Below are 57,671 nucleotides of genomic sequence, written 5' to 3'. Positions count from 1 at the left end.
GCAACGCGATCGGAAACAGTAGCGCCCTGGCCAACCCAGTGAGCGATACGATCCAGATCCAGACGAGTTTCTTCTTCTGCGCCAGCGGCCAGTGGGTTGAAGAAACCAACGCGCTCGATGAAGCGACCGTTGCGTGCATTACGGCTGTCAGTCACAACAACCTGGTAGAACGGACGCTTTTTAGCGCCGTGACGTGCTAAACGAATAGTTACCATAACATCCTCTTGTGTGAATAAAACAACCGGGCCCCATCGAGGAACGGAGCCCGGGTGTCATATTAAAAGCCCGAAAATTTTACTCATTTTCGGGCAAAAAGCAATCTCAAAAGCGATTAACGCCCTGGAAAACCGGGAGGCATCATCCCTTTCATGCCGCGCATCATCTTCGCCATGCCGCCTTTCTTCATTTTCTTCATCATGCGCTGCATGTCGTCGAACTGTTTCAGAAGGCGGTTAACGTCCTGCACCTGCATGCCGCAACCGGCTGCAATACGGCGTTTACGGGAACCTTTGATGATATCCGGGTTAGCGCGCTCTTTAAGAGTCATCGAGTTGATGATCGCCTCCATACGCACCAGCACCTTGTCATCCATCTGAGCTTTCACGTTGTCAGGGATCTGGCCCATGCCCGGCAGTTTGCCCATCAGGCTGGCCATGCCGCCCATGTTTTTCATCTGACGCAGCTGCTCAAGGAAGTCGGTGAGATCGAAACCGTCGCCTTTTTTCAGCTTGCTGGCAAGCTTCTCGGCCTGCGCGCGGTCAACCTTGCTCTCGATATCTTCGATCAGCGACAGCACGTCGCCCATGCCGAGGATACGGGAGGCAATACGATCCGGGTGGAACGGCTCCAGCGCTTCGGTTTTCTCGCCCACGCCGAGGAATTTGATCGGCTTGCCGGTGATGTGACGAATGGAGAGGGCCGCACCGCCGCGGGCGTCACCGTCCACCTTGGTCAGCACCACGCCGGTTAACGGCAGCGCTTCGTTAAACGCTTTCGCGGTATTCGCCGCATCCTGACCGGTCATGGCGTCGACAACAAACAGGGTCTCTACCGGGTTGATAGAGGCATGCACCTGCTTGATCTCGTCCATCATCGCTTCGTCAACGTGCAGACGACCGGCGGTATCCACCAGCAGCACGTCGTAGAATTTCAGCTTCGCCTCTTTCAGCGCGGCGTTAACGATGTCGACAGGCTTCTGCGCCACGTCGGACGGGAAGAAATCCACGCCAACCTGCTCTGCCAGGGTTTCCAGCTGCTTGATCGCCGCCGGGCGATAGACGTCCGCAGAGACCACCAGCACTTTTTTCTTGTGCTTTTCGCGCAGGAACTTACCCAGCTTACCGACGCTGGTCGTTTTACCCGCACCCTGCAGGCCCGCCATCAGCACCACGGCCGGTGGCTGAGCGGCCAGGTTAAGCACCTGGTTCTCTTCGCCCATCGCCGAAACCAGTTCATTACGAACGATTTTGACGAACTCCTGACCCGGGGTCAGGCTCTTGTTAACTTCATGACCAACCGCCTTCTCTTTTACGCGGTTGATAAAATCACGAACAACCGGCAACGCGACGTCTGCTTCCAGCAGCGCCATGCGCACTTCGCGCAGCGTTTCCTTGATGTTCTCTTCAGTAAGGCGTCCGCGGCCGCTGATGTTGCGCAGCGTGCGCGACAAACGATCGGTTAAATTATCAAACATTGTCTCTCGCCTGAGTAGAAACGTTGGGCCGCCATGAGCGACACATACACAGAATTTTGCCGGAGTATAACATGAAGGCGCCTTTGTTGTTATGCAACGGTTGGAGCAGGCGTCACGTAACGTTATACTGCTTCTCTTTCTTATTAAGACAACTGTCGATGCCTATATGCCTGTTTTCGCACTGATCGCCCTTGTTGCCTACTCTGTCAGCCTCGCGCTGATCGTTCCCGGACTGCTGCAAAAAAACAGCGGCTGGCGGCGCATGGCTATTCTTTCTGCGGTCATCGCACTGATTAGCCACGCCTTTGCGCTGGAATCACGCATCATCCCCGGCGACGGCAGCGTGCAAAACCTGAGCGTCCTCAACGTCGGCTCGCTGGTCAGCCTGATGATCTGTACGGTAATGACCATCGTCGCGTCTAAAAATCGCGGCTGGCTACTGCTGCCGATTGTCTACACCTTCGCGCTGATCAATCTGGCCCTCGCCACCTTTATGCCTAATGAGTTCATTACGCATCTGGAGGCTACCCCGGGGATGCTGGTGCATATCGGCCTGTCGCTCTTTGCCTACGCGACGCTGATTATCGCCGCGCTTTACGCCATGCAGCTCGCCTGGATTGACTACCAGCTGAAAAACAAAAAGCTGGCCTTTAACCATGAAATGCCGCCGCTGATGGTCATTGAGCGTAAGATGTTCCATATCACCCAGGTGGGGGTGGTGCTGCTGACGCTCACGCTCTGCACGGGCCTGTTTTACATGAAGAACCTGTTCAGCGTGGAGAATATCGATAAAGCGGTGCTCTCCATCATCGCGTGGTTTGTCTATATTGTCCTGTTATGGGGCCATTATCATGAAGGCTGGCGCGGTCGTCGCGTGGTCTGGTTCAACGTCGCGGGTGCGGGCATTCTCACCCTTGCCTATTTTGGCAGCCGCTTCATACAGCAATTTGCTGGCTAAGAAACAAAGGAGTTCCCCCTGGAACACATCTCTACCACCACGCTGATCGTTACGCTGATCGTCATGGTGGTCATCTCCGCCTATTTCTCCGGCTCGGAAACCGGCATGATGACCTTAAACCGCTACCGGTTACGTCATCGTGCTAAACAGGGTAACCGCGCCGCCCGTCGCGTTGAAAAGCTGCTCCGCAAGCCGGATCGCCTGATAAGCCTGGTGCTCATCGGCAACAACCTCGTCAACATTCTGGCCTCCGCCCTCGGCACCATCGTCGGGATGCGCCTGTACGGTAACGCCGGGGTAGCGATTGCCACCGGCGTGCTGACGTTCGTGGTGCTGGTGTTTGCCGAAGTGCTGCCGAAAACCATCGCCGCGCTTTACCCGGAGAAGGTCGCCTACCCGAGCAGCTTCCTGCTGGCACCGCTGCAGATCCTGATGATGCCGCTGGTCTGGCTGCTGAACATGGTGACGCGCGTCCTGATGCGGATGGTGGGAATCAAAGCCGACGTCACCATCAGCAGCGCGCTCAGCAAAGAGGAGCTGCGCACTATCGTGAATGAATCCCGCTCGCAGATCTCCCGGCGCAATCAGGACATGCTCCTGTCGGTGCTGGATCTGGAAAAGGTGAGCGTGAACGACATCATGGTGCCGCGTAACGAAATCGTCGGTATCGACATCAATGACGACTGGAAAGCCATCGTCCGACAGCTGACGCACTCCCCGCACGGGCGCATTGTGCTGTACCGCGACTCGCTGGATGACGCCATCAGCATGCTGCGCGTGCGCGAAGCCTACCGTCTGATGACCGAGAAAAAAGAGTTCACCAAAGAGGTGATGCTGCGCGCCGCCGACGAGATTTACTACGTGCCGGAAGGAACGCCGCTCAGCACGCAGTTGGTGAAATTCCAGCGCAACAAGAAGAAGGTCGGCCTGGTGGTCAACGAGTACGGCGATATCCAGGGGCTGGTGACGGTCGAAGATATTCTGGAAGAGATTGTCGGGGACTTTACTACCTCAATGTCGCCTTCCCTCGCGGAAGAGGTCACACCGCAAAACGACGGCTCGGTGCTGATTGACGGAAGCGCGAACATTCGTGAACTCAACAAAGCCTTTAACTGGCATTTGCCGGAAGATGAGGCTCGCACCATTAACGGGATGATTCTGGAAGCGCTGGAAGAGATTCCGGCCGCGGGCACGCGGGTGCGCATTGAGCAGTACGATATTGATATCCTGGACGTGCAGGACAATATGATCAAGCAGGTGAAAGTCCTGCCCGTTAAACCCCTGCGCGAAAGTATCGCGGAGTAAGGTTATAGGCCGGGTAAGGCGAACGCCGCTACCCGGCACTACGGATAGCGAATTACGCTTTCGCTTTCGCCACGGTCACCATCGCCGCGCGAATGGTACGGCCGTTCAGGGTGTAACCTTTCTGCATTACGCCCAGCACTTTACCGGCTTCAATCTCTTCAGATTCAACCATCGCAATCGCCTGGTGAACGTTTGGATCCAGCGGAACGTCGGTATCGGCAATCACTTCCACGCCAAACTTACGCACCACGTCGAGCATGGATTTCAGCGTCAGTTCGATACCTTCGATCATTGCGGCGTTGTCCGGATTCGCTTTGTCAGCCACTTCCAGGGCACGATCGAGGCTATCGATCACCGGCAGCAGTTCGTTGACGAATTTCTCCAGCGCAAATTTATGCGCCTTTTCAACGTCCTGCTCGGTACGGCGACGCAGGTTTTCCATTTCCGCCTTGATGCGCAGAACACTGTCGCGTTCGCGATTCTGTGCTTCTACCAGCTGGGCTTCCAGATTCGCAATTTTTTCATCGCGCGGGTCCACCTGCTCAGCAGATGCGTCTGGCTCTACAGCCTCAACTTCATCGTGCTGTTCCGTGATAATTTCTTCAGGGGCTTGCCCCTCAGGCGTTTTCTGTTCTTTACTACTCATGAATTTCTCCGCGTTTTTCTGCATTCATCTCGCTAACTTCGCTTATTATGGGGATCAGTTTCCGGGATTCAAGGGAACAAGACAGATTGTCATCATTCATCAGGCACAAGGACCTCCAGAAAATGAATAATCATTTCAGGTGTATTGGGATCGTCGGGCATCCGCGTCACCCTACCGCACTAACGACACATGAAATGTTGTATCGCTGGTTGTGTAGCAAAGGCTATGAAGTGATGGTCGAGCAGCAGATTGCCCAGGAGCTGCAGCTGAAGAGCGTCAAAACCGGCACGCTGGCGGAAATTGGCCAACAGGCCGATCTCGCCGTGGTGGTGGGCGGCGACGGCAACATGCTCGGCGCGGCCCGCACGCTGGCGCGTTATGACATCAAGGTCATCGGCATCAACCGTGGCAATCTCGGTTTTTTAACCGACCTCGACCCGGACAATGCGCAGCAGCAGCTGGCCGACGTGCTGGAAGGCCACTATATCAGTGAAAAACGCTTTTTACTGGAAGCGCAGGTCTGCCAGCAGGACTGTCAGAAACGCATCAGCACCGCGATTAACGAGGTGGTCCTTCACCCCGGTAAAGTGGCGCATATGATTGAGTTCGAAGTCTATATCGACGAAATCTTTGCCTTCTCCCAGCGTTCTGACGGGCTGATTATCTCCACCCCGACCGGCTCAACCGCCTACTCGTTGTCTGCCGGCGGCCCGATCCTGACCCCCTCTCTGGACGCCATTACCCTGGTGCCGATGTTCCCGCACACGCTCTCCGCCCGCCCGCTGGTGATCAACGGCGACAGCACGATCCGTCTGCGCTTCTCGCACCGCCGTAACGACCTGGAGATCAGCTGCGACAGCCAGATTGCGCTTCCGATCCAGGAAGGTGAAGATGTGCTTATTCGCCGGTGTGATTACCACCTGAATTTGATTCATCCGAAAGATTACAGCTATTTCAACACATTAAGTTCGAAGCTTGGCTGGTCAAAAAAATTGTTCTGATTTTGCATCCAGGACTTTACTGTATATAAAACCAGTTTATACTGTATGAAAACACAGTTATGGTTTTTCATACAGGAAAACAATTATGCTGGCACAACTGACCATCAGCAACTTTGCCATTGTTCGTGAGCTTGAGATCGATTTCCACAGCGGCATGACGGCGATCACCGGGGAAACCGGTGCGGGTAAATCCATTGCCATTGATGCCCTCGGCTTGTGCCTTGGCGGCCGCGCCGAGGGCGACATGGTGCGCATGGGCGCAAACCGTGCCGACCTGTGCGCCCGCTTCTCCCTGAAAGACACCCCTGCAGCTCAGCGCTGGCTGGAGCAGAACCAGCTTGAAGATGGTCGTGAGTGTTTACTTCGCCGTGTAATCAGCAGCGACGGCCGCTCACGCGGCTTTATCAACGGCACGGCGGTCCCTCTCTCCCAGCTTCGTGAACTCGGTCAGCTGCTTATCCAGATCCACGGTCAGCACGCGCATCAGCAACTCGTTAAACCCGAACAGCAGAAAGCGCTGCTGGATGGCTATGCGGGTGAGTACGCGCTTACTCAGCTTATGGCGGAGCACTATCGCCAGTGGCATCAGAGCTGCCGCGAGCTCGCTCAGCACCAGCAGCAAAGCCAGGAGCGCGCCGCCCGTGCGGAGCTGCTGGAATACCAGCTCAAAGAGCTGAACGAATTTAACCCGCAGGCGGGTGAGTTTGAGCAAATCGACGAAGAGTACAAGCGCCTGGCGAACAGCGGACATCTGCTCTCAACCAGCCAGAATGCGCTCAACCTGCTCGCGGATGGCGAAGACGTGAACCTGCAGAGCCAGCTGTATAACGTCCGTCAGCTGCTTACCGAACTGGTCGGCATGGACAGCAAACTGTCTGGCGTCCTGGATATGCTGGAAGAGGCGGCCATTCAGATCTCTGAAGCCGGTGACGAACTGCGCCACTACTGTGAGCGTCTGGATCTCGACCCGAACCGTCTGTTTGAGCTGGAACAGCGTATCTCCCGTCAGATCTCGCTGGCGCGCAAGCACCACGTTACGCCGGAAGAGCTGCCGGGCTACTATCAGTCTCTGCTGGACGAGCAGCAGCAGCTTGACGATCAGGCTGACTCGCTGGAAACCCTCTCTCTGGCAGTGAGCCTGCATCATGAACAGGCGCTGGCGACAGCGCAAAAGCTGCATGAAATTCGTCAGCACTATGCTCAGGAGTTAAGCCAGCACATTACCGACAGCATGCACACGCTGGCGATGCCGCACGGCGTCTTCACCATTGACGTTCGCTTTGAAGAGAATCACCTGACGGCGGAAGGTGCGGATCGCATCGAATTCCGCGTCACCACCAACCCGGGGCAGCCGCTGCAGGCGATCTCCAAAGTGGCCTCAGGCGGTGAACTGTCACGTATTGCGCTGGCGATTCAGGTGATTACCGCACGTAAAATGGACACCCCGGCGCTGATTTTCGATGAAGTGGATGTCGGCATCAGCGGCCCGACGGCGGCGGTGGTGGGTAAACTGCTGCGCCAGCTCGGCGAATCCACGCAGGTGATGTGTGTCACCCACCTGCCGCAGGTCGCGGGCTGTGGCCATCATCACTTTATCGTCAGCAAAGAAACCGACGGTGAAATGACCGAAACGCACATGAAGCCGCTGGATAAACGTGCGCGTCTGCAGGAGCTGGCACGCCTGCTCGGCGGCAGCGAAGTCACACGTAACACGCTCGCGAACGCGAAAGAACTGCTGGCGGCATAAACTTTTTCGGGATCTCAGGGTCATACAGAACAACAAAAACGCCGCCAGACCGGTTTCAAAGTGGGGCAAGGTCTATTATCATCGGCATATTACATATGAGCCGCGTTCTGCTCGGGCCCGAAAAGGAATCAAATCACTATGCGTTGTAAAATGCTGACCGCTGCCGCAGCGGTTCTTCTGATGTTGACCGCAGGCTGTTCCACTCTGGAGAAAGTGGTTTACCGTCCTGACATCAACCAGGGGAACTACCTTACCCCTAACGATGTGTCCAAAATCCGCGTGGGGATGACACAACAGCAGGTCGCTTATGCACTGGGAACCCCGATGATGTCCGATCCGTTCGGCACTAACACCTGGTTCTATGTATTCCGTCAGAAGCCGGGCCATGAAGATGCGACCCAGCAGACCCTGACGCTGACCTTCAGCAGCGCCGGTGTGTTGACCAACATCGACAACAAGCCTGCCCTGACCAAATAATCCAGTGTCAGAAATGCAAAAAGGTGCTCATTGAGCACCTTTTTTGTTTTGTGTTGATCCCCTCGCCCCTTTGGGGAGAGGGTCAGGGTGAGGGGAAGAAAGCGCTACTTACTGGCCTTCTCCGCACGCTGACGACGCAGCTCTTTCGGGTCGGCAATCAGCGGACGATAAATCTCCACCCGGTCGCCCTCTTTCAGCACATCGCCCAGCTTCACCGGACGGCTGTAAATCCCGACCTTGTTCTTCGCCAGGTCGATATCGCTGCGAAGCTCGAGGATGCCGGAAGCACGGATGGCCGCCTCAACGGTCGCCCCCTCTTCCAGCGTCACGCGCTGCAGATACTGCTTCTCCGGCAACGCATAAACCACTTCTACAGCAATCTTATGCGACACTGTAAACCTCTTTGGCGCGGGTGGTGAACGCCTGAACCATATTCGATGCCAGCTCTTTAAAGATGCGGCCAAACGCCAGCTCAATCAGCTTATTGGTAAACTCGAAGTCCAGATGGAACTCAATGCGGCAGGCGTCAGCGCTCAGCGGCGTAAACTTCCAGCCTCCCATCAGGGTTTTGAACGGACCATCCACCAGATGCATCAAAATACTCTGATTGTTTGTCAGCGTATTACGGGTGGTGAACGTCTTGCTGATCCCCGCTTTGGAGACATCCACCGCCGCGGTCATCTGCGTCGGGCCAGACTCCAGAACGCGGCTCCCGGTGCATCCCGGAATAAATTCTGGATAAGACTGAACATCGTTCACTAACTGATACATTTGTTCCGCGCTGTAAGGCACAAGCGCAGTACGGCTAATCTGAGGCATAGCATTTCCCATGGTCACACAACGGACAAATAATAACATTTATCACCTGTTAAAAAAACGCTAAGCCTCATCTCGTGCTAAGATAGCGCGTTAGACCTCACAGGACGCAATGAGGTGACTTTTTGAAATCAGATTACCGACGGCTTTACGACACTTATGACGAAGAAAAAAGCACATAAACCAGGCTCGGCGACCATTGCGCTCAACAAGCGTGCTCGCCACGAGTATTTCATTGAAGAAGAATTCGAAGCTGGCCTTGCGTTGCAGGGCTGGGAAGTAAAATCGCTGCGCGCCGGGAAAGCCAACATCGGCGATAGCTACGTGATCCTGAAAGATGGCGAAGCCTTCCTGTTCGGCGCGAACTTTACGCCGCTGACCGTCGCCTCTTCACACTACGTGTGTGACCCAACGCGCACGCGCAAATTGCTGCTGAACAAGCGTGAGCTGGAATCCCTCTACGGACGCATCAACCGTGAAGGTTTCACCGTGGTCGCCCTGTCGCTGTATTGGAAAAACGCCTGGTGCAAAGTGAAAATTGGCGTCGCGAAGGGTAAAAAACAGCACGACAAACGTACTGACCTGAAAGAGCGTGAATGGCAGCTCGACAAAGCGCGCATTATGAAAAACGCAGGACGTTGATTCTGCACACTTATTGTACTATTCAATAAGTTAGCGTTCCGGGCTGGTATCCAGGAAGTGAAATCTGGTATACTCAGTTCAACACTATTGGGGCTGATTCTGGATTCGACGGGATTTGCGAAACCCAAGGTGCATGCCGAGGGGCGGTTTGCCTCGTTAAAAGCCGCAAAAAAATAGTCGCAAACGACGAAAACTACGCTTTAGCAGCTTAATAACCTGCTCTGAGCCCTCTCTCCCTAGCTTCCGCTCTTAAGACGGGGATCAAAGAGAGGTCAAACCCAAAAGAGATCGCGTGGAAGCCCTGCCTGGGGTTGAAGCGTTAAAACTAATCAGGCTAGTTCGTTAGTGGCGTGTTTGTCCGCAGCTGGCGTGCGAATGTAAAGACAAACTAAGCATGTAGTACCGAGGATGTAGAAATTTCGGACGCGGGTTCAACTCCCGCCAGCTCCACCAAAATTCTCCATCGGTGATTACCAGAGTCATCCGATGAAGTCCTAAGAGCCCGCACGGCGCAAGCCCTGCGGGCTTTTTTGTGCCCTCAATTTGTTCCGCGAAGTCCGAAGAGAACTAATTAAATCCGAACCTTTTAGGCCCATTGATAGGCCCAACGAAAAGCTCTATTGTTTTCGTTGGGCCTAAACGCATGGAGACTCCCCATGGCAAGAAAAACTAAGCCGTTAACCGATACGGAAATCAAAGCCGCCAAACCTAAAGATGCCGATTACCAGCTGTATGACGGCGACGGGCTTACTCTGCTAATCAAGGCCAGCGGTAGTAAGCTCTGGCAGTTCCGTTACTATCGCCCTCTGACCAAGCAACGAACCAAACAGAGCTTCGGTGCCTACCCTGCCGTCTCACTTTCTGATGCGCGTAAACTCAGAGCTGAATCTCGAGTTTTACTGGCGAAAGACATTGATCCGCAGGAACATCAGAAAGAACAGGTAAGAAATTCTCAAGAGGCCAAAACCAACACTTTCCTGTTAGTTGCCGAGCGTTGGTGGAATGTGAAGAAAGCCAGCGTAACAGAGGACTATGCCGACGATATCTGGCGCTCGCTTGAGAGAGATGTTTTCCCAGCAATCGGTGATATCAGTGTCACTGAGATTAAGGCTCATACTCTGGTTAAAGCAGTGCAGCCGGTTCAGGCCAGAGGTGCATTAGAGACAGTTCGCCGCCTTTGTCAGCGTATTAACGAAGTCATGATTTATGCGCAGAACACAGGCTTGATTGATGCAGTTCCCAGCGTAAACATCGGGAAAGCGTTCGAGAAACCGCAGAAGAAAAACATGCCTAGTATCCGCCCGGATCAACTTCCACAACTAATGCAAACTATGCGCACGGCAAGTATCAGCCTGTCCACACGATGCCTGTTCATGTGGCAGCTTCTCACCATTACCCGCCCTGCCGAAGCCGCTGAAGCTAGATGGGATGAGATCGATTTTGATGCCAACGAGTGGAAAATACCTGCAGCTCGAATGAAGATGAATCGGGACCATACGGTTCCATTACCTGATGGAGCTATCACTATTCTGGAAATGATGAAGTCTCTCAGTGGTGGCCGAGAATTTATCTTTCCCAGTCGCATCAAACCAACCCAGCCGATGAACAGCCAAACAGTGAATGCAGCACTCAAGCGTGCTGGTTTAGGGGGCGTTCTCGTTTCCCATGGTTTGCGTTCTATCGCAAGTACAGCTCTCAATGAGCAAGGGTTTCCGCCTGATGTTATTGAGGCAGCATTGGCTCATATAGACAAAAATGAGGTACGACGAGCTTATAATCGAAGCGATTATCTTGAGCAACGACGTCCAATGATGCAATGGTGGGCTGATTTTGTTAGCAAGGCCGATAGCGGGAGCATTGTTGAAAGCGGGAAAACGGGGTTAAAACTTGTGGGCTGAGTTTTGAACTGGACTGGTGCTTTCCCCGCAAAGGTGCATTGGCTCAAACCAGACCTGGAGTAATCGTAGATAGATCGCAATCGAATCTGACAGTCTGGTTTGTGCCAAAACTAGACTTTACAAGACAGCGCAAGGGGATATTACGAACAGTAAAGATATACTGAGAAGTCATAGCAACACAGAAAATGCCGAGACTACTCAGCGTACATTCAAGGCATAAAATCTGGAAAAAAGCCGTTCTAGGCAACGGCTTAGGATTTTAACAAAACTTCAAACGTTAGATAAATGTAGGAAGGTTGCCAAGATTGTCATGTTTAGTCTTGTTTGGATCGGTAGTAATGAAATCATCAGTCATAACTTCAACCTTTGCCCCTACAGACCATGATTTTTTTTCTTTGTTGTAAGTAATGGTTTTGAATTCTGCTTTCCCTTTTCTGATCAGTTCACCAACGAATGCACGCGAATTAACAGTGCCAGGTCCGATCTTCTTACCTAGGTTCTCATGAATTTTTACGAACTCAATATGCTGATTGTTGCTGTCCATTTTGATTGCTGAAATGTAGAAATCTTCCATTGCTATTTTCTCCAGAGGCAGATGCCCAGCGCAGCTGCTTTCATTTATATCCGTGCTTATCAGCCTCATTTCAATGGGTAGAACAAAAAATTTCTCTATTGATTTGATCTAAACAAACCAGTTTCCCTAAGTCTATTTTTCGCTCGTAGCAGACCTTCAGCTTAGTTACCTAGTCCGCTCAGTGCCAGAAGCGGACGCTTTCTCTCAGCCTGAATCTGATCAAATGCCAGAGGTTATATTTTGTGCGCTGCAAAACGGCTTTCTGGTAATCCGGCAAAAAAAGGTGACCGAATGCTGAAAAGCGCACCGTCATAAGCGGTTGGCTCTGCGAGTCCTACCCGGGCACTGGTACATGAAAGTGTGTGGAGTGACGAACCACCAAGCACCGGGCAGGTTGTCTGGAGGGCTGGAGCAGAAAGAATGCTGTGTATTTCTCCCACCGGACTGTATCGGACAACCCAACTGCCGCCCCATTCTGCGTTCCACAGATAGCCCTGCTCATCAATGCAGGAACCATCAGGCGCGCCGCCGTCTTCGATTTTGGTGAACACGCGCTGGTTTTGCAGCGAGGGGTAATCGCAGCACATAATCCGACCCTGCATCGAGTCACAGTAATAGAACGTGCCACCATCGGGGCTGAAACAGATGCTGTTCGGTATAGCGACATCGGGCGATGCAAACGTCTCAACAGTCAGCGTTGCCGCATTGAGTCGATGAAACTTACCGATGACTTTAACGGGATAATCGTCATCCATCGTCCCGAAGACAAAATTACCGGCACGGTCGCACCGTCCATCACCCATACGGGTGCCGGTGTCTCCCAGTGAAGCAGCCACTGGGGTAATTAATCCGCTGTTGAGATCATAGAAAGCCAGCCTTGTCGTGAATCCCATCAGCAGAATGTGATCCTGTTCAGTTAGGGCAAAGGAGCCAAGACGTTCAGGCAGCGACCAGCGCATCACAGCATCAATACCTTCTTCTATGGCGAGAAGTTCACTGGCTTCAATGTCAGTCCAGTAGAGCCTGCGGGTTCTTTCACACTACAGAGGGCATTCTCCCAGCGTATTCCTGACCTCAGCTGCAATTGAAAACATGTTAATCCTCCGGATATAAAAGATCGTACTGCACGATGGCAAAAGTGGATAACGCAGTTACTGCAGAAAACGTGCAGAGAGCCGATCGCCGAAAAGCATGACAGCAAGTCCGAGTAGCATGACAACCATTCCCCCCAGCCTGACTAACGAAACCGGGCGCTGCACAGCGCCCAGCAAGCCAAAATGGTCAATCATCTGCGAGGAAAGTAACTGTCCGACAATCGCCAGCCCGAGCAGAGCTGAAAATCCGATTTTCGACGCCAGCACGACATAGCTGAACAGGGCACATGCGCCTATCAGGCCGCCCGCAAGACTCCAGAGGGGTTGTGACGGGATCGCCGCCAGCGATGTCATTAGCCCGCCCCTGAGCAGTGCGTAAATCCCCAGACTGAATGCGCCCGCCGTAAAGGAAAACAGCGCCGCAGTGACCGGATCACCTTCCAGTCCCCTTGCCAGCTGGCTGTTCAGGGTTGTCTGCAGGGTGATCCCCAGACCTGCGGCAAACGCGATTACGTAATAAATCATGCTTTTCATCCCGGTCAGTCTGCCTGCTCCAGCGGCAGGAAGACGTCAGCAAAAATGTCAGGCTGGTAGCCAGAGGCGGCAAACAGGTGCTCACGTGACTCATCAATCGCCGCACGCAGTCGCGCGCTGTTAAATAGCGATGACTGGGAGACTGGTAAACAAGGCCAGGTCAAAGGCCAGGTGGTCCGGCAACACAAAAAGTTGGGACTTAATAATTACCACCTTCACTCGTATTCTTATCAACGGTGTGAAAATGGTAATTTGGATGCGGCTAAAAAAATTATTGAGGTAAAAACGTTGCGGCGTGGCTCCAGCTCACTTTTTCATAAGGTAAGTTTAACATTGGAATTGTTTTTTCTAGTGCCTGTTCTGCAGTTCTGACATCATTTTCAGGGTTGATTTGATAGGCACTTTCCAGTTTTACAACCGATGTACCTTTAGGCATATTGTCATAAATCAGCGCAAGCTCATGAACTAGCTCATCGTTGATCAGAACCCTTGGCGTATGTTCAAGCCTCACCCCCACCACAGTAAAAGACTGTACAGTACTGTCACCAGTTATCTGATCGCGTAAAATATAAATAAGCAGCGGGGCAGAAATTCCCTTGGCTACAGCTACAGATGAATTAAACTTCTCAGCCTGAGCTATCGCATTGTTCAAAATGACGTGCCCCACCCCAAGAATGTCTAAAGTCTTGTCCGCCGAAACTCGGTTAAAGGTCATGTTGGTATATTTTTTTTTGATGCCAAACTGAGTAATCCAGGCCTTTGGTGTAACAAAACTTAGAACATTGTCTTCATTCTCCAGGCGATGGCCATTTAGTTTGAGCATATTTTCCAGGAAGCCGTACATATTCCCCAAGTCAAGCTTCGGCACTTCCTGCAAATTCTGATACTCAAATTTATCAACATGTCCTACAAGCCCCTTCACCACACTAACAGCCGATCGCCCTCCAAATGTCCCCGTCTGTGAGTCGAACCAGGTTTTCAGTGTCTCAGATTTCTGCCTAAGTCCACCGATGAAAAGCGAATCAAAGAACCCTTTATCACTCATCCCCAGGATAAGCTGCAGCAGATCTTCCGGTTCTTCCATGGCATCACCCAAAGAGCGCATGACAGTGGTTATTTTGCTGTTTAACAAATCCCATATTCTGGACTCTACGGTATCAGGGTTGCGTAAAGTAATGACTTCCACCTGATGTTTTTGGCCGTAGCGATTGAGTCTCCCTACGCGCTGGTGGAGACGCATCGGATTCCATGGCAGATCCACATGAATCATGGAATAACAGTTGTCCTGTAAATCAATACCTTCACCACCCGCCTCAGTACAAACAATAAAACGCACCTGTCCATTTTTGAACTGATCCGCGGCATGGTAGCGATCCATACTCCATGTCGTTTTGACGCCCTGATTATTGTAGATCCCTTCCAGACGCCCTTCGCCGTTGATAAAGCTGACGCAACCATAGCCAAAGCGAGCATTCAGAGTATTGATTAGCAGAGCCTGTGTAGCTTTATATTCAGTAAAGAATACGACGGTGCGATTAAGAAACGTGGTTTCCAGCACCTGGAGCAAGGTCTGGATTTTCGTTTCCGATTCCACATTCCCCGCAAGCTCCTGCAGCTCTTCAAGCATGGGAAGTTCATTCTGCATTAATTGAACCGAAGCAGACATTTCAACATATTCGCTTTCAAGCGCAATGTAGACATCATCGAGATCCGGAGCCTGGGAATCACTCAGGATAGCCGTCATTTCATCACTCAACGCCTGTAGCTTTTTCTTATTTTCCCCGAGCCTGGCGATACGCCCATTTATTGCAGCATAAATTGCAGCCACTGAGCTTGCTGCCAGTTTTTGCATCGCCGTTAAGACCAGTTGTACCGCCTGCTGGTTCGCAGAGGTCAGCGACGAAGCATAGGCTTGCCCTGATAAAATAAATCGTGTGAGCCGGTCGTAGAATAACTGCTCAGCCTCAGAAAAATGATAGGTCTGTGAAGCCACGCTGACGGTCTTAAACAAACGCTCACCGTCCATATTCGTAACGGTCTGCTTATTATTTCGAATCACTACATCCCGGACATGATGCTGTTGGGTTTCAAATGGCTTATTCACATCAAAGAGATCTGGGCGCAGCAATCGCAACAGCGCGAAAAAGCCGTAATTCTTCCCGCGATGCGGGGTAGCGGTGAAAAAAAGTCGTGAGGCAAACTTACCGTGATCGATAAGCTTTTGCACAAATCGATAGCCCTGAGTCGCACCCGAGTCTTCAAGCGAGTTAAGATGATGAGCTTCATCAATGATCAGCAAGTCCCAGTCGTCTGCTTTGAGCATTCGCTCGTGCCTGCCATTAATATCTTTTCGCAGCGTCGGCAATGAAGCGACTACGCAGGGATGCGTATTCCAGTAATCAGAACGCTCTGTATCAATTTCCGCGGAGTAGAGGGACAACCGAATATCGAACATCTGCCGCAAACGCTCCTGCCACTGCGGCACTAAGGACGCAGGAGCCAAAACTAACAGGCGCTGCACACGTTTCTTGGCCAGCAGAGGCCAAAGGATCAGCCCCGCCTCAACTGTTTTCCCCAGTCCTACATCATCAGCGATTAGCTTTTGTACCGGCCATTGCCGTAACACGCGATGACATACCCATAACTGATGCGGCAACAGATTGATACGTGAAGTAGAAAATACCCCCCAACTATCATTGATGGAGCGGATCGCAAGCGCCTGACTGCGCGCCAGGACTTCACGCAGATCGTCGTAATTTCCTTCTGCCAAAGCATCCTGAGCGCTGCGTACCGGCTCCAGTTCGGAAAGTGGACGCTCTTCAAAACTCGACTCGAAACGAATAAGTGCGGTATTTTCTCGCAGGAGCTCTATCGTCCCCAGCCCAAAACGCTCATGTCGCACCTGCTGGCTCTGCTGAAATGTCATTTTCATACGTACTCCAGGGGATCCTGCCCAAATATTTCAATGCGAAGCGAGCTTTTCTCGTTACTGGTTAAAATGCGCAGCGGTATGTCGAAACAATGATTAAAGGTCGCATTTTCCTTACCAAGGTGTTCGCTGAAAAACGTCCACAACAGAAGAGAATCACTGGCAGACGACTGCTTAACATTTATTTCTTCATACTCCATTGCCAACAACAGACGTCTGACGCGTTCTGGAGCAGAGAAGCAATATCGATGAATGTTTGGGTCTGTAAACACGTTATTACGCACCAATTCACGGAAGATGAAATTCACCCCAGTACCGAGAGTTGCACGCAACTCCGGAACTACAGTTCCCGCGCCCGTTCCCGAGAGCCTGGGACTGGATGCTGGTCGCAGTAAATCCCCAATATCTTCAAGGAATACTTCCGACATATCCAATAGTTCGCGATAGGTATCTAAATGTTTGGAAAAACGATACAGCGGAAGTATTTGCAACCAGATACGATACTTATCGCTATCAAAAGACTCGTTGAGATATTCATCCATCACATCCAGCCACTGCTGTGCAGCATCAGGATTAACAAACGTGTCCCACCAGCCTTTTTCCTCAAAACGTTCAATCGCGGAACGATGTTGCTCTTCCTGAGTTCGGCCAATGGTCTGGCATGAGCCCAGATAAAGGAGTTTCAATAAGGCAAGGCGTGAATTCTGATCGTTAGAGCTATTTCTTAACGCCTCCCAGTCAAACCAACCGTCTGGGTAGAGTCGGGCATTGTACTTCGCCAACTCCTCCTGCTGGTTCTCTTCCCACCAGCGATAGATTTTTTGCACCGCCTCGCCAGGAGTCAGCAACGGTTTATACTCGCTCGGCGCTTCACGGATCTCGCGTTCCCATGCCCTTGTTCTGTCACTGTCAGTCAATAACCGTCCCTGCAGAAGAGAGGCAATATCATTATTGCTCCAGTGCCAGTCTGCCGGGAACGCGCCAGGGCGCAGCTTAAGTTCAAGTAACCAGTCTGGCGGTATCTCTTCCATCAGAATAGCGGCCAGTTTCTCCCCTTCCTGACCTTCAATCAGAAAACGACAAACTGCCTTCCGCTTTTGATTATCAGCCGCCAGGTCTTTGCGTTTTGCCCATTTGATTAAATCCTCAAAAACATATCCCTGGCTTCTGCGTTTGCAATAAACAATGAATTCACAAGCCTGTGCAGAGTATGACGATGAGATAATGGCATCAGTTGGAGCAAAGCCAGAAATCAAACGTTCATTCTTTTCGGCACAAGGCATGTTACCGAGCAAAATTTGGCTAATCGGGCGTGTAGAGCCGGCCTGTGTCTGCACAAACAGGTTCGTCAGCTGTTTTCTGAATGCCTCGATTTTGTCCTGCCAGCCTGTCATTTCTCCCAGTCGCTTATCGAATTCTTCGTTAAACACGACAGCCAACTTTTCAGCATCTCGCGGTGACAAATGCTGAATATCAACACCCTGTTTATCTGGTAATGACGCGCTTAATAGCGTTTCAAGCGACAATTTACTATCGACTTTTAGTTTGCTTCCCGTCGTCTCTGCGACCAGACACTGTGTGCTATGCAAAGCCTGAAAAGCGGGGAGATGAATCAGTGAACTCGCCAGACGAGAAACCAGTTCATCCGCGCAACGCACTCTATCACTCAACTTTATCAGTCCGGCCGCCTGGTCTTTAAATCCGTTAGGTAGCGCCGGATACGACCGATAAAAGCTCATGATGCCGTTCTCGCTTTCGTAAAGCTGCTGTAGCAACTTTTCGTTTTCCATCGCGTTAGCATCGTTACTAATGCCTGTGGACATCACATCCCAGACGCTTTCCCAGAACTGAGTGTGGGTCAATCCTGGGCTCAGTTCCCACCCGGCCAACAACTCTTCCCAGTTATGCTCAGTTTCACGCCAGAGCAATTCCAGCAACGAATGAACTTTTGCTCCCGCTTTCTGGATAATGCCCCGATTACGATCGGCTTCTATTGCCAACTGACGCCGACCAATATCAACCTCAAATCCTGCGTTAATCAAAAAACCCTGCCGGGTATCACTCATCAGCGGAGACAAGTTCCACAATCGAGGGATATGAGAATCAAAACTTCTCAGCCCCTTACGCGTGACCTGAAAAACAAGATGACAACGTTCATCATCGATTTCAGTTTGGTAAACCATCACTCGTACTGGTGACTGCACTCCCTTGCTGTTCGGCAGCATAATCTTGCCTGATGACAGTCCTGGAATACGTGCATACAGAGAAGGTTCCCAACGCCATTCATGATCATCAACGCTAATCTGGCGCAGGTTACGCGCATAAAGACTTAGCAACCCGGCATAAAGAGTAAAATCTTTTAACACCGCTTCCGCTTGCATTTGCTGGCGCAGCGGCAAATACACAAGTGTAGGTAACAGGCCATTCGTCGCGGCACTTTCAGTGAGTTGATTTAGTTGCTTATAGCTTTCAGCATCACAGGACTCGGGAACAATTCCACCCGCTATTTTGGTCGCCAGCCGCCCCGACAACAGGTAAGGGTTATCAGATACAAGCAGACAGCTTTTGAAGCCGAGGCCGAACTTGCCGGTAACGCCCTGCTCTTTATCCGACTGATAAAGCGCCAGCATTTTTTTCAGATCGTTTTTGTAGCCATCATGAACATTCTCTATTTGCTCATTTTTAACGCTCTGGAAGCGGTTGATTTCTCGCCCCCAGTTGAAGAACGACAATCCGCCGTTTTGCTCTTTCACCATAAATTGCTGGTGCACCCGCTCATGACGGACATCGCTGTCCAGCGTAAACAACTCTTGTACTGCATCATCGGCATTCTGGAACAGCTCAAAAGGAACGCTTGATGGCTGGTACTGCGCATCCTCTATGCGTTTTCTGACTGCAGTTAATATTTCAGCCCGCAATTCAGGCCGATCCCTAATGGCATCTGCAATCTCATAGACAATGTCAGTAAGTTTCGAGCTGTGAAGCGACTTACCGTCACTCTTTTCAGCAAGAGAATGAAGTTCACTCTCATAAGCTCTCATTAAAACGTTAAGCTCAGAGTTTTTAAGGCCCAGCGTTTTCAGGCGTTCTACGATGCTGTTCAGAATCGTGACGCGAGCGATATTCACATCCAACTGCTCGGCCTGCTCAAAGGATTGCCAGAGCGTGTCCAGTCTTGCACGCTGGAGATAAACTCCTTCCAGCAGCCAGCTGGTGCTGCGTTTCAGAATCGCCAAAAGTTGCTGCAACGTGTACTGGTCTGGGGAAAATCGGCGAATGAAGATTTGCGGTGCCTGGCCGGTATAAAAAGCGTAGCCGTGCTGACCCACAAAGATCGTATCGAGATCAGTTGCTAGCGCCACGGTCAAACGTTCCTGGAACAGTGAATGAACCTGCAACGTATTTTCTTCGTAAACCTTCACGGAAAAGGCATATTTCTCAATACACTGTGAGAGCGTTAGCCCTGCAAAGTGAGCGTCATGGTTGGTTAAGGGTTTACTGTCCTGCGACAGTTCATTCACGAACAGGGCATAACTTTGCAGCCCCAGGTAACTCTCACACAGCTTACGAACCTTATGATTCCCCGCCAGCAAAGCCAGTAGTGCAGCAATGGCCTTATGTGGAACCCAGCGTTCCCAGGGCGCAAAGTAATCCCTTAAGACACTGGCAGAATACTCCACATGATTGAGATGCCCTTCAGACTCAGCATTGTCTATCGGCAGATCATTTGCCTGCAGCCATCCTTGCAAATTCGCCCAGTCGTCCTCATGTAAAACAGTACTACGCTCTGCGCCCGTAACGCCATAACAAAGGTCTGCAGCTAACGCCCAAGTATCAGCAGCCGTTCTGAGCGAGATTGAACGCAATACGCTGGCGGGATCTGAATGGGTATGACACAGCGAACTTAACAGCGCTTTACGCAATTCACCGCTTTGGGTTGGATTCATGCTGTCGACGAGACGCCGATAGCTGGAAACTATCTTGTCAGTCACCGGATGCGCAAAACTTAGCGCATTGATGGCCTCATTACCCTCAAGCGACCCTGCGCCTTTGATGCATTCAATTAAAAGCCGCCAGCCTTCAAAGTTCTCAAACGCGTAAGATCTATCACTGGCCTGAAGAATAATCGTATCTGAGAGACGCAAACTGCTGCCGATAGCATAAAGAGGAAGTGTACCAGCCACAGTGAGCGCTTTGTAAAACGCAGCCTTACCTTGCACAATCAATGGACTCACTGCACGGTTAGCATCATCTGGTAGAACAATATCCTCAAGCAGCGCTATGAGAGGCGTCGCTTCTGTCAGCTTTGCTATCTCCGGATAGTCTGCCGCACTGATATCCAGAATATTTTCTGGCGCTATCGCGACACCACGGTGCAAAAGCCATTTTTTGTGGCACAGGTTGTTGAATGCTCTCTCTGAAGACAAGTCATTCATCGGCTGCATTAACAGTTGCAGGATAAAATCGCAGTATCGTACCGGGTTCGGCTCGGATAAAGCCAACATGACCGCATGTTCAGCGTTCACCATTGGCAAATATTTGCGCTGCTGCTCCTGCACTTCTGGCTGACTGGCGGATTGGATGAACGTCACGTTGTCATTCAATTCAGTGGGCAGTTCAATGCGTCCCCCACGTAAGAAACAACGCTCATCAAGGGATATATACCCCTCTTTACCTTCCCTGCGATGAAGCGCCATCTGCCGCCACATTGTTTCGCCCATAGAGCGACCAATGTGCATCAGAACTTCTTCCGCATCTTCTGCAGATAAGTCATCAAACTCCAGATATTTAAGGCTTTCTTTGAAGCGGCGGATCACGTGTTCCGGTGTCACGCTATCCAACCTGAGCGCCTTCTCAAATCCGGGAGTCAGCCCAAGATTCTGCTCAATTTCTGGCGAAATAATTGTCCACTTAACGAGCTCTGAATCGGCATCAGACAATATTTTTGCCCATACGGGATGCGCTTTACCCGCCTTCCACAATTCAGCTTCACCAGTATCAGCCGAATTACCGTGCATCAGATAGCGATAGGCAAGCCGATCTCCGGCGCTAAATTTGTCCGCGTCCGCGGCCATTTTGTTGAGTAAACCGATGCGTTTTACCGGCGAATCCAGATCCGGATGAAGCTCAAGCAAATGGACCACACCCGCGCTATCACACTCCTGCGCTTCTGAATATTCAGAGCCGCCAAAAAGGGTCTGGTTAATGTCATTGGTGATCAGCACGACTTCTTTTTCGAGCAGAGCCTGCTGCAACAATACGCTTAACCCCATACCAAAGTTAGCGCTTCCTCCACGTCTGAAGATTCTGCATTTTTGTTTTAAGTTGAGCAGATGGCGACGCGTTTCAAGGTATGGCACACCGGTTGGCTGCGAGACCTTAAAGATTTTCAAGGTATCAAACCGGCGGTACAGTTCCTGTCGATCGGGAGCGGAGAGTTTGCCAATAAAATCCCGCACCAGTTTTTCAAAATCGTCGCTGGCAGATGCTTGTGCCTGCATCGCCTGCAGTAAACTTCCGACAGTCTCCCAGTTCAAAGAAGCACTGGCGGGCTCTTTACTGTTATCAAGAAAAGCAGGAACCAGCAGCGTCTCCATAGCAGTACGCCCGAGCGTTTCCCACAGGGCCTGCTCCTGACGGTCAATGGCAATTCTGTAACGCCAGGTCGGACGAATGAGCGCCATCAATTCACCGATCGCCGCTTGGTTACGTGAAAGCTCCACCAGCGGTACGCCAGAAAACGTTTTTCTGAGCAACAAAATCAGGTCACGGGCATAATTATCCGACGCAATCGGCAACGCTTTAAGCAGTTGATTAAGATAGTTCGTGAGCTTAGGCACCGTAAATACCATTGACGGTATGGCCTGTAGCAACGCCTGGATCTCCGATAACTGCCACTTACTTTTAAATTCGTTGTAGATATTCTGCTGCGTTTCATCGATAAATCTGTGCGTTACACCCAGGCTTTCCAGAGCGGGCAGCACTTCCCAGGGCCGGTGCGCTTCACCTGAAGGGGTGGCAGGCAATAAACGAACGGGAGTGTTCGCATCAACTAAACACCACTGACTTCCATCCCGCGTGAGTTCGCATACCCAGAGATGGTACAACGTTACCCAGTGGAGCCAGGCATTATTGCTGCGTAAAGCTCTACGCACACCATCTGAAATTGCCGCTTTTTCCGCATATCCAGCGTGAATAAGCAACATCAGAGAGGAAATCGCTTTCGGTAACAGGGGCAGCGTTCCCTGAGTTGCCAAACTGCGGTTCCATTCCTGAACTAACTGTTCCTGGCCTGGCGAATGTGGGGCGATGAATAACGGCGTGGCGCTGGTGAGTGTAGCCAGCCCCTGGATACCCACTCGCCCGGCATCGATGAAAAAGTAACCGTGCAGAATAATTTGATACGAGTACTGACCCGTAAGAGAGAACGTTTGTTTCTGAGCATGCTGCGCGGTGTCCTGCTCGCCTAAAGGTAAAAACACGGCCCATTCAACCGTCAGCGTTGCTTCCCCTTCAGGTACTTTCTCCGCCAGCATCACCACCGCGGCATGAGGCAGCGCTTTATCCGCTGTCTTCTTGCCTTCTCGTGAATAACTGAATGGCCAGGTGCGTTGTGATTTCAACGCAGAAAACTCAGGCGTATCCAGCAAAACCTCATGCCCGACGTAGAATTTTTGCTGAGGGTCCCGCAATCCGGCACGCTGAACGGTAATGTGGCCTTGCCATTCCCCAGAACCATTAAGATTGGTAAATTGTGGGCGAGTAGCCTTTTCAGGCAGCGAGATATGTATTTGACGCTGATACCCCTGCCCTGTTTTCACGACCAGCTCAATGTCCTGCAAGGTTTTCATCAGCGGTAACAGGTTAGCGAGTTTATCCCCCAGACCTGGGTCAGTGATAAAATCAGGCACCTCATGACCATAGTCTTCACCGACAATAATATAATTTTCGTCATCCTGGCGGGCCTGATAGATGCTCTCTGAACGCAGCGGAACCCAGACAACAAAATAACCATCGCACTCATGTTGGGTGATCGCGCGGACTTCATCCTCAAGGCGAACTTTATCCTGCTCACTCACCTCCGCCCAGGAAGGTCTGTAGCTGTCCCAGGGGTTAAAGACGTCGGATTTAGCAGATTCGTCATGCCAGTCAAAAGCCTGGTAAAAGAACACTTCCCCGAGATGGAACAGGCTTTTCATTCCAAGGCCAAATTTCCCCACCGCATTGTTGTCACCTGGTTTGGTGCCAATGCCAATGGAGAGGATCCCCTCGACATCGTCGAGTGTCAGCGGCGCATTATTGATAAAAAAAAGCGCAGGGTCGCCCAATAAAGGGTGATCTGCCCCGGCAATGCCTGAGCTCCAGCCAAAGATTAATGATGACGCCTGTGCGTCATCTGCGTTTTGCACAATTTCCTTCAGGACAGGAAAGCCATTTTTATAACGGTCTTTTAAATTCGCAGCGATAATCGCAATGTCGTTGAGCGGCGTGGAATGCGCTTTAGCCATCATTAACCTCTGTGTGCAATTTACGCCCCTCGGTAGGACGTTAAACACGGTCAGCTCACTTCCTGCGAGCTGGCTGTCACTAGCAGAGCGCTAGCGTAAGAACAGGCGGGCGCGACTCTCCCTTGCGCGTCTCGATAAGAATCCATCCGTTGAAGAAATGACAAAAGGCCATTTCAGGCCTCTCGTTAGTCTGGGATTTTACACTTGAATATCCCAGTTTTTAAAATAGAGTTTTAGTTTTTCGACGGTGTGACGCCATTTCGGCGCGGTGGGTTTACAGACGGTATTTTGATTACCAAAGAATCCGACTTCGTTCACTGCCTCTTGTTCACTGCGTGTTTCCAGCCACTTCACAGGCAGCGCAGCACGCCGCCTGACACCGAACGCTTTAGACGATCATGAGCCCATCTTTATCATTTTTTCTTTAAGCTTTTCGCCAATTTCCGTTGCAGTTGGCTCTGCATCAGGATCTTGAGTAAAAATTTCAGCCAGCACGGTGATGTAAGCCTCCCCCAGACCAACGGTGATTGCGCTGGCAGTGGCTGCTGATATTGCCCCACCAGCAACCGTTCCGACTCCCGGGAAAAACTTCAGAATATTAACAACAACGGTACGGCCTAAAAACGTCGCGCCCCCGACGCCGATCGCCGATGCCACCAGCGTGGTAAGGGTTCCCTTTGATAGCTCAAGGCCAAATACGGATGTAATACCCGCAATCATACCAACCTGAATAGGTGCAAGGATGACAGCGTCAGAAAAAGGGATCGGACTCGCGCCCGCTGCGGCTGCGGCCGTCGCGGAAGCCGCTACAATTTTATGCGACTGTGTCTTCCTATAGTTAATATTGGCCCTTTGCGCTGCAGCCAACGCTCTACGCTTTCCCTCAGGGATAACCTCTGATGTCAGTTCTATCAGGCTTTCTAATCCCATTGGTTTTAGGACGTAACCATCATCCATCTCTTCCTGAATCGCACGGACTCGAATTACATTTTTGGATTCAGGAAGCAAGCGCTGAACTTCGTTTTTGAAACCATTGTCACTTCTCGCCTTGGTGACCACACAAATCACCGGCATATGGCGAGCCAGCATAGTGTGTAAATCAATCTCTGCCTGCTCGACCCTACGCCCGTCTTCTTGTATGCAAAGCCATGCGACATGAATATGGCGATTTGAATCTCTGTCAGACGAGCGTTCTGTTATCAGTTTTTCAAGATCAGCATGAGTCTCCTTGAACTGAGACATTTCCAGACCACGGGTATCAAAAATAGTGAGTGGTACACCCTCTTTCGTAATCTCACGCGTATTTTGAGTCACTGGTTTACCCTGGCCCGTTTCGGCCATTTTCTGCTGGAATACCGCGTTGATTAATGTGCTCTTCCCTACCCCAGAACGGCCAGCAATCAGTATCGAAATATTGCCCCGCTCCGTGGTGGCCTTTTGAATAGCGTCCTTTATGATATCGTCAATATTATCCATTACGTTTCCTGTTATGAAATCGAGTTCAGGCACCAGAGCAATCCGGGGAATGAGTGACATTTCTGGCATTAATTTGCATTAAGTTACTGATGGAGCCTGACAGACCATTCCGCAACAAGGCGGTCTGTCCGACATGAATTTTCAGAGAAATCAGTATTGCGTTATTCGCAATTATTTACAACGCGTTACAGGTTACTTCCGTTGATTGCCAAAAGAAAGGTTGGCTGCACCCGCACTCAACAATAAACAAAAGTACGGTTGCAGAAGCAGTCATTGCTTACATTCAGAAAGCAGCCTGTTAGTACTTTCCCCTGCGGCGATAAGCCTTGCTTTTAAAATGCGCCTCGAGGCCTCTGCTACTAAGGGAAGCGCTCTCATATAGCCGTTTTAATTGACCATTGTGTCAGGGTGATACCGTACACGTCCTGGAGAAGTCGAGGTAACTTCTTCAGAATCCCCATCAGCAAGAGAGCTGCTTGATCGCTCTCGCGTTTTAACCAACGTCATGCTTGATAAACCCGACGATGCCGCTCCAAATTACGTTTTGCTTCTTATCCTATCCGAACAGTTGAAGATGCTTAACGACGCCTTTGAGGCAGAGGAAGTACAGAGAATGACAGGCGACCCGAACTAATCCGGTTTCCGAGCCCCGCATACTGTGGACTGGCAAGATATGCCATCACCAGTACAACGGGGCCCGATGTGGTGCCCGGAAGAGCTTACATCCCCCCCTTTCCGGGCATAAGTGAAGAGAGTGTTGCAGATGCGATTTCTCTAATCTCAATTTCAGTGTCATTTGAAAGATCGCGGGCAAGCAATTCGATTTGCTCGAGTGTCATGAACCGCGTGTTAAGAAGTGCTGTAGCAGCATATCGAATACTGGATGACTCATCTTTGAGGAAAGGTATAAGCGTCATAACAGCTTCTGGGTGCAAGGTAACTTCAGTAATAATCTGTCGTAACAGCGTGGGTTTGCAAACGCCATCCCTGACCCATTTGGAAATGTTTCTCTGTAATTCGGCAGATCCATCGAGCATATTCTTGAGTGCCTTCTCACCATTCCCACGAATTTTCGTTCGTTTTTCCTGCACCATCTCAAGAATAAGTGCCAGATTAGCGTCGCTCTTATCCTGGACCAAAATACCAGACAAGGCATCACGAGGACTGTCCGGGATAACGCCACCATTCTCTGGATAGGGTTTCTCCCGCAGCTTCCAGTCTTCATATATGAGACGAATATCCTGAGATAATTCATCTGACTGGGGAAGCCTTGCTGCAAATGAGGCCGCCGGAAGTGCTACATCCAGCATTTCACTCCGTAACCCCAGCTTTGCAACACTTTCATGTCGTGAATTGAAAGGTTCGGTAAGGGCCTCAAACAAGTGTGAAGCACCCTGCTCAGGCATAGAGGTTTCCAGTCGTTGCAGAAGTAATTGCTGCCAATCCTGGTCCGGCATATCCGTAATAAACCGGGTACCTATAAACAAAGCTGTTCCCTCTCCTTGCATAAGGATGCGTTTAATTCCGTCTATGACTTTTGGATGTGTTTTGTGCTGATAAAGGACAGTGGCGGCTAAAACACTGTAGAACTGACTGGCGTGCAGAATTGTTGAAATTAAATCATCAAAATCGTCTGGATCAATATCGACCCTTTCTGGAGACATGTCTGCATCGACAGCAGGAAGCCTGCCAAAGTCTGAAACCAGTACAAGCGTTTTTCCCTCGCACTGCCTTTTTAAACTGGCAGCCTGCTGCCTTAGTTTATCTGGTTCAAGGCCTGAAGCTTTAGCTATCTGGTACAAAAACTTGCTTCGATCAATATCTTTATCCGTTGTTTCAAGATGTAGCAGGTCTTTCAGGCTGAGCTGATGAAAGCCACTTATATTCAAAAACGCGCCGAGCTCAAGCATGTGTTCAGGTAAAATCTCATCCAAAACCTGATGGTTATCGTTTCCAGCCAGCACAGAGAGGAGACCGATGCAATTCACATCAATTTCAGCGTAAACGCTATAAAAATCTTTCTCTCTTCCCGGATAGCGAGTGACTTCATCCTGTAACTCAATACCTGCTTTTGCATAGCATTCCATTAGCCCAACAAAACAGCTGGCGGACACCCCTCGTCCTTTATCTACGATGGCGTCAAGTGTACTAAGTCCAACCTCCTCGGGGTTTTGGAGGATAATTTTTGCAGCGCCAAGAATGATACAATCCTGCACTTTCCTCCCGCCTATGAAATCAAACAGAGAATGTTTTTCCCTTAGCTGCTTTGGCCACTTTGATTTAATACTATTCAATGCAATTATTGCATCATGGTAGCTAACCTCTGAGGGGCTACCAGAGAGAATACATGCCCAGGAAACCAGCCAAAGCCAGCCATCATGAGAATGAAGGTTCGCTCTCACCTTTTCCCTTACAACATCCCAGCTATACGTTGACACCTGGCAAAGGGCGTCTCCTGCCGAATACATGCTTGAGGATGACGATAAGGCATTCCAGCAGCAGTCGGCAAAGATGCATAATGAGTCATCCGTAACAGGCCTTCCTGCTTCAATAATCAAGTCCAGAACCTTTACCAGCTCTTTCGTTGATGTCGTTTTTCCCTGGAGCATTAATTCGCGCCATGCATCCAGAATTTCTTCTATCAGCCCAAGGTGGCTTGCAAAAGAAAGCAGTTCGCTACTGTCATCTCTTTGAATCACGTTAATGAGCAAGTTTCGTTTTAGGTTTTGCGGTTGCTGTGCGATGAAGACAGCGGCGCTATACTCTGCAAAGGTTTTATGAATGAAGGTTACTGCTTCTTGATCAAACGTGTGTATACGCTCGATGACGCCTACGCTTTCCCAGAAATCAAAACATGCCTGAACCTTATTACTGCAAGCAAGATTGCTGCCTGGCATTTCTTTTTGCCATTCAGATACACAGTGTCGGAATGTTTCTTCGAAGGGTTCAGTACCGTGCTCAAACAGTATCCAGCCTAACAAAGAGATGAACCACTTTCGCTCTGGTTCACTTGGTCCAGTCACTTCAGAACGTACAGAGGGGTATGCCGTTTCCAGCAATCTGAATAACTGTCGATAAAGAGAAATTCGAGAGCTTTCTGGCTCAATACCTCTGGAAGATAAGGATGCGAGCATGGTTAAAATCAATGGACTTCTCGATGCGACCCCCTTGAGATGCAAGGATTTCAGTTGCTCTTTTGCGACATCGAAGGTGTGCCTTCGAACCTCCGGGCTTTCGAAAGGTAAGGCTTCCATCACTTGTATTAGTGCGTCGTCAGCCTGAGACTCCTCCAGAGGAAGAAGCTCATAATGTTTCCAGTTTCCCAGCTGACCTGGTCGGTAGCCTACAGGCCGACTGGTGAGTAATACCCTCGCGTCAGGATGGGCAACTGCAAATTTGTGAATGGCATCAGTAACGAGGTTTTGGCTGACCCCACATTCATCGAGGCCATCACATAAAATGACGGCATCCTGCAGGTCAGGTGATTTGTATTTCAATCCAGAGCTGCTAAGCGCTACATCGATAAGGGCCTCTTCAAAACGGATGCCTTTATGATTGATAAGCGAGACAACCTGAGGCAGTCGTGCCAGCAATACCAAATGGCCTTCAGCTGCAAATGTTAATGCTATGCGGCGAAGCAATAATGATTTTCCAATCCCTGGCCCACCAATGATAATGCCCCTGGTAACATATCTGCCAAGGGTATGAGCATCAAACTTGTTGATGTCACTCCTGCGCTTTGCTGCATATTGGTGATAGCTGTTAAGCGCTTTGGATAAGTCATCAGGAAACTGCTCTAGATCTTTAATGACTGAGGCTTTGAGTGGGATCCAACATTTCTGTAGTGAAACCGGTTTTTCCTGCCCCGGGATTGTAAACTGAGAATAACTTTTCTCAAGCCAATCACAAACAGCTGCTCTTAGTTGAATACCACTTTCTGTGGTATCCATTTTGATGTCGATACCAACATTTCTGAAGTCATGAAGCAACGAGGTTATTGTTGCGCGACCTCTTATTCTGATGAGTTTTCGCGCGCGTTCAACCAGAAAAAACCACGCTCGACGTGGTTCATGGAATAAACGCCCCAGCAGGCTAATGGCATTGACCTCAGCACTATCATTTCCGTCTACAGCATCTACCGTGACAATTCGAAGGGAACGACACACCCGGGATAACTCCGGGAATTCAAGGCCAGCGTTCTTGATGAAATCATCACCTATTTCGTGGAGGCCATCAATTCTCCCGGTCCCAATACGAACGATATTATCAGCCAGATTCGAGCGGATGGTCGCACTGCTGTTGGGGCAAACAATCAAAATTCCACAAGCAATGCTCTTGTCGTTAATGCCTTTTGCCAGCGCGCAAAGTGCATCCCATAAATCACTGCCACGTTTCAGGCCTCGCTTGACCTGGACCTCTACCGATTTTCCCGTGTTCGTTTTTAATGAAATATCATCACCGGGCCCCCCTGTCTCAGCATCAATCAAAACCGGTACGCCATTGAAAACATCCTCAATCCAGCTGACTTTCTGTTCCAGAAGGAGAGACGTCATAGCAATAGCTGCAACACGAGCCTGGTAATCTAATCCCCTTTCTGCCGCGCTTCCTCCGACCGCTGACTTTTTACTGTTTTGTTCATCATTTTTTTCAGGTTGAACGGAATTGGGCAACTGGGGTTGAGCCACCGTCTTTTTCATTACAGTCCCTTTAAATCGGTTACGGTATAAATGAAGATACAATTACAATACAAGATATCACCACGATGAATGACCTGTGCAGCAATGCAACAGGCACATTAAAAAACGGTTGTGTCCTATGCACGCCCTTACCTTTGCAGTTTATTCCCGTCTCAAGCAAATAACCCAGGCACTGGATTATATGGATGGGGAGAGGGTCGCAAATGGACGATACCTGTCTGAATAACGTTGATTACGCTTTTCCATGGGCCATTCAGTGCTCACACTACAGACCAGTACGACGGTAATCATGGGCTGATATTTGGCATTTACCAAATAAATGAAAGGGATAACGGCGAAAGTTTTCATCGTTACCAACATCAATACGACCGACACAGCACCTCATGAAAGTTCAGCCTAACCTCCCTCAGGTAGTAAGCCTAACTATTAACCATGCCTGATTCTTTTAGTTTCAATAGCGGAAACGCCTTCTCATATGAAAAAGTAGTAGTCATAGTCAATTCAGACCACTCTCTGGCCTGGCGTATTGTGGCCGCACCAGGCCTTCTGGTCACGCTTACTCCTTGTGGACCACAGTTTTCCCTGCTCATACTGTTATTAAATTGCCGTCGCGATGAGCTTTTTCCCTGATTGAGTAATGCGTAACCCCAGACGTCCAGTGAGTGGCTCAAGAACAGACAATATAAGTGTTCTGAGTATTGTCGATGAGGCGCTTTCGTACAGGCGCAACAAAATTTCGACGTCAGACACTTTCCCACCTTTGGCAATTACCTCAACAATGCTGGATGCAAAGTTGTATGTTGTTGAAAGGACTAACTCTTCAAGTTTGTCGACAGAAGGTGCTTTGCCATTGGCATGAAGTGCTTCAAGAGCGCGACCAGCTAAAGAGTCGTTATCTTCATCTTTTTCAATGCTGTGCCCTATCGCCAGATAAAAGGCGTCCTGTAGTTTACTGATCGTATTGGGAACACCCAGTTCCACAGCTCTGAGCAGAAGCCGCAAGGAGTCATAAGGCTCATAATCATCCTGAGCGATCCACTCTTCTATCAAGCTGTAGGGAGAGGTTCGCCCAGGATGCAGTGGAATAGACTCCAGAATACCTGCATTAAGGCCGCACATTTTCTTGCGATATCTCAGGCCAGTTGCAAGAGAACAGACAATTGATACGCGCTCTTTCGAATTCCACTTGCGCCCTGCTAAAGCAGATACGGCTTGTTCAACAATTGCGCGTTCAGGTTTATGGCCCAACAAGTCAATTGTTCTCATTACCATGTCGCTGTTCATAACAGGAAGCTGATCGAGCAACACATCAAAGGCATCGAGGAATCCGGCATTTACTGCAAAAAGACAAGCAATGAGCCGTATGTCTTTATCGAGTCCATCTAAAGTTACTAACTCTTCGAATTTTGAAGTCGCCCCCTCCCTTTGCCAGTCATTTAATAAGCCACTCATAATATCTATGGCTTTTATTTGCGGTACCTGGGGCGACTGAATAAGCCGGATAATGGTGTTGATATCAACATACGAGGACGATAAAACTGTGACAGCCGAGGCGTTTGAAGAGAACTCGTCAACGGCCATCGCCTGCACAACGAGCGTCTGAATCTCGGGGGTTAGTTTCTGTTGTGCTAGATTCCAGGTCGCCAATCGGATATCTGGTGGCAGGGATGTGTCATTTGAAATCTTGATGGCAATATCGGCATCCACACAGCCCGGCTTCATGTGCCCAATCAGTATGCTGATAGTCTCCCTGTCTTTTGTTCTTTCAGCGTGTTGCCTGACGTGAGAAATATAGCGATTTAATACCGCATTACCGAGTCTGTTCACTTCAAGTTGTAAATCGCCGAGATTCAACAAAAACTCTGTATCGCCTGCAAGAAGGGTATCAATAACATTTAAAGAAATATCATTATCGCGAAGCCGCGCAACAATCGCATCTGCGCCACAATGGAGTAGATACCGTTCACCTAACCTCTGACGAACAGCTGGATGCAAGGGTTGGGAAAATGCATCAACAATAATACTGCTAATCATCTTTTCCGAATGAAATGGTCCTGTTCCCCAAAGGCTTGCAAATCTCTCGCCCATGATATTTCGCTGCATCGGTGAAACGGACATCCCATTCGCAAGACAACGTCCGAGTAGCCTCAGGCCAGTGTGGAAAACATCGTCCTCACGCTCAAGAATTTGGTCAATTATAGCGCCAGGATTTGAGTGGCGTTCGAGTGCGAATTGTATAGCCTGGGCCCATGGCCGCTTTGCGATCATTCCTAACCGAGTGGGAATTTGCTCGCTGTGTTTCTCAAGCAGCTCAGTCGAGGCCAGGTACTCCTGGACAATTGGGAAAGGAAACGCAAATCCTGCTAAGTTTACTTTGCGCAATATACCGCGACGAATCATGGCTTCATAAACATCATCTGTGTTTAAAGAGACACCAAAGCTTTTTATACACCGCGCTAACTGTCTGATGTTAATACCAACCGTATCTTTCTCTAACGCCTCGAACGCAGCACACTCAGCAATTTGCCGAAGCAAAAGCGCGTCAACACTATCATTCACAGTAGATTTAAATGCCGCAGGCCGAAACAGTGTCTCGAGGTAGATATCAAGTAAATCACTTCTTCTCAGACTCTCGTTTTCCTGACGCATAACAAGCATCAGAGCAAGAAATATCGGAATACGTACAAGGCGAGCCAGTTCTGGATGAACATCCATTTTGTCCAGGAGTGTTTGTGCGACAAGAGGCTCCCCGGGTCGGTAGAAGTCGACATACAAACGAACATCTTCATCTTGAAGCGGTGAAAGTTCTACCACAGTCGCATCTTCTGGTGGAACAATGGCTGCGGCATCCCTGACCGTCACCAACCAACGCAAACCTGGATAAGTGGCGCGAAAAACCTTAAGTCTCTCAAGTATGATAGTTCTTTGGTCACTGGATACTTCATCAAGTCCATCAAGCAAAAGTATGAAGCTTCCGGAATCAGCGGAAGCACGCCAGTCAATTTTCACATCAAAATCGCGATTATGACGTTCATTTAAATATGCCGGGATAGTCAAATCAGATTCAGATAGCTTTGTTACAGGAATAATCGCAGGCAGAAGGCCTTCAAGAGCTGTCTTGCGAGCAATTGCATTAACAAGTGTCGTTTTCCCAAAACCAGGGCCTGCAATGACCACCACTGCATTCAGCTCAGCGTTTGGGAAGTTGCGTAAATCAATCGGAGTATCAATGTTGAAATTCCGCCATCCCGGAATATCATCATCAAAATCAGGACGGCGCTCCCGGTCATAGCGGTTGCATTTTGGCCAGAGATATTCAGCGTCCGTTGACTGAACGAAATCAGTTCCAGGCACAGAAATAGTTGAAAGAGTGATGATCGCATCACGGTATTGCGCACTTCCCCAATGTTGAGGATCGTGAATAATAATTCCCGCTTCTGCACGAAGACGATCGTAAAGCGCAGTACCATCAAAGCTCAAACGTTTAGCCGCGCCTTCCAGAGCCATCTCGGTTAGAACACTGAATAACGCAGAAACAGCAACTGATGTTGAAGGCATCCAATGGGGTACATAGTCCCGTACCAACATTTCAGATGGAAAGACACTGATGTCCAGATGATTAATTATCTGCCATACATTCTGAATATCGTCGTTGAGCAGCCGCTGAATTGATGACACTAATTTGAGTTGCTCAGCTGTCAGGCGTTTTTGCCATTCAATAATATCTGAGCTTTCGTGACGCCTCGTGATTTCTATCAACTGAGAGGCAAGCGCCGATGGCTCGCCCAGCACCAACTCAAGGCGATCTTCCAGTTTAAAATCCGTATTCAGCTGACGAAGGAATGAAGGCCACAGTCCTTGCCATGCCGAACCTTTAGCCTCGAGTGTAAGTTTGACCTGATAGAACCTACGGGCCCCATCAGCAAAGCGAACAACAAAATCATCGACTGATTGTGGTGCCTCAATTCTGACTTCTACTGGTTGATCCCTGCGCGGACGTTCACGCGGATCGAGCATTCTGCCGAGGTACAATGCTGCGACTTGATCTTGATATCTGATGCCAGCCTGAGTTGCCGGACCTCCTCTTTCAGCCAATTTTCGTTCCTCTGCACACAATGATGACGATTGCCTTACTCTCTTATGAGCAGTATCGCACAGTGCCTGAAACTTAAACAAGCATCAGAAAATTAAGCAATTTATCTCAATTGAATGAACATAATCGGCTGGAGCAACCACTTTATCCTGTTCCTGAAAAGCGATGCTATTCACCAGTAACTTGATGCCAAAGAGGTTCGCTTCATACTGGCGTGTCAGCAGATTTTTTTCTTCACTTGTTTGCAGCGAACCATAGATTTTAAGGCAAGCTCTGCCAATAAAGGTTTTAGGCAGGGACTTAATAATGACAAACCCAAGATAATGCATCCTGAGCTATTCATGCATTTCTGTCTTGCCAGATTGCAACATTAGATTACTATTTTCATAATCAAATTCAGAACTAAAAAAGTGCAAAGTAGATCGCTGATAGAGCTATGCAAATTTAAAACGCTATTGACCTCTTCAACAAAACGTCAGTACGTAAATGATTGTCCAGTAATGTCTGCTCCTCACTCAAAGCAGCCATATCAAATGGATGCATGACAGGTTTGGCTGGCATTAAGAAGCGGGCGTTTAAGCATTTGCCCATGTAAACGGCGTCCCTTCAGAGCGCATTTGACTATGTTGATGAGGCCTTTGACGTGTGGCGGGAACGCTCTCGTCATACCTGGCAACTGGATATCTCGTGGCTCGGGACGCAGGGGATTAAACGCCAGAATGAGACAGCTGCAGAGAGTGACAACATCCCTGCTGAGGATCAGCTTTCGCTGGAGCTTGAGGTTCCGCCTGTCGCGACTGAGAGCACTGGAGTGCCCGCCGTCGGGGAGCAAGAAAGCAATTCTAACGATGTGCGGCAAATTCCGTAGGACAACCCTGTATCCCGCTCATCGTCCGTAGGGTCGACGTTCTGGTCAGTCTGCCAGCGGGTGTTCTGCCAGGTGAAAAAGGTGATCCGAGAACAATGGTGATTAAACCTGTGGCGATTCAGTCCCGGTGAGAGAGGTGAATGCGTTTAGCGCCGAATGAAAACGCATCACTTTTTTCAGGACATAAGTGAGGCATGCCTTAGATGTTTATGCGTGAGAATGGAGGTCCGCTATGTGCCAAAAGCAGACATTGCTAGAAATAATGTTGCGCAGCGGAAAAACGCAATTATATATAATTGGGTTGGAAATTAACTGGTTTAAGTCCCTAAAGTATGCACGGTGCAAAATCGAGGCCTGGCGCATACTCTATACCCAGAGACGCCCTCATCCTGAGCAGGACTGGATGACCTCATCCGAATTTGCTGAAAAGCCTGCCGCAGGATATGCAGCCAACATGTGGCCGGTTGTTCCTGATTATGACTAGTATATATTCGGATTCAGGATCATGAGCCAATATTGCTTATCATATATTTTATCGATGGACAATCAATTCAAAAGTTGATAATACTAACTTACATTTTTTAAAGAAAAAAGCGGGCTTTATGGAAATCGAAGAATTTACTGACACATATTCAGACGACATTATTTATTTAAGAGAAGCAAGAGAGGCGCTTCTGACACACCCTCTTCGTTCAGAAATGCCTAATTATTGCAATGCGTCCCTGAGTAGGATATATGCAATTGTAATGATTGGCAGCATTGAGTCAATGCTGGAAAGATGGCTTGACCGTGATAACCTTGAAATACTAAGCGTTTATTTTAAGCCGAAAGTAACCAATGCCGTTCGCATTAACGGATTATGTTCGTCTTTTACCTCGAAAGGCATCAATGTTAATAAAAACGTATTTGATGATTATTTGGCGATAAAATACATACGTAATGCGATAGTACATGCCAGCTGGGAGAAACAATCCGGTGGTCTGAAACAAGATGAAATAGACTGGATTCATAGTCGTGGATTCCCCACTGATACCCGCAAACTCAATTCAACGCACTGGCAGCGATTTGAATGGGTTAATGAAAACATGATGCTCTACATTGCACTTTCAGGATTGGCAAAAGCTCCACCTGCTCATCATGCGGGTACAGTAGGTATTGATATCAAGCCGTTGCCAGATACCAGTGGTATCATCAACTGGTCAGACTGGCCCAGACTCTACTGGTCGAATCTTGAACGCATCTCTGAGTCATTAAACACAAGCATAGAACAAGGGATTAGCCAAAATGAAAGTAATTGGTCAGAAAAACTCGCGGGCTCAGATTTCAACAAATTAACATCCTTGCAAAAAAGTCGTCATCTCATTCTGTCTGCTTTTGCTTCAGTTAAAAATGGGGAGCGTATAGTACAGAATACACTCGAGATTTCAGAAAATGTATCCATGTGCTGGAACCAATTTGTTGCCCATTGCCCGGAATTTAGAAGTTTAGAAAAGTTAGAAGTCAGGTCTGCAATAAGCACTCTTTTTATCATGCATGAAAACAATATTCATCCTATAAATCATATTTTCCCGGAAATTAAGGAGGACGCCCCATTCAAGGTACATGAAGATTTGGTTTCAGTGTGTTTTGAAAAAACAGATCTACTCACAATTACTGATATTGCCAAAGCTTATAAGCTGGGAAGAATGGCATATCGTGTAATGCCAAACATTATGCCGCTAAAATTGTTTTCTTATTTAATACCAATTTGTTCCCCTGAAAGAATTCAGGAGTGGCATAATCAATCAAATTATATTTCTGATATTTATAAATTAAATCGTCTCTGGTATGCTTCCATTGAAGGGCGTCAGTTGAATCTTGATGCAATTGATTATTATCAAGATTTAATTAAAGAATTCAGCAAAACAAAATAACCCGCACATACATTCAATAGGTCAGGCGATCGTCTGACCATTTTTAATCAACAGCATTTGGCGAGGTTGATTAATGCTTGGCAATATTAATAATTTATTTTCGGTTCCGCTCCTCGCTCACAGCGGACCTTCAGCTCAGTCAGCAACGTCCGCTGCGTGCCAGAAGCGGACTATGTTAAAGAAAAGAGCTTGAGGTGGCTGAAGTCAGTATAGGTGCAACAAATGTGGTAAATGAGGGTTGAACCAATGGTAAGCAAAAGCTATTTTCGTCTATGTAGGATATATCTCCAAATAGCTTAAAATCCCCAGATGCAAGAATGGTAGTATGGTTTTGATAATTAGAACAGCGAGTACATCAGGCACTCTATTCAAATGATTTATAAGGGAAAAATGACAATGCTTAAAACCTGGAATGATTTAGAAAGTTATACCCAATATGTCTACTCGACCTTGCTTAACCCACGAGATAATGGAGTGGAAGTTAGTCGTAACGTTATCCTTAAGGGATTAAAAGGTGAATATCAAATTGATGTATATTACCAATTTGAAAATGCAGGCTTTATACATCGTGTAGCGATAGAGTGTAAATATCACAATCGCCCGCTTGATCGCGATACTATTATGCCGTTTTGCAACAAAATCACAGATATTGGGAATATTATCGGGGTAATAGTCAGTAAGTCTGGTTACCAAAGTGGCGCACAAGAATACGCAGAAAAACATGGCATTACTTTACTGACAACTGATGATTTACCAAAATTTAACATATTGGTTGCCGATTACTTGATAAATTCAACTTTACCTACAAAAGACTGGATCGGCGAGCCTTTTTGGATTTTGATGGAAAGAGAGGAAGATAATGTTTCAGGTTCATACTACAAGTTTGCACAAAAACATAACGGAAGAGATGTAATCCCCTTATTCTTTTCAAAGCGTGAAGCAATTGACTTTCTAAATGAATCTGAGCAGTCACTGCATTTTGCAATAAGAGGTGTTCCACAACATTATTTGAAACGGTTGATAGCAATAACAGAGCGGTTAAAACCTTTATTCTTCTTAATGCTTCCCGCTTTGAATGAAGAACAAGCCAAAGGTTTATTAATTGAACCAACTGAATTAATGAAAAGATATCTACTATCAGAAATATCACCTGAAGAATATCAAGAGTTTTACGTTAAAAGGAAGTCGCGTTACAAGAATGAGCTTACTCTTTTTAAAATATTAAAAGCAATGAAAGGTAAAATTGGTGCAGAATTGGCTGAAAAAATTTTAAAAAATAAAAAAACGTAATTGCGGAGCCGTGATCACGGGAACCGTTCAACCTGATGTGCTTGCGTTAAAGGTGAAGTGAAGGGCCATTTGCTGAAAAAAAGATTAAGATTTCGATGCAAAGCAAACGGTCTGCTGTGTGCCAAAACCGGACGTTGCTGACACCAATATAAGGAATTAAATAGAATGGTTCTAAATGTTAAGAGCCATCACAATACAAAGCACGCTACATTAAAAAAATAAAATTAGCCATCATCTTGAATAGCACATATACAATTTGCTAGCCGTGTCGGTTTTAAAAGTCGATAAGTATATTTCTTTTTTAAACTCTGAATATGCCCTGCCAATGTGTATCCACTACGTCTTGATAAGTTACTTTTCAAATCGGATTCAACTTTAGTATAGTCTTTCACAAAAGCATTGTTTGGTGACTCAATCATAGCTTCTATAATATCAGCTAACCCTTTAAAACCCATTTTTAAATTATCTAGATCGACGACATTTAACTCTTCAATGGCTAGCGTCAAGTCAGAACTTATATCTGTCACACTATCACCCTGAAAAGCGACAACCCATTGCCCATGAGCAATCCTATTCCTGAGTGTGCTTGGCGTTTTCACATAGTCAATGATTAATTGTTTAATATAAATCTCAGCAGAAGATAATTGAACAGAATTGAATGTTGGTGCTAATAAAACTTTAGCCTTAGCTAGTTTTAAGCATCTACGCCATTTAGCTTCCATTCCTTTTATGTTTTTTATATTCTCTATTTCGCTTAATTCAAAACCATAAGGTGTGTGAATTAATTTTGAGAATAATGCTTCAGTCCAGGCGGAATAAATTAGCGAAAGAGTTTTCGTATGGATTCTTGCCTCAGTATCTCGATCATTTTTTAAAGCAAGATTCAAACTAATCTTAGCAATACGCCAAGCGCGATCCAATTCTTTAACGTTTTTTGTTTGGGATTGGAACACGATAAGTTGTTGGGCTCTATCCATAACGCGCCTTAGGATGAAATTTGCGACTCACAAGTATGGAAAAAATACTTAGAAAATATTTTTTCCATACCTGGAATTGAACCAGGAACCTCCATCAAACCTCAATAGATGCAGATTTAAAGGCGCTCTACCAAATTTGAGCTATATGGGCATAGGCATGATTACAAGCATGTTAAGTTTTGTCAAGTTTTTTGTCGGTAACCCAATGTTCAGCCATAAAATGGCATTAATCGACTAATGCATGAGTAGGAAATTCAGACTGATAGCTATCATCAAAGCTATAAAATAAAGCTAGCGGTGCTGAACTGCTTCCTGTTGTTTAACACGGCATGTTTTAAGTAATAACATCATCATACTGCGAATGTCTTCTCCTCGCTCATAGCAGACCTCGCAACACTACAGGCGGTCCGCTGTATGCCAGGAGTGGAACCAGGTGTGCCAGAGACTCTCTAAAAGTTGATGGTTCTTTTTGTATGGATACTTACACGTTTATCACGTGCAGATTCCATCACTTTCTCCTTATCGCAGAACGTTTGTATAGGCTTCTAGCCTTTATTCAAACCGCTGTTCCCTTTCACTATCTTCCCTTTGTTCACGTTCTTTTTGGCGTTCGACCCACTGACTCATTTTTTCACAAACTGTTTTGGCAGCCTCGGCGATATCTGGACGCTCGTGTTTACTCAACGCACCGATGACCCTTGATCTAGCTTGCATTATGTTCGCCAAGCTACCAGTCCAGGAGGATGGAGTGATTCGCTCAGCAAAAGACTCCAGCACAGCTAATGGCTCAGGAGAGGCCTCTAACAGTTCTATAGCAGCTTCGTGTAGGGTTAGTACATTCTGTTCATCATTCTTTGACCAGAGAGTCACACCAGCCGCAATGGCAGCCCAAACACTGGGATCATTTCTGGCACGGCACCATTCAATCAAGACGCTAGTACTTACATCAGCAAGAGGAGAACGGCGTAAACTGCCACGACGAATAAAGAACTGTCTTCCCTGCTGCTGTTCCTCGGTGCATTCAAAAATGCAATTGAGAAATGATTCAGGCATTAACGCAACAGTTGTTGCTATAGTCTTCTCGAATCCCAAAAAATATCCATAGTGTTCATCAATGACATTGAAAATTGCGTCCAACCACTCAATTTTTTTTGCCTCATTACCATCGAAACGCAATGCGGCATCGATAACTCGCTCCATGTAAAAATCAATTGTCCCTCTTTGGCCTCTGTCGCTGTTTTTAATCCGCTGGATTGCAGCAGCAAGACCAATCAACCGAAAGTCTGCGCCAAGCGTATCTGCCGATTTTTCTTTACCATGCAGTCTCATGGAGAGCGCATGCAAAATGACATTATCTCCGCTTGCTTTACTCAGGAGTCGCTCAGCAAGCTCGAGAAGACGAATTCTCGGCAAATCGGCGTATTGTTCTCGCCATAAAATCGACTCATACATGAAAGGGCGAATGTCTGGATCTTCCAAATACTTCATGCAGCGATCCAAATCATTTACTGTAAATTTCCCCCAAGGATGCAAGCCAACCAATACCTGTCGAAGTTCAGGATGCTGCGCACATTGGTCGAGAAACTTCTGTGCCAATGATGGATCGACAGAGTCAACTTCTTCGATGAATCCCCCAACAACTCCAAAGTCTTTGTTAGCATCTGGCTGTTTTTCAATTTGTTCAACAAGTCGCTGCCAGCCAATACGTAGATCATGTGCCCCTCGAGCAAGCCCTCGACCAAAGACAGCACGATAAGGCATTCCACCGATAGAGAACAGATCTGCTCCTAACTCCTCAAGAACATGATTTGATAAGGCAAAGTCCTGTCCCAATTGAAGTGCTTTAGCTTCAAGTCGTTTTCCTGCTGCGGTATATTTATCGGAGTCCTCATGATCAAAATCCGCATCCAGTGCCCAATAATCATGATTTGTACTCAACAAGTATGTCTTTATTGTTGGAATTAACGCATTGGGCTTCAACTCCTTCTCTAAGGCAGCAAGATTATCCGGCAACGGCTCAACATCATCTCCATCGCCATGCTTGGTATAGTCAAAATAGACCGTTGAACGAACGGCTTTCCAGCCTTCCCCCCAAGGACTTAAAGCATTTAATGTACGGGCAGCATCGACGAGTTTGTCTCGCATTGCTTCTTGAAACCAAATTCCTCTGAATTTGTCAGCCAAGATTGATCTTGCAGGCCTTTCAAGCTCAGGATCTCCGGATGCCGCTAATTGGATAATGACGTCAATAAAGGCGCTGCGCCATTCGACAAGTTCATCATAGTTGGGTTCGTATCCATAGTCTCTTGGTCGAGCTCCAAACTCACCAACCCCAAACCCTGACCACGGTGGGCCATCCAGGGCAGTTGACAGCATCTTTAAGCCCAAAGATTTACGCGTAATAATACTTGATGCAATGCACTCGTTCATTAAAGCAATACGCTGGCTTAGGGATGCATGAGTACCAGACATATACGCCAGGAAAAACCTTGGGACCATGTTTCGAGCAGAATTCAGGTCATTATTATCGGCTTCGTCCTCTGCCATTTGAATAAGAAGCCTGGCGCATCGTTCAAAGGCGTTCGGTTCGTATGCCATCAATTGTAAAAGACGCAGAATACTACGTCGCTGCGGATTGTAGCCCGGTTCCATAACTTTGAAATCAGATGATGAGAGTACGGCCTCAATTCTGTTGAGCAATGCTTCAGGTGCAACGGGTCCGATATACCCAAGTATTCGTAACGAAATATCATTTAACTCGGCTATTCTTCCTAACATTCCTTCAGGCTGAAGCCAGGCTTCTACAATTTCTTTCGCAACAGGATGGTCATGTAACAACCCCAAGCGATGCGAAAAAGACATTAATAAACGCTCACGACCCGGAGCTTCAAAAGTCGCCCTAAGTTGATCGACGGGAATACTGTCGAGTGCGGATGCTGCCAATCTGTTAGCAATGGCATGAGGTAAGATAGCTCTCCAGTGAGATCTTTTCTGAACGATATGACGTTCCATCAGCTTCTTAACGGCTTTAAATAAATGGGTTCTGGAATACCCAAATAGCGCCCCTAATATTTCCAGTTCGTCGGTAGCAGCATCTGGACTAGATACCGAGAATGAATACACCAGTGACAATATTTCAGCTTGCTCCCGTAAATTACCATCAGGATGATTACGCTGTTCAAACAAGCGATTAAACAACTGTGCATCAGAGATTAGAGCCAAACTCTCGCCTTCCACCCCTCTTTCAGCTATAGCCAAAGCAACTCTTGCATTCCCATCTGCAAACTCAGCAATACGACGGGCATTATTCTGACCAATAGAAGGGAAGCGACGGATAAGAAGTTGCTCTGCCACCCCTGGACCATCTGTCTCAATATGGATGACCTCAGTTGTCTGTGGTTTGTCATCCCTAATGTCGTACTCGATTGTGATGAGGCTTACTTCTTTTCCTGCGGCTGATACCTTGCTGGCAAGCGAAGCATGGAGTTCTGATGGACAATTATCAAGGATCATAATTACTCGTCGGTCCTCAGCGATCAGCTTATCAAGCATTGCTGTAGTCGACGGTACTGGCTCAGAGCCAGTATCAACATAAATAGCTACTGTCCGGTCAAGCGCATCTGTTCCAACAGTTTCATCAAAGAGCGCCTGAACGATCCGAGTCTTCCCGACACCAGATAATCCTGTAATACGAACCGCCTTATTCGTCGAACGTATAAGTTCTCGCATTGGGCTAATTGCTTCATCAATTTTGAGTTTTTGCCCCTTTCCCGACGGTAAAGTAATGGTTACACCTGGGGCTGAGATTAAAGTGTCTGTAACACCTTGTGGCGGATTGCTCCAGGCTCCGTAGGGTTGCCAGCCGGAATACCCTTGCCCAAGCTTCCCTTTTACCCACAGCATGACTGATGGATGTTGGCGCAGCCATTGAATGAGTTTGGAACGGTCGTAGAAATCAACATGAAGATTGCTTTTGTTAGGATCATCTTTTACTGCATCCCTCATCGCATTAAGACGATCCGCCTTTCCTGACGGCGAGCAATCATCACCCAGGCTGACAATGATGTAGCTACCTTGCTTTCTGGCTTGTTCAGATATGATGGGTGAAAGCGTTTGGCAGGTGCTCATTTCCTTCTCAATTGTAGCCTTTGGCATCTTATGTTTCTTTGCCTGAAAGACCGTATTAGGCCTTACAAGAAAGCCTGGTTTCAGTTGATCAACTGGAACTTGAACATGGATATCAATCCCTCCGTCAGGGGCTGTAATTGAACCAGACCAATTTACACATGCTGGGCTATAGCCACGCATTGCCACTTCAGCTTCTGCTAGCCGAGCTATCAGCTCTTCCAGCTGGATATCGGAGAGCCGAAGTAATTCGTCCTTTTCAATGTCAAAGATTGCCACGCCTTCACCTTAGTAAAAAATTTTTGCCATTATTCATACTTTGAGTTCACCAAAAACCGAGTAACCTCTATCCATTCTCCAAATACTCAGCTTTCATGCATCGTTCGTTTAGGTTGACATCCTGTGAGTAAGATTAAAATACAACTGGCGTCATCTTCGTTTCCCAGATTTTATTCAAAATTATCAGCTTCACCTTTCTTGATTAGGGCATCAGATGCGGCAATAACTTCTTCTTTCAACTTCTCATGCCACAACCAGAGCACGGAGCTATATAGCAAACGTTGATCGTTTGGTGAAACTGAGATTATCGCCTGAGTGGCCTGTATTAAGGACAAGCTGGTGCACTGAATCGGCTCTAACAGCCCTTCATTAGATGGTCCGCATAGCAAGAGATCTTTATTTGAAAGCGATGTACCGAGCTTGAAGCCAATGCTGTCAATTCCTGCATGAATATACTGGTTGGCAAAGCCGTAGTGCGGTCGCAAAAAGTCCAGCTCGACAAATTCCTCAATATCACTAAAGCGAACCTTAGTTCTGGCACTGGGTTCTTTTCCTAAAGCTTTTGCGGCCCAACCTAATTCATTGCCGAAACCCGCTTCATACTTATCAACGATATCATTTCTTTCGAGATCAAACCGACTTAAATCTTCTGGGGAGAAAGAAGTAAAACCCAACTCTTCACTATATTTATTATAGCGATTAGCAGCTTTTCGCCTCTGTATGCTCTGAAAATCCGTGAATCTTTTCGCCAGGTCTTCGTCGCCTTCTGCAATAAATATCAATATGGCCGTGGTTTCATGGAGCGTTCTCCAACGGGACATTGCACCGTCTGCAAAGCCACCCTTTAGAAGATGAGATATCTCGCAGGAAACCTGGACAGCACGTGCGTGCAGTCGGGTGGTTATGTTCAGTTTTGCGGACCTTTCTCCAGAACCGGTGCGATACTCACTGTTTACCTCATTACTGATTTCAGTACACCCATAAATTAATGCATCCAGCCGCTTTAAAGGGGACTCCCATGTTGTAAATAGTCTTCCTGTAAATGCATCTAAATTTTCGTAGTGATCCTTTAATACCTCCCCTTTAGCCTCATCCAAATACTCGAACATTTTCAACGCAACTAAATGCTCTATGTCTTCAGAATGAGTATCTAACCACTCAGCCATCTCTGCGGGAGACATATTGCCGCTACCAGCCACATCCTGTATCTGAGAAAGTACTTTTTTGTTTAACAAGTTCAGTTCCTTAGAGAGGGTCAGCACTCCGTCGACGTAGTAAGTGGCCTTTACGTCGACACTAGCGGGGCATCAATACGGGAGTAAACGAGCAGACAACCAGCTTCTTCGATCCGCGAGTGAAGGCTACGTAGAGATGTCGGGCATCCATCTCCTCAGTGGCGGTTATAACGGCCACTTCCGCCTCTAGTCCCTTCAGCAACAGAGTACTACCAATGGCACGTTGCGCAAGGGGCCGAATCTCGTGTCGGTTTCGTTCGCGCTCCCGCACCGTGGCCTCGGCAAAGCTGCAACTCCCCTCCGCAGCTATTTGCATCGCGCGCAGACAGCAATACAACACATCCGGACGATAGACTCGGGCATTGTTTTGCCTGGTCAATGCGCGTAGTGCCTCGATGGCCAAGGGAAAACTTGGGGCATTAGTGAAAGCGAGCAGTGTGGCTTCTGCTTCAGTCGCTGGATTGTGTGCAGTCCCCCTGCGTAAGCTCTCCAGTCGGCGCTGCAAAACAGCTACTCCGACCTGCGTCATAACCTCTGAGGCAAACTCCACTAAACAAATCAGTGCGTCAGCAGACTGCAGGTTGAATGTCGTTCCAAACAACGTGAGGTCGGCGAGGTCGACGGGCTCTACTGCAGCAGCACCCGGTGTCTGACTGGCCATTTGCCGGCGACCACGAGGGTTACGGCTATCGCCAATCACCAGAACGTCTCCTTCCCGCGTAACAGCCTGTGTTAACGCAGCGGTGAGCCGCTGCTGAATGGCAGTAGCCGGTTGCAACTCGACCCAGACAACCTCCGGCGGGGCCTGGCGTAAATCAATGCCACCTCCTGCTAGGAGTATTCGCCGACACTCCAGAAGCCATTGGCCAAATTCGGGCTTGCCTGCGTTCGTCCAGCGCCAAGGCTGGTTAAGCTCGCCGATAGCAGTAAAATGCGGAAGCACGTGGGTATTCCAGTCCACAAGCTGATTACCGCGAAAGCCGAAGATAGCCTGCATCGGGTCGCCAAGAACACATGTGGGAAGTACCATGGAAAGTGCTGTAACGAGATCGTGTTGCACTAAATTGCAGTCCTGGTACTCATCGACAATCAGATGGGCATAGCTTGCTGCGAGGACCTCATTGAGGTGCCCGCTTTGAAGTAAATGCCTGGCAGCCATGCGTATTGCTGGGTAGTCGGCTCCGGGATTCTGGAGCAGAAGGACAGCAGCAGCAACAGCGCTTCGCTGCGGAAACATCGCCACCAGCCGCATGGAAAAACCATCAATTGTGGCAATGTGGTAAGCCGAAGCGGGCACTCCGGCTTTTTGCATGCGCAGACGCAGTGTTGTAACACCCGCATTGGTATGAGTGAGGATGAGAACCGGCTTTGCCCCAGTATGTTGGGACAGTGTATCGGCGATGAGTTGCGTCTTGCCACAACCAGCAGGGGCCGTGATCGCGCCTCGACGAAAAGCGAATAAATTGTACTCAGGCGGCATGAGCCCACCGGTAGAGGCGAGTGATCATAGCGACAAATTCTGGCTCTGAGATTTGGCAATAGGGACCAAGAATATCGCGTGCCACATCCTCGAATTTGGTGACCGATTTAAACCAACCGTTTTTACGGTTACGCGCTGCCAGCCCCAGCAGTTGTCGCGTTGCGAGGGGATATGGCATACCTAGCTGTTGTCGCTGCAGCCGGATTTGGGCGAGAGCCAGTTGTCCGTTTGACTGAGTCTGGATATGCGCAGCCACCAAATCTTCTTCCACAAGGTCTATGGCTCGCTGAAGCAGAGCATCCACACCCGCATCCGGCAGACTCAGAAACAGTTCGTCTTCCAGAGCACGTCCTTCTCGCCAAGTGATGTACTCCCCACCAGCATCCACGTAGGCCTGTACGGTCGCCGCAGTGGGCGGCTTATCTGCATCAACCATGACCAATACCCGATAGCCAAGCTGGCGCAATGCGAGTCCGCGAACAAAGCACCGGTCAGGCTCTCCGCCGCCGACATTCACATATGCAGTCCCAGCGGCTAGCATCGACGCTCCGTTTATGTTCGTCCAGAAATGGTCCAGGCCACGAATTAGACCAACTTCACTGGCACCCTCGCAGACTATGACGCTACGAGCGAGAAACGCTTCCGGATCAGCCCTAACGGTGCTTTGAATATCATCAGCGACACCTACCTGGAGAACCTGATGTGCACCATCCGGAGACTTACGTACCACGAAGAGCTGATTGCCGTTAAGCTCGCGGACAGCGACCGGGGAATGGGTGGTTAGAAATACCTGGAGGGGTGGGGAATTTTCCTTCGCACCAAGGGAGTTCAACAATCGGGTAAGGCGATGCGGTTCCAGTCCGTACTCTACTTCGTCGACCAGAGCGACAGACGCCTGCTGTGTTGCTGCACGCTGCATTCCTGCGACCAGTAGACGAGATGAGCCTGTTCCCAGTGAGCGCAAGGGCACTCCTGTAGCATCGTGTAGCGCAATGGCTCCGTCGCCGATCGATACAGCGTGCGCGTCCAGCAATGCCTGGGTGCCGCCACCCACTGGCACGCCAAGTTCATTGGCTTTCTGGTTCACGATTTGCAGTGTTGCGGCCAGCTGTACACCAGCCTGACCGCCGAAACCGTTTCGGGCCTGGCGTGCCGCATTGGCCAATTCAGCGCCAAGATTTGGTCGTTCTGCGGTCAGTCGATTGAGTACCGAACCGCGTGTCCATGACAGGTTGGAACTAGCATAAGTCCCGAGCCGGGCTGGGGCTAACAGTAACCGATCCTTCCAAGCAATATTGCGCTCCTGCCCTTGTGCCTGAGCGCGCTGTGATACTAGCGACCAGACAGGCTCTAGCTCGCTATCCACTGTCAAACGTAAGCAAAGAACCGTTTCCAGACCCTGTTCAGGTTCTTCGGTGACTAACCCGTTTGCACGGTCGAAGGCCTGTAAATAATTTCCGTACGAATCCAAGCGCATCAGAGCACCGGGCAACGAACCAAGCGTCAGAGTGATGCTGATGGGCTGGGTTACATCCAGCCCATAAAAATCAGTATCGGCAAAACTGATATTGCGGCGGGCACCAAGGCAAAGGTCAATCGCATCGAGAATAGTAGTCTTACCGCTGTCTCCTGGGCCAATCAGGCAGTTGAGGCCTGGTGAAGGTAGCCAGTTCAATAAACGGATAGTTCGGAAATTCTGGATCTCGACTTTACAAATTCTGGTCACGGAGTTGCTCCTTAATTCTCATTTTCTTCATCTGCAACGTGATCGCGAAAGACATCCGTGAAGAAAATATACAGCGCAAAAAATATATTACGCTCTCAACGAGAAAGGATCTAAACAGAGATATCTACCTTACTGTTTTATCTGATCGTTCTTTGATCTACACCTCAATCTTGTGGCATGTGCGAGGAACACGCGGTCCGTATTTTGCTCGCTAAGTGTGCGAGTAATGAAGAAACTCTAGTATTAGCCTTGCCTGCTTCTGGCATACAGCAGATAAACACGTAACTCTAAAGCGTCTACTGAGAGCGAAAAGCAAACCTTACGCAATCTTTTTTAAGGGATTTCTCGCTATGATGTTAAATACTATTACTTTTGTGGGTTTTAAGCAGCGGGGAACTTGGTGTTATGAAGTCCAGAAACGGGCCAAACGGAGTGCATTTCTTCGATCGGAATACAGGTTTGAACATCCTATTAGACGAATTGCACCTTCAGGGGGCAGTTTGGTCGACGTCTCCCCGTCAAGTCTCAATAGCACTCACCAATCTTTGCGATCTCCATTGCGCGTACTGTTTTGCGCCCAAACACAAGGCAGTGCTGCATACTGACCAAGTACTTAGCTGGTTAAAGGAATTGGATACTGAAGGATGCTTCGGCATCGGCTTTGGCGGAGGGGAACCAACTCTCCATCCAGATTTCGTCGAAATATGCAAACGGGCTGCCGGGGAAACTCAGCTTGCCGTTACATTCACGACCCATGGTCATCGTTTGTCGCAACAATTAGTTAAACACCTCAAAGGATCAATTCACTTCGCGCGTATTAGCGTTGACGGGACAGGCAGTACCTATGAAGAACTGCGCGGAAAACCTTTTGCCAATTTACTTAAGGGAATTGAATCGATTGCAACATTGTCGCCCTTTGGAATAAACGTCGTGATAAACGAACGTACAGTCTTTGAGCTTGATGCAGTAACTGAGCTGGCGCAACAGTTTGGAGCTAGTGAATTGCTGTTATTGCCTCAGCAAGCAACTAACGCGGTCGCAAGTATGAATGAAGTGGTCGGCCGAGAGCTCAAGAACTGGGTCTCCAACTATAGAGGAGAGGTTCGACTTGCAGTAAGTGAGGTGGGAGCGTCAGGACTACCCATATGCGATCCTCTTCCTGATGAAACTGGCCTTCGAGCCTACGCGCACATAGACGCTTCCGGCATATTGCGTATGAGTTCTTATTCAACCACCGGTGTGGATATTGGCGAAACCGGTGTTCTGTCAGCGCTTAAGCGACTTCGTAATACCTTAGAGATGAAATAAGGGGCACAGTAATGAAAATTTGGAACGGATATGGTTCTGAGCATTCGATGAACTTAGTTCTCATCGGAAAATTCAAGCAAGAGCAAGATGCAGAGAAGGTCGAGAAGGATATTAAAACGCTCAGTACTCAGGCTGAGAAAGATGAATGTTACTCGATCCCTTTTGATGAGCCAGAGAATCAACGGTTTTCAGATGAAATGCTCTCATTACTATGCAGCCTAAAACTCCACACTTTAGGACCAACCGATCTTGGTCAATTGGTGTCAGATCATCATCTAGATCGAGAAGGCGATAGAATAACAATAACTACTGATGAGGCAGAGGTATCCGCGTTCGTGAAGCTGTTTGTCGAGGCTGGAGCAAAGGTCGAGATTTTCTCAGCGCATGACTATCCGTCCGATTCCAGCGATGCCAGTTGAAAGAGGATGCATTGATGCCTGAAGTAAATTGGAAAGTATTCAACGAACTGCCCGGTGCAGCAGATGTGAACTTCGAAAACCTTTGCCGCGCTCTGGTACGCCGACACTATGGTCGTTTCGGTCGCTTTAAGCAACTTGCAAATCAGCCTGGGGTGGAGTTTCACCTCGAGCTGACGGAGCCTTGTGATCTCGGTGCGCCACCAGGCTGGATTGGTTGGCAATGCAAGTGGTATGAGCTGGTGAATGGACAAGATTTGGGAGCCTCCCGCCGCAACAAGATCATCGAAGGTATCGAAAAGACGCGTAAGCATGTCCCTGGAGTAACCAACTGGAAGCTTTGGACTCATCACACGTTAACAAAAGGTGATCAAGAGTGGTTTTTCGCGCTAGAGCGAGACCGCTTCCCCGAATTGAAGTTAGAACTGCTCACTGCTACTGATATCGAAGATCTTTTGGTCGGACCGGGAGCGCTTTTACGGGAAACCTACTTTGGTGAACTGGTTCTAACCCCAGAGCTAATTGCTGAGCAGTATAAGCTTGCCGTGGCTCCATTTAAGAACCGCTACCAGCCAGACGTTCATGTAGCGGTGGGGGCTGAGGAGAATATATTCAGGCATCTGTGCAGCCAAAACGCATGGGAATCTCTGGAAGAACTCTCAAACGCTTTAAAAAAGAATTATACGAGCATTGCTTCGGTTACTGAGCAACTCAAAATTGAGCTCAGGACTGAAGTTGAATTACTCCTGTCCCGGGTTATTGGGTTGACTGAGTTTATTGATGGTTTACACACGGCGCTCGGCAAAGGTGACTTTAACTCTGTACATCAAGCGTTGGTTTCAAATCCTCGTCAGCCGGTACGTTATGACAGGCTACTTTCGAAATTGCGTGGAGCTCGCTTTGACGGGGCTCCGTTAACCGCTAATTTGGTTGCAGATATTCACATGGTTTCGTCTGTTCTCCGCAGTCTGGAGCAGTCAATTGGTGCTCGGGCAGTTGCTGTACTTGCGGCGGCAGGTGAAGGTAAATCTGAACTTGCAGTCAAGGTAACCCAGCCAGAAGGGGAATTCCCAGGGGGAATTCTCCTATTGGGTAAGAATCTTCATTCAGGTCAAGGGCTTGATGATCTCGTAACTGCCTTCAAGATTTCTGGGAGGCCAGCAGAAAGTTTCGACCGCTTGATTGAGGCCGTAGATGCGGCAGGCCAGCGTGCAGGCAAACGCATACCTATTGTTATTGACGGTCTGAATGAGGCGGAAGATCCGAGAAATTGGAGGGATGAATTATCCCGAGCGGATGAGCTTCTAAAGAATTTTCCTTATGTTTTGTTAGTTGTCACTCTTCGCAATGAATTTGCCCAGATGTGTCTGCCTGAGGGGTTTCCCCAAGTTGAACATAACGGGTTTCAGGAAGATCCGAAGACAGCATTTGACAAGTACTTTGAGTACTACCAGATCGATGCTACCGATGCGGATCTACCAGTCGAACTCTTGCAGCACCCCTTAACACTGAGAATTTTTTGCGAAGTAGCAAATTCTCCTCGTCAGCATATTGTCGGAGTGGAAGCATTGCCCCGTTCGCTTGCAAGCCTGTTCGAAGCACATTTTAACAAGGTTGCCGCACGAGTCGCTGAGCTTTCACCGGCGATGCATCGCATTTATCAAGATGACGTTCAGGATGCACTACTGACGATCGCGGGTCTTCTTTGGGATAACAATGCGAGAAGTGTGGATTTTCAAGCTACACGGGCGGCAGTTCGGGATATGGGGTGGAACGATAGTATTATTCGTGCACTGGAGTCTGAAGGCATACTAGTTAGGACTATTTCTCAAGAAGGTAGGCAAGGAGTTGCGTTTGCATACGACCTAATGGCCGGACATATGATGGCGCACCACCTGCTCAGGAAGCCTGAGTTGGTCCAATGGTTAAAAAGCGATGAAGGGAGCGCAAAATTTAAATCTCATGGACCTGATTCGCATACCTTCGCTTATGACGTATTCCGGGCTCTGGTTGATCTGTATCCGCAACACTCTGGTAGGCGGCAGCTTTGGCAAGACTTGTCGGATGATATACTCGTTATGAACGCTCTGTTATTGACGACGCAATCGGACCCAAGATATATCGGGCGGGCTACTGTTGAACGATTTGCTCAAGCTATGCAGGAGTCGAAGCGATTTGCACAATTTGCTTTCGAGAAGCTACGGAGCATCAGGGCTGCACTAGCACATCCGTTTGATATGAGCTTTTTGCATGATGTGCTAATGGCGATGTCCAATACTCAGCGCGATCTTTTTTGGTCCGAGTGGATTCGTCAAAAATCTGAACAAGTTAAAGATGACTTAAAATTCTTGTCGACGAGATGGAAATTGGGTCATCTGGATGAGCGTGAACTTCGGAGAGTTCGCTGGGTGATGTGGACATTGACGACGACATCCAGAGCTTTGCGGGATATGGCTACCAAAGCCCTGTATGAATTTGCCATCAGGCGGCCAGAAGAGTTTTTCCGGTTGGCGATGGAGACAAATGCAGTTTCAGACCCATATGTCCCCGAGCGAGTGTTCGCCGCAGCCTACGGTGCAGTCCTGACCACTTGGTCGGATATCGATGCAGTAAAGTTACATGATGCGTTGCCACGGTTCGCTCGTGAGATTTACCAAACCATGTTTGTACCTGATGCTACAGCTCCTACTTGGCATGCGTTATATCAACAGTACTGTCTGGGAATCATTGCCATTGCAAGGATGGTAGATCCAAATTGTTTTTCAGAGGATGAAGCTGCTCATCTTGTTCCGCCTTTTAGCCATCTGCCTAACGTATTTAAAAGCATTCGTCAGTACGATACAGCAGTCATCAAGCAAGCGCAGAGCGCAGCGATTCGAATGGACTTCGGTAACTATACGATTGGGAGACTTATTCCACATAGATCGAACTACGATGACAGCAACCCAGAGTACCAACAGGTGTTGAAGGCAATTATTTCTCGAATGCTGGTGCTTGGTTATAACCCTGAGCAGTTCGAAGCTATTGATCGGCAAATGTATTCCGGCTCTCGTATGGGAGAAGACAAACACAAAATCGATCGATATGGCAAAAAGTACGGCTGGATAGCTTACTTCGAGATGTGGGGACTGCGATACGCGCAGGGCCTCCTTTCCGAAGACCGCAGCGCTCGTCCATCGGACGCAGATATCGACCCGACGTTCCCGCTAGACGCTATGAGCATTGATTTGCCACTTCCAGCCTTGTTCAGCGAACAGTCGTCGGATGATGGGGATTGGATCATGAGGGGGCCGCAACCTGACTACCGTAGCATCCTTGAGATTACGGAAATTGATGGTCTGACGGGGCCATGGATCCTACTTGACGGTTTTGTTGAGCAAAATGCTACCTCGGATGACCGGCAGATTTTCACTTTCCTGCGAGGAGTATTCGTAGATAGCCAAGAAGTTGACAATTTATGTAGGTTGTTCACTGATCTTGAATATCCTGGCAACAGCGCCATCCCTGATGCTCCTGGCTACTATTACACCTATGCTGGTGAGATGCCTTTCTCGTCGATTCCGGGGCTGCTAGTCGCAAATGAACAAGAGGATGATAGTGATGAAAATTTGGTGTCCGCAGACAGATGGTCAGGCAATGGCGTTGCGGTAGATATCACTGTGCAGGACTACAACTGGGAGAGTTACCATAGCGTGGAGAACCAAAGCAGCGGTGCGAGCCTACCCTCAAAGCAACTTTGTGAGGCTTTGAATCTCAGATACCGTGCAAACACATGGGATTTGCATGATGCAGCAGGTGTGGCATCACTGTACCGCAAAGTTGGCGAGTATGATTCGGCTGTCAGTGGCTCAGTCAGTTATCTGCGCCGTGATCTACTTGATCGTTACTTGATGCAATCCGGCAAGGTATTGGTATGGCTTATGTGGGGGGAGCGTGGTTTTCATTACCGCTCCAACAAGACGCACAATTTACACAGGTATTACGTGAATCACCAACATATTCACAAGCGTATTCATATCCATCAGGTAGCTTCTGAGTGCTAGTAACCAAAATATTGCGGGCGGAGTCGCTATATGAGTTACGAATTCAGAAATCTTTCACCCGTAAACTTTGAGAATCTTATTCGGTATCTCATCTGAAAGTAGAAGGCTTCACTTCGAAGCCTTCTGTGCGGGCCAGATAGAGGCATTAACGATAGACATGTTCGTGCTGACCTGCTCCCCGTTGATTAACACACCCCGATGTTAGTAATGTCTTCATAAGCCACATGAGGACATACCCATGAAGAAGCGTTTTTCCGACGAACAGATCATCAGTATTCTTCGCGAAGCGGAAGCCGGGGTTTCTGCCCGTGAGCTCTGCCGTAAGCACGCCATTTCCGATGCCACTTTCTACACCTGGCGCAAGAAGTTTGGTGGCATGGAAGTTCCTGAGGTGAAGCGGCTTAAATCTCTTGAAGAGGAGAACGCCCGCCTCAAGAAGCTGCTTGCCGAAGCCATGCTGGATAAGGAGGCGCTTCAGGTGGCTCTGGGGCGAAAGTACTGACGACAGACCACAAGCGGGAAGCCGTTAAGTTTATGTGTGATGTGACCGGTCTGTCGCAACGTCGTGCCTGCAGGCTTACTGCTTTGTCTCTGTCGACCTGCCGCTACGAGGCTCAGCGTCCGGCGGCTGATGCGCATTTATCAGGGCGCATCACTGAGCTGGCACTGGAGCGCAGGCGTTTTGGCTACCGCCGCATCTGGCAGCTGCTGCGTCGGGAGGGCCTTCACGTCAATCACAAGCGGGTATACCGTATTTACCACCTTAATGGACTGAGCGTAAAACGCAGACGACGCCGTAAAGGGCTGGCAACCGAACGGTTTCCGCTTCTGCGCCCGGATGCGCCGAACCTGACATGGTCGATGGATTTCGTTATGGACGCACTGGCCAACGGTCGGAGAATCAAGTGCCTGACCTGTGTGGATGATTTCACGAAGGAGTGTCTGACGATCACCGCTGCTTTCGGTATTTCAGGCGTTCAGGTCACGCGTATTCTGGACAGCATCGCGCTGTTTAGGGGCTATCCGGCGACAATAAGAACCGATCAGGGCCCGGAATTTACCTGCCGCGCGCTCGATCAATGGGCCTTTGAGCATGGTGTGGAACTACGGCTTATCCAGCCAGGTAAGCCAACGCAGAACGGATTTATTGAGAGTTTTAACGGACGCTTTCGCGATGAGTGTCTGAATGAACACTGGTTCAGCGATATTCTTCATGCCCGGAAAACGATTAATGACTGGCGGCAGGATTATAACGAGTGCCGTCCCCATTCATCGCTGGATTACCAGACACCAGCTGAATTCGCAACGGACTGGCGAAACAGGAAATATGAAGAAAAACCAACCGACATTACTAACTGAAGGTTGTATCTAACCCTGGGGGCAGGTCAGTTTATGCCGTTACGATTTATGGTTCCTTTATAGAACCAAAGGTAAAGTCAGAAACAACAGTTATCTAGAAAATTCAATCAAATAGATATCTAGTTACAGGGAAGCCAGCAATTCCATCGGCGATCACCAGAGTCGACTGATGAAGTCCTGAAAGCCCGCATGGCGCAAGCCCTGCGGGCTTTTTTGTACCCTCAACATGTCCCGCGAAGTCCGTAAAATTTCCCGGCGACACAGCAACATCACGCCATTAAACATTATTTCTCTCATGCTCAATAAGCCATTCTTTGCGTGAAATCCCCCCTCCGTAACCTGTCATCGCACCATCTTTTCCAATTATCCTGTGACAGGGGATCACAATCGCAATCCGGTTGGCACCGTTAGCGGCAGCGACGGCGCGCACAGCATTTGGCTTATTAAGCCGTAGTGAAATGGCCTGATAGTGTGAGGTCTGTCCATAGGGAACAGTACGCAACGCATGCCAGACGGATTGTTGAAAATCACTGCCCGGAGCATCTAAAGCGAGATCAAACTGTCGGCGCGTTCCGGCAAAATACTCGCCGATCTCTTTTACTGTCTGCCGGGTATGGCTGTTTTCGCCGGTGACGATTCTGGCGTTAAATAAACGCTGGATATCGCGAAATTCTGTTTCTAACATCCGGCGATCGGTAAACTCCAGCAGACAGACTCCCCGGTCTGTCGCGCAGACAAACATCGGTCCAAGCGTCGTGGTAAACCGGTGAATGACTATCACCTGGGTTGCCTGAGTCGGCGCTGCGCCAGTAAGCCGCTTGTAGGTGTAACCAAAGCCGCTCAGGGATTCATAGCCATTGTCCAGCGCAACGTCAGTCGCCGCTCGTCCACTTTTCAGCTCCTGCAGGGCGACGTTCACCCGCTGCATTCGCTGGAAAGCCTGAAAAGTGATGCCGTGATGTTGCAGGAACCAGCGCCTTACCCGCTCCGGGCTGATGCCATGCTGACGAAGCTCCGCGTCTGCTACACGGGATTTGATATCGCGCCTGACAAGCGCAAGCGCCTGCTCAACGAATAATGGCGCGCTGTGCGCATTTTCCACAGGTCTGCAGACCTTACAGGGACGAAAGCCGTCCGCCAGGGCAGATTTGGCATCTTTATAAAATTCGACATTTTCGCGCTTGGGCTTTCGCGCCCGGCATACCGAAATGCAGAATACGCCCGTGGTTTTGACGCCAACAAAAAACACGCCAGTGTAGTCTGAAGCACGTTCAAGTAATGCCTGATACCAGATATCGCATAAATTCTTATCGGTTATTTTCATCACCAAAAAGTCCTTCAAACGTCTGACGAGATCGGATCGCATGCATGACATCAGTCAGCGTTGACTGTATCGCTGAATGAACAAAATTGCCCATTGAAATGCGGCTTACCCCTGCCCGTTTCAGCCTGTCGAATGACGGAAGATCGGGCATACACATGACATTCAAAGGCAATCCCGTTGCCTCTGCAATGAGGCTGATGTCTTTCTCTGACGTCAGGCAGGGAACAAAAAGGCCCTCAGCACCTGCAGCTTTATAGCGTTGACCCCGTAATATCGTCTCCTGCAACGCGTCTTCATGCCCGAGCAGGTACGTGTCAGTCCGGATGTTCAGAAACAGGGTGTAATTTTCGCTTCTCAGCGTATCGCATACTGCTCTCAGGTTACGGGAAAAGTCAGAGGCATCGTCAAGCTGACGAACCCCGTTTATGACTCGGCTGTCTTCGAGGTTAACGCCTGCGACGCCTGTCTGAGCAAGGCGCCGCAGATTGTCTGCTATCTCTTCGGCTGAATTACCATACCCTGCTTCCATGTCAACGCTCAATGGCAGGCTGCTGGCAGCCCGGATCCGGGTGACCATATAAAACAACTCATCAAACGGCACTCCCTGCCCGTCGTCATATCCCAGTGTGGACGCTATAGCTGCACTGGACGTTCCCAGAACCTGGTAGCCTGCTTTTTGCGCTGCGACAGCACTGGCGGCATCCCAGACGTTGGCAATAAGAAGAGGCTCATGCTGATAGTGGCGTTCTGCAAAGTTCATATTCATATCCTCTCGATAGATTGAAAATGAATCTAAGCACTCAGGAAGAACCTCACAACCGAAATTCAGACGACCATTTTTTAGCAAACGTCGTCTGAACATGGGGGGCGGAACAGACCAAAACCTTTCAGGCCCGGGCTCCGGCTTTCAGCATGGCTAAGCAGACGAGGCTCTCCCACATGTTCCCCGGTGAAAGCATGGAGCAGGTGACCCAGTGTTCCGGCGAACACAATACGCTGAGCCATGATTTCGTCATAGTAGAGAGGGTCTACCACAACGACAAAATCAAGATCGGAGTATTGATCGAACCCGCCATGAACAAGCGAGCCGCCAGCGAGAAGGGAGTGAATCTGCGATCATTCCACCACAATCACTACGTCCAGCCCTGACAGAGCTCATTCATCTTCTCGCTTGAGAAGCTACCCTCTCCCCCTTTACCAACATCAACGACACCGCCCCTCCCCCTATGGAGAATAAAAA

Annotated in this window: 35 protein-coding genes, 1 other RNA gene and 3 pseudogenes (1 of these 39 running past the window's edge); 16 read left to right on the top strand and 23 right to left on the bottom strand. The window is 48.8% G+C overall.

The window, feature by feature from the left end; all coding sequences use genetic code 11:
* Nucleotides 1–215, bottom strand: the 5' portion of a protein-coding gene (gene rpsP, locus ACMWJS_RS20570) for a 30S ribosomal protein S16 (protein ID WP_003863133.1). The gene continues 34 nt to the left of window position 1, outside the view; 215 of the gene's 249 nt are visible here — the first part of the coding sequence; it begins with the start codon at nt 213–215; its stop codon lies off the left edge, out of view.
* A gap of 116 nt (nt 216–331) precedes the next feature.
* Nucleotides 332–1,693 carry a signal recognition particle protein gene (ffh, locus tag ACMWJS_RS20565; protein WP_014884878.1) on the bottom strand — a complete coding sequence of 454 codons (1,362 nt, stop codon included), beginning with the start codon at nt 1,691–1,693 and terminating at the stop codon, nt 332–334.
* Between the two features lie 166 nt (nt 1,694–1,859).
* Here ffh and ACMWJS_RS20560 point away from each other — a divergent pair, with 166 nt between their 5' ends.
* Together ACMWJS_RS20560 and ACMWJS_RS20555 are read left to right on the top strand one after the other, a co-directional pair.
* On the top strand, nt 1,860–2,651 hold the full coding sequence (locus ACMWJS_RS20560) for an inner membrane protein YpjD (RefSeq protein ID WP_014884879.1): 792 nt from the start codon (nt 1,860–1,862) through the stop codon (nt 2,649–2,651).
* 18 nt (nt 2,652–2,669) lie between these two features.
* On the top strand, nt 2,670–3,956 hold the full coding sequence (locus tag ACMWJS_RS20555) for an HlyC/CorC family transporter (RefSeq protein ID WP_045909263.1): 1,287 nt from the start codon (nt 2,670–2,672) through the stop codon (nt 3,954–3,956).
* A 52-nt stretch (nt 3,957–4,008) separates the two neighbouring features.
* Here ACMWJS_RS20555 and grpE read toward each other — a convergent pair whose 3' ends face one another.
* Entirely contained in the window at nt 4,009–4,602 is a 594-nt protein-coding gene (grpE, locus tag ACMWJS_RS20550) for a nucleotide exchange factor GrpE (protein WP_008502499.1), read from the bottom strand.
* Between the two features lie 122 nt (nt 4,603–4,724).
* On the opposite strand from grpE, the gene nadK reads away from it, so the two are divergent.
* From nadK to bamE, 3 genes are all read left to right on the top strand, one after another.
* On the top strand, nt 4,725–5,603 hold the full coding sequence (gene nadK / locus ACMWJS_RS20545; protein WP_008502500.1) for an NAD(+) kinase: 879 nt from the start codon (nt 4,725–4,727) through the stop codon (nt 5,601–5,603).
* 85 nt (nt 5,604–5,688) lie between these two features.
* Nucleotides 5,689–7,350 carry a DNA repair protein RecN gene (gene recN, locus ACMWJS_RS20540; RefSeq protein WP_048029282.1) on the top strand — a complete coding sequence of 554 codons (1,662 nt, stop codon included), beginning with the start codon at nt 5,689–5,691 and terminating at the stop codon, nt 7,348–7,350.
* 138 nt (nt 7,351–7,488) lie between these two features.
* A complete protein-coding gene (gene bamE, locus ACMWJS_RS20535; RefSeq protein WP_008502502.1) occupies nt 7,489–7,827 on the top strand; it encodes an outer membrane protein assembly factor BamE in 339 nt (112 codons plus the stop codon).
* A 104-nt stretch (nt 7,828–7,931) separates the two neighbouring features.
* Here the strand turns inward: bamE and ACMWJS_RS20530 are convergent, their stop codons facing one another.
* Entirely contained in the window at nt 7,932–8,219 is a 288-nt protein-coding gene (locus ACMWJS_RS20530; RefSeq protein ID WP_008502503.1) for an RnfH family protein, read from the bottom strand.
* Nucleotides 8,209–8,646: a type II toxin-antitoxin system RatA family toxin gene (locus tag ACMWJS_RS20525; protein WP_008502504.1), complete on the bottom strand. Its 438-nt coding sequence runs from the start codon at nt 8,644–8,646 to the stop codon at nt 8,209–8,211. Before ACMWJS_RS20525 ends, ACMWJS_RS20530 begins: the two co-directional genes overlap by 11 nt.
* A 156-nt stretch (nt 8,647–8,802) precedes the next feature.
* On the opposite strand from ACMWJS_RS20525, the gene smpB reads away from it, so the two are divergent.
* From smpB to ACMWJS_RS20510, 3 genes are all read left to right on the top strand, one after another.
* A complete protein-coding gene (smpB, locus tag ACMWJS_RS20520) occupies nt 8,803–9,285 on the top strand; it encodes an SsrA-binding protein SmpB (protein ID WP_024908331.1) in 483 nt (160 codons plus the stop codon).
* A gap of 89 nt (nt 9,286–9,374) precedes the next feature.
* Nucleotides 9,375–9,738, top strand: a transfer-messenger RNA (tmRNA) gene (gene ssrA / locus ACMWJS_RS20515).
* A 203-nt stretch (nt 9,739–9,941) separates the two neighbouring features.
* Nucleotides 9,942–11,183 (top strand): integrase, encoded by a 1,242-nt coding sequence (locus ACMWJS_RS20510; RefSeq protein ID WP_017383007.1) that lies wholly within the window; start codon nt 9,942–9,944, stop codon nt 11,181–11,183.
* A gap of 277 nt (nt 11,184–11,460) precedes the next feature.
* Here ACMWJS_RS20510 and ACMWJS_RS20505 read toward each other — a convergent pair whose 3' ends face one another.
* The 10 genes and pseudogenes from ACMWJS_RS20505 to ACMWJS_RS20460 all read right to left on the bottom strand — a co-directional run bounded on the left by ACMWJS_RS20505 (nt 11,461) and on the right by ACMWJS_RS20460 (nt 34,090).
* Nucleotides 11,461–11,757, bottom strand: a complete 297-nt coding sequence (locus tag ACMWJS_RS20505) for a DUF3892 domain-containing protein (protein WP_017383008.1) — start codon at nt 11,755–11,757, stop codon at nt 11,461–11,463.
* Between the two features lie 233 nt (nt 11,758–11,990).
* Nucleotides 11,991–12,851: pseudogene (locus ACMWJS_RS20500) on the bottom strand (SMP-30/gluconolactonase/LRE family protein).
* Between the two features lie 57 nt (nt 12,852–12,908).
* Nucleotides 12,909–13,376, bottom strand: coding sequence for a DMT family transporter (locus tag ACMWJS_RS20495; protein ID WP_196796224.1), 468 nt, complete (start codon nt 13,374–13,376; stop codon nt 12,909–12,911).
* A gap of 14 nt (nt 13,377–13,390) precedes the next feature.
* On the bottom strand, nt 13,391–13,549 hold the full coding sequence (locus tag ACMWJS_RS20490) for a hypothetical protein (RefSeq protein WP_017383011.1): 159 nt from the start codon (nt 13,547–13,549) through the stop codon (nt 13,391–13,393).
* A 107-nt stretch (nt 13,550–13,656) separates the two neighbouring features.
* Nucleotides 13,657–16,317: a DEAD/DEAH box helicase gene (locus ACMWJS_RS20485; RefSeq protein WP_017383012.1), complete on the bottom strand. Its 2,661-nt coding sequence runs from the start codon at nt 16,315–16,317 to the stop codon at nt 13,657–13,659.
* On the bottom strand, nt 16,314–23,822 hold the full coding sequence (locus tag ACMWJS_RS20480; protein ID WP_017383013.1) for a sacsin N-terminal ATP-binding-like domain-containing protein: 7,509 nt from the start codon (nt 23,820–23,822) through the stop codon (nt 16,314–16,316). Before ACMWJS_RS20480 ends, ACMWJS_RS20485 begins: the two co-directional genes overlap by 4 nt.
* A 198-nt stretch (nt 23,823–24,020) precedes the next feature.
* Nucleotides 24,021–24,182: pseudogene (locus ACMWJS_RS20475) on the bottom strand (nuclease); the annotation flags it as partial.
* A 36-nt stretch (nt 24,183–24,218) separates the two neighbouring features.
* Nucleotides 24,219–25,298: a YcjF family protein gene (locus ACMWJS_RS20470; RefSeq protein ID WP_017383015.1), complete on the bottom strand. Its 1,080-nt coding sequence runs from the start codon at nt 25,296–25,298 to the stop codon at nt 24,219–24,221.
* Between the two features lie 719 nt (nt 25,299–26,017).
* Nucleotides 26,018–29,995, bottom strand: coding sequence for an NACHT domain-containing protein (locus ACMWJS_RS20465; protein WP_414747485.1), 3,978 nt, complete (start codon nt 29,993–29,995; stop codon nt 26,018–26,020).
* A gap of 597 nt (nt 29,996–30,592) precedes the next feature.
* Complete coding sequence (locus ACMWJS_RS20460; protein WP_414747484.1) at nt 30,593–34,090, bottom strand: NACHT domain-containing protein; 3,498 nt, start codon at nt 34,088–34,090, stop codon at nt 30,593–30,595.
* Between the two features lie 641 nt (nt 34,091–34,731).
* Here ACMWJS_RS20460 and ACMWJS_RS20455 point away from each other — a divergent pair.
* From ACMWJS_RS20455 to ACMWJS_RS20440, 4 genes are all read left to right on the top strand, one after another.
* Nucleotides 34,732–34,956, top strand: a complete 225-nt coding sequence (locus tag ACMWJS_RS20455; protein WP_063152620.1) for a hypothetical protein — start codon at nt 34,732–34,734, stop codon at nt 34,954–34,956.
* A gap of 232 nt (nt 34,957–35,188) precedes the next feature.
* Nucleotides 35,189–35,440: an integrase core domain-containing protein gene (locus ACMWJS_RS20450; RefSeq protein WP_045341431.1), complete on the top strand. Its 252-nt coding sequence runs from the start codon at nt 35,189–35,191 to the stop codon at nt 35,438–35,440.
* 118 nt (nt 35,441–35,558) lie between these two features.
* Nucleotides 35,559–36,869 carry a hypothetical protein gene (locus tag ACMWJS_RS20445; protein ID WP_042893232.1) on the top strand — a complete coding sequence of 437 codons (1,311 nt, stop codon included), beginning with the start codon at nt 35,559–35,561 and terminating at the stop codon, nt 36,867–36,869.
* Nucleotides 36,870–37,265: 396 nt separating this feature from the next.
* A complete protein-coding gene (locus ACMWJS_RS20440; protein WP_158002250.1) occupies nt 37,266–38,159 on the top strand; it encodes a restriction endonuclease in 894 nt (297 codons plus the stop codon).
* 224 nt (nt 38,160–38,383) lie between these two features.
* Here the strand turns inward: ACMWJS_RS20440 and ACMWJS_RS20435 are convergent, their stop codons facing one another.
* The 5 genes from ACMWJS_RS20435 to ACMWJS_RS20415 all read right to left on the bottom strand — a co-directional run bounded on the left by ACMWJS_RS20435 (nt 38,384) and on the right by ACMWJS_RS20415 (nt 47,981).
* On the bottom strand, nt 38,384–39,136 hold the full coding sequence (locus ACMWJS_RS20435; protein WP_042893231.1) for a hypothetical protein: 753 nt from the start codon (nt 39,134–39,136) through the stop codon (nt 38,384–38,386).
* Nucleotides 39,137–39,688: 552 nt separating this feature from the next.
* The gene (locus tag ACMWJS_RS20430; protein WP_414747483.1) at nt 39,689–43,540 is read right to left on the bottom strand and encodes a hypothetical protein; all 3,852 of its coding nucleotides are present in this window, start codon (nt 43,538–43,540) and stop codon (nt 39,689–39,691) included.
* Nucleotides 43,541–43,710: 170 nt separating this feature from the next.
* Nucleotides 43,711–44,775, bottom strand: a complete 1,065-nt coding sequence (locus ACMWJS_RS20425; RefSeq protein WP_414747482.1) for a DUF5677 domain-containing protein — start codon at nt 44,773–44,775, stop codon at nt 43,711–43,713.
* Nucleotides 44,776–44,836: 61 nt separating this feature from the next.
* Nucleotides 44,837–46,255 carry a UvrD-helicase domain-containing protein gene (locus ACMWJS_RS20420; protein ID WP_414747481.1) on the bottom strand — a complete coding sequence of 473 codons (1,419 nt, stop codon included), beginning with the start codon at nt 46,253–46,255 and terminating at the stop codon, nt 44,837–44,839.
* Nucleotides 46,245–47,981, bottom strand: a complete 1,737-nt coding sequence (locus ACMWJS_RS20415) for an ATP-dependent nuclease (protein ID WP_367143751.1) — start codon at nt 47,979–47,981, stop codon at nt 46,245–46,247. The genes ACMWJS_RS20420 and ACMWJS_RS20415 overlap by 11 nt, the downstream gene beginning before the upstream one ends.
* A gap of 405 nt (nt 47,982–48,386) precedes the next feature.
* On the opposite strand from ACMWJS_RS20415, the gene ACMWJS_RS20410 reads away from it, so the two are divergent.
* The 4 genes from ACMWJS_RS20410 to ACMWJS_RS20395 all read left to right on the top strand — a co-directional run bounded on the left by ACMWJS_RS20410 (nt 48,387) and on the right by ACMWJS_RS20395 (nt 55,107).
* Nucleotides 48,387–49,289 carry a radical SAM protein gene (locus ACMWJS_RS20410; protein WP_114191455.1) on the top strand — a complete coding sequence of 301 codons (903 nt, stop codon included), beginning with the start codon at nt 48,387–48,389 and terminating at the stop codon, nt 49,287–49,289.
* Between the two features lie 11 nt (nt 49,290–49,300).
* Complete coding sequence (locus tag ACMWJS_RS20405; protein WP_025421272.1) at nt 49,301–49,708, top strand: DUF6375 family protein; 408 nt, start codon at nt 49,301–49,303, stop codon at nt 49,706–49,708.
* A gap of 14 nt (nt 49,709–49,722) precedes the next feature.
* On the top strand, nt 49,723–53,748 hold the full coding sequence (locus ACMWJS_RS20400) for a hypothetical protein (RefSeq protein WP_414747480.1): 4,026 nt from the start codon (nt 49,723–49,725) through the stop codon (nt 53,746–53,748).
* A 238-nt stretch (nt 53,749–53,986) separates the two neighbouring features.
* Nucleotides 53,987–55,107, top strand: a protein-coding gene (locus tag ACMWJS_RS20395) for an IS3 family transposase (protein WP_414747479.1) whose coding sequence is annotated in 2 segments (ribosomal slippage) — nt 53,987–54,245 and nt 54,245–55,107 — 1,122 coding nt in all. Because the reading frame shifts where the segments join, the coding sequence is not laid out codon by codon here.
* 277 nt (nt 55,108–55,384) lie between these two features.
* Here the strand turns inward: ACMWJS_RS20395 and ACMWJS_RS20390 are convergent.
* The 3 genes and pseudogenes from ACMWJS_RS20390 to ACMWJS_RS20380 form a co-directional block, all read right to left on the bottom strand.
* Complete coding sequence (locus ACMWJS_RS20390) at nt 55,385–56,431, bottom strand: bifunctional transcriptional activator/DNA repair enzyme AdaA (RefSeq protein WP_414747490.1); 1,047 nt, start codon at nt 56,429–56,431, stop codon at nt 55,385–55,387.
* Entirely contained in the window at nt 56,415–57,191 is a 777-nt protein-coding gene (locus ACMWJS_RS20385) for an isocitrate lyase/PEP mutase family protein (protein WP_414747478.1), read from the bottom strand. The genes ACMWJS_RS20390 and ACMWJS_RS20385 overlap by 17 nt, the downstream gene beginning before the upstream one ends.
* Nucleotides 57,192–57,349: 158 nt before the next feature.
* Nucleotides 57,350–57,547 (bottom strand): annotated as a pseudogene (locus ACMWJS_RS20380) (nucleotidyltransferase domain-containing protein); the annotation flags it as partial.
* Between the last annotated feature and the right edge of the window lie 124 nt (nt 57,548–57,671).

Origin of the sequence: Enterobacter sp. HK-058-C-ECC, from assembly GCF_047531125.1 — a bacterium.
Classification (GTDB): Bacteria; Pseudomonadota; Gammaproteobacteria; order Enterobacterales; family Enterobacteriaceae; genus Enterobacter; species Enterobacter quasiroggenkampii.
The sequence above is the reverse complement of the archived record's forward strand: the minus strand, read 5'-3'. Positions and strand labels throughout refer to the sequence as shown.

Bases quoted from the DNA above. Each gene is read 5' to 3' on its own strand.
- ffh (WP_014884878.1), bottom strand. From the start codon at position 1,693: ATGTTTGATAATTTAACCGATCGTTTGTCGCGCACGCTGCGCAACATC.
- ACMWJS_RS20560 (WP_014884879.1), top strand. From the start codon at position 1,860: ATGCCTGTTTTCGCACTGATCGCCCTTGTTGCCTACTCTGTCAGCCTC.
- grpE (WP_008502499.1), bottom strand. From the start codon at position 4,602: ATGAGTAGTAAAGAACAGAAAACGCCTGAGGGGCAAGCCCCTGAAGAA.
- nadK (WP_008502500.1), top strand. From the start codon at position 4,725: ATGAATAATCATTTCAGGTGTATTGGGATCGTCGGGCATCCGCGTCAC.
- recN (WP_048029282.1), top strand. From the start codon at position 5,689: ATGCTGGCACAACTGACCATCAGCAACTTTGCCATTGTTCGTGAGCTT.
- bamE (WP_008502502.1), top strand. From the start codon at position 7,489: ATGCGTTGTAAAATGCTGACCGCTGCCGCAGCGGTTCTTCTGATGTTG.
- ACMWJS_RS20525 (WP_008502504.1), bottom strand. From the start codon at position 8,646: ATGCCTCAGATTAGCCGTACTGCGCTTGTGCCTTACAGCGCGGAACAA.
- smpB (WP_024908331.1), top strand. From the start codon at position 8,803: ATGACGAAGAAAAAAGCACATAAACCAGGCTCGGCGACCATTGCGCTC.
- ACMWJS_RS20510 (WP_017383007.1), top strand. From the start codon at position 9,942: ATGGCAAGAAAAACTAAGCCGTTAACCGATACGGAAATCAAAGCCGCC.
- ACMWJS_RS20505 (WP_017383008.1), bottom strand. From the start codon at position 11,757: ATGGAAGATTTCTACATTTCAGCAATCAAAATGGACAGCAACAATCAG.
- ACMWJS_RS20495 (WP_196796224.1), bottom strand. From the start codon at position 13,376: ATGATTTATTACGTAATCGCGTTTGCCGCAGGTCTGGGGATCACCCTG.
- ACMWJS_RS20485 (WP_017383012.1), bottom strand. From the start codon at position 16,317: ATGAAAATGACATTTCAGCAGAGCCAGCAGGTGCGACATGAGCGTTTT.
- ACMWJS_RS20480 (WP_017383013.1), bottom strand. From the start codon at position 23,822: ATGGCTAAAGCGCATTCCACGCCGCTCAACGACATTGCGATTATCGCT.
- ACMWJS_RS20470 (WP_017383015.1), bottom strand. From the start codon at position 25,298: ATGGATAATATTGACGATATCATAAAGGACGCTATTCAAAAGGCCACC.
- ACMWJS_RS20465 (WP_414747485.1), bottom strand. From the start codon at position 29,995: ATGAAAAAGACGGTGGCTCAACCCCAGTTGCCCAATTCCGTTCAACCT.
- ACMWJS_RS20450 (WP_045341431.1), top strand. From the start codon at position 35,189: ATGTGCCAAAAGCAGACATTGCTAGAAATAATGTTGCGCAGCGGAAAA.
- ACMWJS_RS20445 (WP_042893232.1), top strand. From the start codon at position 35,559: ATGGAAATCGAAGAATTTACTGACACATATTCAGACGACATTATTTAT.
- ACMWJS_RS20440 (WP_158002250.1), top strand. From the start codon at position 37,266: ATGCTTAAAACCTGGAATGATTTAGAAAGTTATACCCAATATGTCTAC.
- ACMWJS_RS20435 (WP_042893231.1), bottom strand. From the start codon at position 39,136: ATGGATAGAGCCCAACAACTTATCGTGTTCCAATCCCAAACAAAAAAC.
- ACMWJS_RS20420 (WP_414747481.1), bottom strand. From the start codon at position 46,255: ATGCCGCCTGAGTACAATTTATTCGCTTTTCGTCGAGGCGCGATCACG.
- ACMWJS_RS20410 (WP_114191455.1), top strand. From the start codon at position 48,387: ATGAAGTCCAGAAACGGGCCAAACGGAGTGCATTTCTTCGATCGGAAT.
- ACMWJS_RS20405 (WP_025421272.1), top strand. From the start codon at position 49,301: ATGAAAATTTGGAACGGATATGGTTCTGAGCATTCGATGAACTTAGTT.
- ACMWJS_RS20400 (WP_414747480.1), top strand. From the start codon at position 49,723: ATGCCTGAAGTAAATTGGAAAGTATTCAACGAACTGCCCGGTGCAGCA.
- ACMWJS_RS20390 (WP_414747490.1), bottom strand. From the start codon at position 56,431: ATGAAAATAACCGATAAGAATTTATGCGATATCTGGTATCAGGCATTA.
- ACMWJS_RS20385 (WP_414747478.1), bottom strand. From the start codon at position 57,191: ATGAACTTTGCAGAACGCCACTATCAGCATGAGCCTCTTCTTATTGCC.